Genomic DNA, 57,336 nt, shown 5'->3' on the forward strand with positions numbered 1-57,336 from the left:
TCCAGCACCGGTTGCAGGCCGCTGGAAAGGAAAAGATGGTCATCCGCATCGCTCTCGCCAGAAAGCTGCTCGTCATTCTCAATGCAAAAGCACGCGACGCGCGAACCGAGTTCGCAAATGCAACTTGACACCTCAGATAGTCGCTCATCCGTCGCCTTTGGCGACACCTTCTCCCACAAGGGGAGAAGGGGGAGAGCTAAATCAAAAACACCTTCCCCTTCATTGTCGCCGGCACCTCCACGCCGAGCCGGCTCAGCACCGTCGGCGCGAGCTGCAGCTGGTCGAGCAGCGCGTCGGCTTCTGGACCCTTCGCCGGCCCGAAATAGTAGAGGGCGAAATCCTGCATCTCGTCGTCATGCCCGCCGTGATGGCCGCGGTCGGTCTGGCCGTGATCGGCGGTGACGATGACTTCATAGCCGGCTTCGCGCCAACCGGGCAGGAAGGCGGCGAGCATACCGTCCATCGCGTAGCAGGCATGATCCATCTCGTGGCAGTTGTGGCCGAAGCGATGGCCCATCGAGTCCAGCGTGCAGCTGTGCAGGATGCCGTAGTCGATGCCGTGGCGGCGGGTAAGCATGGTCAATGTCGCGAAAAGGTCGACATCGCTCGGCGTCATCTGGTTCTTGAGATTGTAGCCGGTCATGGTGTGGAAGCGGCCATGCGTGATCGGCCCGCCAGGCTCGTCGAATTCCATGTCCTCGACGAGATCGAATGGATAGGAGCGGAAGAATTCCGACCAGTAGGAATGCGTCACCGCCCCGGTCCTGCCGCCGGCCTTGCTGACCTCCGAGAAGATATCGGGCTGCCTGACCCGGAACCGGTTCTCGTTGGAGAGGATGCCATGAACCTGCGGCGTGACCCCGGTATGGATCGAGGCGTAGCAGCAGGCCGATGTTGACGGCAGCACGGAGCGCATTCTCCAAACTTGCGCCTCACCAGACTGTACCCAGCCTTCGAGATTGCCCATGAGCCGGCGCCAGTTCCGGTAGGGCACGCCGTCAAGGATGATGAGCAGCAATTTGGATTTAAGCGCCACGGGCAATTCCATGCGGTCTGGCGGGAGAGATCGGCGGGCTTGACCGGTCCGGCCAAGTCCGAGAAGTGCAGCGAAGAGCTAGCCAGCTTAGTTGCCGGCGCTTTCCATGCGCCGGCCGGCAATCGCCTTCTCCAGCCAGCCGATCTCCATTTCGGGGACGGAGGACAAGAGAAGGTCGGTATAGGCATCGAAGGGCGGCGCCAGCACCTTGCTCTTGGAGCCGTAGCGAACGACCTCGCCGCGATACATGACCGCGATCGAATCGGCGATCGACTTCACTGTCGCGAGATCGTGGGTGATGAAGAGATAGGCCACTTTCTCGATCTGCTGCAGGTTGAGCAGCAGCTTGAGGATGCCGTGGGCGACCAGCGGATCGAGCGCCGAGGTCACCTCATCGCAGATGATCAGCTTCGGCTTGGCGGCGAGCGAACGGGCGATGCAGACGCGCTGCTTCTGGCCGCCGGAAAGCTCGGCCGGATAGCGGTCGATGAAGCCCTTGCCCATCTCGATCTGGTCGAGCAGCTCGGCGACGCGCTTGTCGCGCTCGCGGCCTCTTATGCCGAAATAGAACTCGAGCGGCCGGCCGATGATCGTTCCCACGGTCTGGCGCGGGTTCATCGCGACATCGGCCATCTGGTAAATCATCTGCAGCTGGCGCAGATCCTCCTTCGGCCGGTCGGCGAGCCTGTTGCCAAGCGTTCGGCCGTCGAAGAAGACGCAGCCCTGCTCGGGCGGCAGGAGGCCGGTGATGGCGCGCGCCAGCGTCGATTTGCCGGAACCGCTCTCGCCGACGACGGCTAGCGTCTGGCCCGGGTAGATGTCGACCGAGACGTTCTTCAGCACCTTGACGAGACCGCCGCCATAGGCGGCCGTCACGTTCTTCACCGACAGCATTGGTGTGGTGCCGGGCTGCTGTTCGTTGTGCTCGATCTCATGCACCGAGACCAGCGCGTTGGTGTATTCCTGGCGCGGCTCCTTGATGATCTGGCGGGTACCGCCCCATTCGACCAGCCGGCCATGGCGCAGCACCATGATCTCGTCCGCTACTTGCGCCACCACGGCGAGGTCGTGGGTGATGTATAAAGCCGCCACATGGGTATCGCGGATTGCGTCCTTGATCGCCGCCAGCACATCGATCTGCGTCGTCACGTCGAGCGCCGTGGTCGGCTCGTCGAAGACGATCAGGTCGGGCTCGGAGCAAAGCGCCATCGCCGTCATGACGCGCTGCAACTGGCCGCCGGAGACCTGGTGCGGGAAGCGCTCACCGATCGTTTCCGGATTGGGCAGGCTGAGCTTCTTGAACAGCGCGACGGCTCGCTTCTCGGCCTCGGCCCGGGTTGCCGTGCCGTGCAGAAGCGTCGCCTCCACCACCTGGTCCATCAGCCGGTGCGCCGGATTGAAGGCCGCCGCCGCCGACTGGGCAACATAGCACACTTCGCGGCCGCGCAGCTTGCGCAAGCCCTCCTTGCCGCCCTTCAGTATATCGCGGCCGTTGAGGATCACCTCGCCGCCGGTAATGCGCACGCCGCCTCGGCCATAGCCCATGGAGGACAGGCCGATCGTCGACTTGCCGGCGCCGGATTCGCCGATCAAGCCGAGCACCTTGCCCTTCTCCAGCGTCAGCGAGACATCATGGACAAGGGTGATGGTCTTCGGCGCCTCGCCGGGCGGGTAGACGGTCGCCTCGATGCGCAGATTGCGGATGTCGAGGAGTCGGCCGGAATTTGCTTTGCTGTCAGCCATCACCCGCGCCCTCCCTTCAGGCTGGTCGTGCGGTTGAGCACCCAGTCGGCGACAAGATTGACCGAGATCGCCAGAGCCGCGATCGCTGCCGCCGGGATGAGCGCCGCCGGGATGCCGAAGACGATGCCGTCCTTGTTCTCCTTCACCATGCCGCCCCAGTCGGCGTCCGGCGGCTGCACTCCGAGGCCGAGGAAGGAGAGCGTCGACAGGAAAAGCACCGCATAGATGAAGCGCAGGCCGAGTTCCGAGACCAGCGGCGACAGCGCGTTCGGCAGAATCTCGCGGAAAATGATCCAGCCGCTGCCTTCGCCGCGCAGTTTCGCGGCCTCGACATAGTCCATGACGTTGATGTCGACCGCCACCGCGCGCGACAAGCGGTAGACGCGGGTCGAATCGAGGATGCCCATCACCAGGATCAGCGTCACCAGGTTGGACGGCAGCACCGACAGGACGACCAGGCCCATGATCAGCGTCGGGATCGACATCAGCAGGTCGACGAGGCGCGACAGCATCGTGTCGAACCAGCCGCCGAACACCGCCGCCGAAAAGCCCAGAATGGCGCCGAGCGAAAAGGACAGCGCGGTGGCCAGCACGGCGATGAACAGCGTGATGCGGGCGCCATAGATCATGCGGGACAGGAGATCGCGGCCGAGATTGTCGGTGCCCAACAGGTGCACCGATGACATCGGTTCCCAAGGGACGTCGCTGACGATCTCGGCATTGCCGTGCGGGGCGATCCATGGCGCCAAGACCGCCGCCAGCACGAACAGCGTCGTCAGCACAATGCCGATCAGCGCCGCGACAGGAGTGCGTCTGATATCGAGCATACCGGCGCCCCCTACTTCGGATGCCTGAGCCGCGGATTGGCGACGATCGCCGCAATGTCCGCGATGATGTTGAGGGCGATATAGACGGCCGCAAAGATCAGGCCGACCGCCTGGACGACGGGAACGTCACGCTTGGTGACATGGTCGACGAGATATTGCCCCATGCCCGGATAGACGAAGATCACCTCGACCACGACGACGCCGACCACGAGATAGGCGAGGTTCAGCATGACGACATTGATGATCGGCGCGATCGCGTTCGGGAAGGCATGCTTGCGGATGACCGCGAAAGCCGAAAGCCCCTTGAGTTCCGCCGTCTCGACATAGGCCGATTGCATGACGTTGAGGATGGCCGCTCGCGTCATGCGCATCATGTGGGCCAGCACCACCAGCGTCAGCGCCGCCGCCGGCAGCGCGATCGCCTGCAAGCGCTCGCCTAACGACATTCCGTCATAGACGGTCGAGATGGCGGGAAACCATTGATGCTCGACCGCGAAGTAGAAGACCAGCAGGTAGCCGATGAAGAATTCCGGGAACGAGGTCGAGGCGAGCGCCACGCCGGAGATCATCTTGTCGACCCAGCCATTGCGGTAGCGCACCGCGATCAGGCCAAGCGTGATCGCCAGCGGAATGGCCACGATTGCCGCCCAGAAGGCCAGGAACAAGGTGTTCCACAGCCGTTCCTTGATCGATGTCGCGATGTCCTGGCCGCTCGACATCGCCGTGCCGAGATCGCCGGTGAGCACGCCGCCCAGCCAGTGGAAGTAGCGGATATAGGCAGGCTGATTGAGTCCGAGCTGTTCGCGCAGATTGGCGAGCGACTCCGGCGTCGCCGATTGTCCGAGGATGGCTTGGGCGACGTCGCCGGGCAGGATCTGCGTGCCGGCGAAGATCAGGACCGAAACGGCCAGCAGAAGGAGGATGCCCAGCGCAACGCGCTGGGCCACCAGTTTCACGACGGGTGAGGACATCTCCGCAAGGCCGGACCTTAGGCTTCCATCCAGCACTTCGCCAAGGCGTAGCCGTTCATCAGCTCCTGATGCGGATCGTCCACCCAGCCACCGACCTTGGGACCAGTTGCGTCGATGAACTGGTTGAACATCGGCAGGATCAAGCCGCCCTCGTCACGCACCATCACAGCCATGTCATGGTACATCTGCTTGCGCTTGGCCTCGTCGAGCTCGGCGCGCGCCGCCAGCACCATCTTGTCGAAGTCCGGCCGCTTGAACCGCGTGTCGTTCCAGTCGGCGCTCGACAGGTAGGCGGTCGAGTACATTTGGTCCTGCGTCGAGCGGCCGCCCCAATAGGAAGCGCAGAAGGGCTGCTTGTTCCAGACTTCGTTCCAGTAGCCGTCGCCGGGCTCGCGCTTGATTTCCAGCTTGATGCCGGCCTTGGCCGCGCTCTGCTGATAGAGCTGCGCGGCATCGACCGCGCCGGGGAAGGCGACGTCCGACGTCCTGAGCAGCACGGCGCCGTCGTGACCCGACTTCTTGTAGTGGAACTTGGCCTTGTCGGGATCGTATTTGCGCTGCTCGATCTCTGTGAACAGCGGGTAGGAGGCGTTGATCGGGAAGTCGTTGCCGAGCGAGCCGTAGCCGCGCAGCACCTTGTTCAGCATCTCTTCGCGGTTGATCGCCAGCTTCAGCGCCATCCTGAGGTCGTTGTTGTCGAACGGCGCCGTGTTGCAATGCATGATGAACACGTAGTGGCCGGGACCGGAGTGGTTGCGGATGGTGACGCCCCGCACGCGCTTGATCAGGTCGACGATCTTCGGCTCGACGCGGTTGATCATGTTGACCTGACCGCCCTGCAGGGCCGCCGTGCGCGCCGTCGCGTCGTTGATGACGACGACTTCGACCTGGTCGGCATGGCCCATCTTGTCGCCCTGCCAGTAGTTGGCGAAGCGTTCGCCGACATGGCGCACGCCGGGCTCGTTGACCTTGACCTTGTAAGGGCCGGCGCTGATGCCGGCGTCGGGTTTGTCCTTGCCGCCATTCGGCTGGACGATCAGGTGATAGTCGCTGAGCAGATAGGGAAGGTCGGCGTTGGCTTCCTTGAGGGTCAGCACCACTTCCTTGCCGTTGACCTTGATGGTCTCGATGCCCTTCATGTAGCCGAGCGCGCCGGACTTCGACTTCTCGTCCGAATGGCGCTCCAGCGTGGCGGCCACGTCCTGGGCGGTCACCGTCTTGCCGTTGTGGAATTCGATGCCGTCGCGGATCTTGAGCGTCCAGACCTTGGCGTCGTCGGAAGAGCCGATTTCCTCGGCGATGCGGTTCTCGAGCTTGCCGTCGGGCGACAGCTCGACGATCATTTCGCCCCAGCACTTGCCGAAGGCGAAGGGCACCTGGGTCATCATCAGGGCCGGGTCGAGGCTGTTGGTGGATTCACCGCCCACTAGGCCGGCCTTCAGCGTGCCGCCCTTGACGGGGCCGGCAGCCCGGGCAGCGCTCGAAAGCAGCGAGTTGGCGAAGGGCGCGGTGACGCCGAGCGCGGCGGCGCGGCCAAGGAAGTCGCGGCGGCTGAGCTTTCCGGCAGCGACGCGCCGGCTGAGATAGTCGAGTTCGTTTGTCATTATGGGTTCCTCACTCTGATGGTACGACCATGTGGTCGGTTCTTGTTCTTGTGAGGGATAATGAGCGCAACGGAAAGCTGTAAGCAAGACCGAATGCGACATGCCGTGGCGTAAATGGCGCGTCGCATTTGGACCAATCTTGTCAGCGCTCACACGAGAGCGCGGGGAATCGTCTGTTTGAAATCGCGCTCGAACACCAGTTTTTCGCCCTCATAGGCCTCGATTCTGGCGCTGAGGATGAAGTCTTGCGCGTCCGAGCGCATCTCGGCGAAGGTCTCGGTCCGCACCGACCATTCATTTCGCGACAATGTCTGCGTCCAATTCGTGCTGCCCGTCGCCGACAGGGGATCGTCGGGTTGGATCGCCCATGTCTCCCTGACCATGCTGCCGTGGACCAGCCCGTGCTCCAGGTCGCGCACCTCGCCGAAATCGTCCGTTACGGCAAGCGTGACGACGCCGGTCTTTTCGTTGCGGTGGATATGCCGCTCGGAATTGGTCGGCCTGATCGTCTCGGTCGCCCAGGGCGTAGCCCCTTCCGGTTCGAGGAACGACACCTCGTCGGCCGTCGCCGGCGGGCGCAGCGGCAGCTTGAGCGTCGCGGCCGACAGTTCGAGCGTCGCCGGCTCCGGCGAAGGCCAGATCATCGGCCAGTAGGCGGTCGAGACGGCGACCCGCAGCCGGTGGCCGGCCGGCACCCGATAGGCGCACTGGTCGAGCACGACGCGTGCCGAGACCGTCTCGCCTGGCACCAGCGCTTCCGGGAACTCGTGCGAGTTGCGGTGGGTGAGGTTGAGCACGCCATAGGAGATCAGCTCCGAGGCGCCGTCCGGATGCACGTCGCAGAGACGCACCGCGAGGTTGGCCTGGCGGCGGTCCGAGGCAACCCGTACTTCGACTTCAGGCGCGCCGACGATGTCGATCGCCTCCTCGAGTTCGACCTGGTCGAAGCATACCGAAAGCGCGTCGTCGGAGCGCTGGTCGCCCGGCAGTTCCGGACCGAAGGTGAAGGGAAAATACTCGCCGCCGGCAAGCCCGCAAGTTTGCGGCGAGGCGACGATTGCCGGCCCGACGCCCTCGGGAATGAGCCCGGTTGCCTTGATCTTGATGTTGGGCGAGGGCCATTGCTGTTCCGCAATCCAGCGGCCTGGCCGTTCGGGATGCCAGCGGGCCGGACGCACGCTATCCATCACATAGGCGCGGTAGTCCGGGTCGGCCTCGACGCCGGTCGCCGCGCCCTTCAGCCAGCGGTCCCACCAGCGCAGCGCCTCCTGCAGGAAACCGATGGCCGGATTGGGTGCCGCGTAATGCGGATATTTGTGGATCCAGGGGCCGACGATGCCCTTCACCGGCGCCTGGATGTTGGTGACGAGATTGGAGATCGTGTTGCGGTAGCCGTCATGCCAACCGCCGATCGACAGCACTGCCGCCTTAACGGCCGAAAAGTCCTCGCAGATCGAGCCGCGTTTCCAGTAGGCATCGCGATGCTGGTGGCTGAGCCATAGCGGCGCGAGAAAAGGCTGGTTCTCCAGACGGCTCAGCCACAGATCGCGCCAGCGGTTGCCGCCGGCGATTTCCGGATCCGGCGGCCGCGACGAGTAGGAGAGCATCGTCGAGGCCCAGCCGAAATTCTCGAGCAGCAGGCAGCCGCCCTTGTAGTGAATGTCGTCGGCATAGCGGTCGACGGTCGAGCACAGGCTGATCACCGCCTTCAGCGCCGGCGGCTGCTTTGCCGCGACCTGCAGGCAGTTGAAGCCGCCCCAGGATATGCCCATCATGCCGACATTGCCGTTGCACCAGGGCTGCGCGGCCGCCCAGGCGATGACGTCGCAGGCGTCCTGCAATTCCTGCTCGGAATATTCGTCGTCCATCAGCCCTTCGGAATCGCCGTTGCCGCGCATGTCGACGCGGATCGAGGCATAGCCGTGTCCGGCGAAATAAGGATGCGTCAGCTGATCGCGGAAGATGGTGCCGTCGCGCTTGCGGTAGGGCAAATGCTCGAGGACCGCCGGCACCGGGTTGTCGCCGGCATCCTCAGGCATCCATATGCGCGCCGACAGCCGGCAGCCATCCGGCATGACGATGCCCATGTCGGGAAATTCGACGACCTTGCGGGGGAATTCTGCGACGGTTTTCATGCAAGGCACATGATGGAACCGTCGCCGAGGCGTCGTGGGCCAGCCGGCGAAATCGGCTGGTCAATAAGCGTCAGTTCAAAGCGTCAGTTCAGCGGAATGTCGTTGTCGGCCTTGCTCGCCTGGTATGTGCCGGACAGCGCGTCATAGCGTGCGGAGATCTTGGCAATGCGCGCCTCCAGCCGCCTGCGTTCCGCCTCGGGCAAAGCGCGCACCAGCCGGCGTATGGAAAAGCTCTTCCAATAGGCGTTCTCGGCGTTGTAGCCGCCGGGATCGAGTGTGAAGACCTCCTTCAGGATCTTCAGGTCATGCGGGATGGCGAAGCTGTCGCGCGAGTCCTCGTGGCTGAAGAGGTAGTAGAAATTGTCGAAGCCGGTCCAGGTGATCGCCGACAGGCACAGCGAGCAGGGCTCGTGCGTGGCCAGGAACAGCGCATCCCTGGTGTCGACGCGCTGGGCCCTGGGCATTTCGTAAAATCGCTTCAGGCAGTGCATTTCGCCATGCCAGAGCGGATTTTCGATCTCGTTGTTGGTTTCGGCAATCACCAGCGAGCGGTCGTCTTTCCGCAGGATGGCGGCGCCGAAGAGTTTGTTGCCATGGGCAACGCCTTCAGCGGTCTTCGGCACGATATCGTGCTCGATAACGTCGAGCAGGCGGTCGATCAGCGAAATGTCTGTCATCGGGAAAACTGGCGGCTTTCAGGGAAGATGGATCTCGTAAGGGTGCGAGAAATGGCACTCTTCGAGGTTGGAGCCGTCGCCGCCGCGGTCGACGATGAGGAAGTCCTGTTCCTCGCCGATCGGCGTCAGCACGCCGTGCCAGAGGTTGCGCCGGTAGTTGATGCCCTGCCCGGGCGCGGTGATGAAGGCGTGCGGCTCGCCTGGGCCGTCCTGAGTGTCATGGCAGACGACAACCAGGAATGGCCGCGGCGACAACGGAATGAAGGCCTGGCTGCCGAGCGGATGGCGCTCGACCATGGTCAGTTTCAGAGGCATCTCGTAGGGGGTGCCGCGCACCATCGAGATCAGCACCTTGGCATTCGGCCCGGTGGCCTCGGCAGTGGCGAGATCGTGGTAGCGCATCGCCTTGCCGCCATTGATCGGGTAGCGGTTCTCGCCGCCCATATCGATCACGTCGCCAAACGGCGCGAAGTTTTCGCGTGTCAGCGGCTGGGCCACGATTTGGGTCACCGCGCGCGAGCCCCAAGCGCGCCGCCAAGCTTGGCGTGCCGGTTGACGTCCTTGTATAGCAGGTAGCGGAAATTCCCGGGACCGCCGGCGTAGCAGGCCTGCGGGCAAAAGGCGCGCAGCCACATGAAGTCGCCGGCCTCGACCTCGACCCAGTCCTGATTGAGGCGATAGACTGCCTTGCCTTCGAGCACATAGAGCCCATGCTCCATGACATGGGTCTCGGCGAAGGGGATGACCGCGCCGGGTTTGAGCGTGACGATGGTGACATGCATATCGTGGCGCATGTCGGCCGGGTCGACGAAGCGCGTCGTCGCCCAGTGGCCTCCCGTGCCGGGCATCGGGCTCGGCTCGACCTCCTTGTCGCTGCTGAAGAAGGCTTCCGGAACGTCGAGGCCGTCGACCGCCTCATAGGCCTTGCGGACCCAGTGGAAGCGGACCGCACCGCTGCTCTCATTGCGCACCGTCCAGCCGCTGCCCGGCGAGAGGAAGGCGAAGCCGCCTGGGCGAAGCACATGGTTCTTGCCGGCAAGCGAGACCGTAAGCTCGCCCTCGACCACGAACAGCACGCCCTCGGCTTCGGGGTCGAGCTCAGGCCGGTCGCTGCCGCCGCCGGGCAGGACCTCGACGATGTACTGCGAAAAGGTCTCGGCGAAACCCGAAAGCGGTCTTGCGATGATCCAGGCCCTCGTCTTGTCCCAGAACGGCAGCGGGCTGGTGACGATGTCCTGCATCACGCCCTTGGGGATCACCGCATAGGCTTCGGTGAAGACGGCGCGGCCGGTCAACAGCTCGTGCTGACCGGGATGGCCGCCATGCGGCGCGTAATAGGTTCGCTCGGCCATGTTCATCCTGTCCATGTGTTGAAGCCTATTTTGGAAGCATGTCTTTGAGCCGAAGCAGCGCGATGCGCTCGACTTGTTTGCACGCGGTGTCGAATTCATTGCTGCGGCTGTTGCCGATGCGCGCCTCGAACTCCGCCAGGATCTGGTCCTTGGTCTTGCCCTTGACCGCGATGATGAAGGGAAAGCCGAAGGTCGTGACATAGGCGGCGTTGAGCTTCGAAAACAGCTCGCGCTCCTTGTCGGTCAGCGCGTCGAGCCCGGCGGAGGCCTGTTCCTTGGCCGATTCCGCCGTCAGCCCCTTGGCCGCCGCCAGCTTGCCGGCGAGGTCGGGATGGGCGTTGAGCACGGAAAGCCGCTCGGCTTCGGTCGCCGCGCGGAAGACGCGGCAGAGCGCGTTGTGCAGGCCGCCGGCGCTGTCATGGGCCGGGCCGAGCTCCAGCTCGTAGGCCCGCTCGGCGATCCACGGCGAATGCTCGAACACCCCGCCGAAGGCATGCACGAATTCCTCGAATTCCATCCGGGACGGGCGCAGCGCCGGCGCCTGGTAGGGGTGCGTCTCGCGCCAGTGTTTGGCGATATCGATGCGCCGGGTCAGCCACACCTTGTCATGCGACTTCACATAGTCGACGAAGCGCTTCAGCGCCGCCACGCGGCCCGGACGGCCGACCAGCCGGCAATGCAGGCCGATGTTCATCATGCGCGGCCGCCCCGCCTTGCCCTCCGCATAGAGCGTGTCGAAACTGTCCTTCAGATAGGCGAAGAACTGGTCGCCCGAATTGAAGCCCTGCGGCGTGGCAAAGCGCATGTCGTTGGCGTCGAGCGTGTAGGGGATGATGAGCTGCGGCTTCTCCAGACCACCCCGGTCGAACCAGTAGGGCAATTCGTCGTCATATGTGTCGGAGACGTAATCGAAGCCGCCTTCCTCGGCGACGAGTCGCACCGTGTTGACCGAAGTGCGGCCGGTGTACCAGCCGGTCGGCCGCGCGCCGGTCACTTCGTAATGCAGACGGATCGTCTCTTCGAGGTCGCGTCGCTCGTCCTCCGCGCTATGGTCGCGGTAGTCGATCCATTTCAGCCCGTGCGAGGCGATCTCCCAGCCGGCCTCCTGCATCGCTGCGACCTGATCGGGGGAGCGTGCCAGCGCCGTGGCGACGCCGTAGCAGGTCACCGGCACCTCAGCTTGCGTGAACAGCCGGTAGAGCCGCCAGAAGCCGGCGCGGGCGCCGTATTCATAGATCGATTCCATGTTCCAGTGGCGCTGGCCGAGCCAGGGGGCGGCGCCGACGATCTCGGACAGGAAGGCTTCGGAAGCCTTGTCGCCGTGCAGCACGCAGTTCTCGCCGCCTTCTTCGTAATTGACGACGAACTGCACCGCGACATAGGCGCCGCCGGGCCATTTCGGGTCTGGCGGATTGGCTCCGTAACCGCGCATGTCCCGTTCGTAACGCATGATCGCTCCTGCCCGACTGTTGAGATGAAGATATCGAAAGGAGTGCTCGTGCATTCCCCCGAAAATTTTTGAAAGTGCTTTTTGCCGCACTCCGCTCGACCGGGGCTTATGCATCGCGTTTAATTGGCGCACAATTGACCTGAAAACGTTCGACTACTTGGGATGGGAGGCGGCCAGTGGCAGAAACGTCGAAAGCCGATGGCGGGCGTCTGACGACCCATGTCCTCGATACCGCGACCGGCAGGCCGGCAAAGGGCCTTTCGATCGGGCTTTTCCGCCTCGAAGGCCAGGCCCGCACGCATTTGAAGACCGTCACCACCAATGATGACGGCCGCTGCGACGCGCCGTTGCTTGCCGGCGCCGACTTCCGCACCGGCGAGTACGAGCTGGTCTTCGCTGCCGGCGATTATCTGCGCGGGCAGGGCGCCAGCCTGCCGGAGCCGGCTTTCCTCGACACCGTGCCGATCCGCTTCGGCATGGCGGAGGAGCGGCATTATCATGTGCCGCTCTTGATCTCGCCCTACGGCTACTCGACCTATCGCGGGAGCTGAGACATGGCCGACAAGGCCCGTAACCAGATACGCTTCATCCTGAACGGCGACGATGTCGCGCTGAACGACATCGCCCCCGACGCGACCCTGCTCGACTGGCTGCGGTTGAACCGCTCGCTGCGCGGCACCAAGGAAGGCTGCGCCGAGGGCGATTGCGGCGCCTGCACGGTGCTGGTCGGCAAGCTGTCGGTCGAGGGCCTGGTCTATGAAAGCGTCAATGCTTGCATCCGCTTCATGGGCTCGCTCGACGGCACGCATGTCGTCACCGTTGAGCACCTGCGCGGCAATGGCGAACAGCTTCACCCCGTGCAGCAGGCGATGGTCGATTTCCATGGCTCGCAATGCGGCTTCTGCACGCCCGGTTTCGTCATGTCACTCTATGCGCTCTGGATGAAGACGCCCAATCCGTCCGACGCGGCGATCGAAAAGGCGCTGCAGGGCAATCTCTGCCGCTGTACCGGCTACGAGGCGATCATGCGCGCGGCGCGCGCCATATCAAGCTACGGCAAGGCGGCGAAGGACCCGCTGGCAGTGGAGCGCAAGGATATCACCGCACGGCTGGGAGCGCTGCGCGACGGCGCCAGGGTCGAGGTCGGTTCGGGTAGGCAGCGGCTGATCGTGCCGGCTGACGTCGACGATTTCGCCATGGTGCTCGAGAAGGAGCCTGGCGCCACCATCGTTGCCGGCTCGACCGATGTCGGGCTGTGGGTCACCAAGCATATGCGCGACATCTCGCCGGCTATCTTCATCGGCGGCCTCGACGGCTTGCGCATGATCTCGGAGACCGATGGCGTGATTACGATCGGCGCCGGCGTGACTTACAGCGAAGCCTTCGCAACGCTTTCCCGGCGTATCCCGGCCTTGGGACCGCTGGTCGACCGCATCGGCGGCGAGCAGGTGCGCAACATGGGCACCATCGGCGGCAACATCGCCAACGGCTCTCCGATCGGCGACACGCCGCCGCCGCTGATCGCGCTCGGCGCGCGGCTCACGCTCCGCAAGGGCAATGCCCGACGCACGATCCCGCTCGAAACCTTCTTCATTGCCTATGGCAAGCAGGATCGGCAGCCCGGCGAATTCGTCGAGGCCGTCCATGTGCCCGTGCCGGCAGAGGGCACGAAATTTGCCGTCTACAAGGTCACCAAGCGCCGCGACGAGGACATTACCGCTACCCTCGGCGCCTTCTATCTGACCGAGGCCAAGAACGGCACCGTGGCGGATATCCGTATCGCCTATGGCGGCATGGCGCCGACGCCGAAGCGGGCGACTGCGGTTGAAACCGCCCTTATCGGCAAAGTCTGGAGCGAAGCGAGTGTCGAGTCCGCGATGGCCGAATACGCCAGCGACTTCACGCCAATTACCGATATGCGTGCAACCGCCGAGTATCGGGCGCTGGCGGCGAAGAATCTTTTGCTGCGCTTTTATGTCGAAACCACCGGCACCAGGGCGCCGTTCCAAGTGACCCGCAACGAGGCGGCCTGATGGACAAGCACGCCACTCCCAACCTCAAGGCCGAAAAAATCGTCGGCGGCGTCGCCACCGAGCAGCGGCACGATTCCGCGCACAAGCATGTCAGCGGCGCCGCCGTCTATATCGACGACATGCCTGAGCCTGCCGGCACGCTGCATGTCGGCCTTGGCCTCGCCAAGGTCGCGCACGGCACGCTGAAGAGCATTGATCTGTCGGCGGTGCGCGCAGCGCCAGGCGTCGTCGATGTGCTGACCTGTGCCGACGTGCCCGGCGACAACGACGTCTCGCCGAGCAACATGCATGACGATCCGGTGCTCGCCGAGCACAAGGTGCACTTCTACGGCCAGCCGATCTTCGCCGTGATAGCCGAGACACGCGAGGCGGCGCGCCGCGCGGCACGCCTGGCTAGGATCGAATATGACGAGCTTCCGGCTGTGATCGACATCTGGGACCTCGACCCGGTCAAGGACAAGCAGGTCACCACGCCGCTGATCCTGAAGCGCGGCGATGCGGCCGCGGCGATTGCGGCGGCACCCCGCCGCATCAAGAACCGCATGTGGCTTGGCGGCCAGGACCATTTCTACCTCGAGGGCCAGGTCTCGCTGGCGATCCCCGGTGAGGACGACGAGGTGATCGTCTATTGCTCGACGCAGGGGCCGAGCGAGACGCAGCATCTGGTTGCGCATGCGCTCGGCGTGCCGAGCCATGCGGTGACGGTGGAAGTGCGCCGCATGGGCGGCGGCTTCGGCGGCAAGGAGACGCAGGCCAACCAATGCGCGGCCATAGCCGCCATCGCGGCCAAGAAGCTGGGGCGCGCGGTGAAGATCAGGCTCGACCGCGACGAGGACATAACCGCCACAGGCAAGCGGCATGATTTTGCCATCGACTACGAGGTCGGCTTCGACGACGAGGGCAACATCCTCGGCGTCGATTTCACCTATGCCCTGCGCTGCGGCTTCTCCGCCGACCTGTCCGGTCCGGTCGGCGACCGGGCGCTCTTCCATTGCGACAACGCTTACTTCTATCCGGCGGTGCACGCGAAATCGGCGCCGCTTTTCACCAACACGGTCTCGAACACCGCTTTCCGCGGCTTTGGCGGCCCGCAAGGCATGGTCGGCGCGGAGCGCGTCATCGACGAAGTGGCCTTCGCGGTCGGCAAGGATCCGCTCGAAATCCGCAAGCTCAATTTTTATGACCCGATGGATGCGATCGGCGAACGCTGCCTCACGCCCTATCACCAGAAGGTCGAGGACAACATCATCCACCGCATCGTCGCTGAGCTGGAGGAAAGCGCCAATTACGCGCGGCGGCGGCGCGAGATCAGCGCCTTCAACAACAACAGCCGCTTCATCAAGCGCGGCCTGGCGCTGACTCCGGTCAAGTTCGGCATTTCCTTCACAAAGACCGAGGCCAACCAGGCCGGCGCCCTGGTGCATGTCTATGCAGACGGCTCGGTGCATATGAACCATGGCGGCACCGAAATGGGCCAGGGCCTGCATCTCAAGGTGGCGCAGGTCGTCGCCGAGGAATTCCAGATCGATCTCGACCGGGTCAAGATCACCGCCACCACCACAGCCAAGGTGCCGAACACCTCGCCGACGGCGGCATCTTCCGGCGCCGACCTCAACGGCATGGCGGCGCAGGATGCCGCTCGGCAGATCCGCAAGCGGCTGACGGATTTCGCGGCCGAAAAATACCAGGTGCCGATCGACCAGGTCGTGTTTCTGCCCAACCGGGTGCGCATCGGCAACCAGGAAATCGCCTTCAACGATCTGGTCAAGCAAGCCTACATGAACCGCGTCCAGCTCTCGGCGGCTGGCTTCTACAAAACGCCGAAGATCCACTGGGACCGCAGCAAGGGCCGCGGCCATGCCTTCTACTACTACGCCTATGGCGCGGCCTGCTCGGAAGTCTCGGTCGACACGCTGACCGGCGAATATGTCGTCGAGCGCACCGACATCCTGCACGATGCCGGCCGCTCGCTGAACCGCGCGATCGACCTCGGCCAGGTCGAGGGCGGCTTCATCCAGGGCATGGGCTGGCTGACGACGGAAGAGCTTTGGTGGGACAACGGCGGCCGGCTGCGCACGCATGCGCCGTCGACCTACAAGATCCCGCTCGCTTCCGACCGGCCAAAAATCTTCAACGTCAAGCTGACCGACTGGTCGTCGGCCTACGAGCCGACCATCCATCGCTCCAAGGCGGTCGGCGAGCCGCCGCTGCCGCACGGCATGTCGGTGCTGCATGCGCTCTCCGACGCGGTGGCGAGTGTCGCCGATCACAGGATCTGCCCGCGCCTCGATGCCCCGGCGACGCCGGAACGGGTGCTGATGGCGATCGAAAGGCTGAAGCGGGAAGCCGCAAAGCCGGCCTGAACCGGCCAAAACGTGCAATTCGAGGCGCGAAACGCTATATTTCCTGGGTGGAAATGCAGACGATGAACTCGAAAGTGCAAAGCCTGAAGGCGTTTCTCGGCCAGGCAGGCCGGGCCGCGCTCGTCGAGGTCGCGGCCACCAAGGGCTCGACCCCGCGCGAAGCCGGCGCCTTCATGCTCGTCTCACCATCGGCGATTTTCGGCACCATCGGCGGCGGCCAGCTTGAATTCATGGCGATCGACAAGGCGCGACAGATGCTTTTCTCCCCCATTGAGGGCGCGATGGCCGTGAAGCGGCCAGAGTGGGTGCGCTCAGAAGGCACCACGACAGCGCCGAGCACTGCGCCGGCGACCCCACCTGACGGCTTGGCCGCCACCCTCCCCTCGAGGGGAAGGGAAGCCCGCATTGAGGTCGACGAAACCTGCGCGACCCTGGATGTTCCACTGGGTCCTGAAATCGGCCAATGCTGCGGCGGCCGCGTCGAGGTGCTGATCCGCTTGGTTGACGCTAAGATCGAACAGGAACTGGTCGCCAAGGCCGAGGCCGAGGAGGCGCATCTGCCGCATGTCTATGTCTTTGGCGGCGGCCATGTCGGCCAGGCGCTGGCCGCGTCGTTGGCGCTGCTGCCCATTCATGTGGAGGTCGTCGAGACGCGGGCCGATGCGCTGGAAGGCATGCCGGAAACGGTTGAGACGCGGCTGACGCCGATGCCCGAAGCGGTGGTGCGCGAAGCCCGGGCGGGATCGGCCTTCGCCATCCTCACCCATGACCATGCGCTCGATTTCCTGATCGTCGCCGAGGCGCTGAAGCGCGACGACGCCGCCTATGTCGGCATGATCGGCTCGAAGACCAAGAAGGCGACGTTCAAGAACTGGTTCCTGAAGTCGGACGAGGGCAGCGAGGCCCAGTTCAACCGCCTCGTCTCGCCGATCGGCGGCAATGCCGTGAAGGACAAGCGCCCGCCGGTGATCGCCGCGCTCGCCGCCGCCGAAATCATGACGGCGCTGGTGTCGCATGCGGCCCAGGCTTCGGCCGCGCCCGAAAAGGCGATGGCCGGCTGATTCACCCGGCCATCGGAGGAACGCTGAGCCGGCTATTCCTTTTCCTGCGTATGCGCTTCGAGGAACCACAGCAATTTGTCGAGCGAACGCGAGTAGGCGGTAAAGATGTCGGCGGTGTCGGCATCGCCGGCGTCGTCCGCCTCGTCGATCGCCTCACGCGCCAGCCTGGCAGCCGTGGCATAACGGTCGATCAGCGCCGCCAGATGATCCTTGGTCTTGTGGATGTCGGTCGGATAGGGCTGGAGCTTCGTTGCCCTCGACACGTCCTGCGAGGTGCCGTGCGCGGTGCCGCCGAGCTGCACGGCGCGTTCTGCGATGATGTCGACATGGCCGTCGATCTCCTCGCGGAATTCGTCGAGCATCTCATGGATGGCGATGAACTGCGGTCCCTTGACGTTCCAGTGCGCCTGCTTGGTGACCAGCGCCAGGTCGATGGCATCGGCAAGCCTGGCATTGAGAAGATCGATCGATTCCTTCTTGGCGTCGGATTTGAGGTCGTTCTTGGTGACAATGGCGTCCATGGTCGGCTCCTGTGGCGCTGGGTCGCTGCGAAAGCTGGGGACTGGTCTCGAAGGGCGGCCGTGCAGCCGCCAATCGCCAGAACGGGGACGGAGCGGGTTTCGTTCCGCATCGGATCGAGGGGCGCACAGCTGGCGAAGGTATGACTGATGCTCACAGCTGCTCGTCGCTTTCTTCGTTTCCCAAACCGGATTGAACCGGGTTTTCTGCACGCCTGACGAACACGAATGACGAACACGGGACGAGCGACATGGATGTTTTGCGCATAGCGGCGTTTTCGGACGGCAACAGCGGCGGCAACCCGGCCGGCGTGGTGATTGGCGAGGTTCTGCCCGACGCCGCAGACATGCAGCGCGTCGCTGCAGAGGTCGGCTTTTCCGAGACCGCCTTTGCCGCAAGTGAAGGGGAAGGCTGGCGTGTCCGCTACTTTTCGCCCGAATCGGAAGTGCCGTTCTGCGGCCACGCCACCATCGCGCTGGGCGCGGCGTTGGTCAGAAGGTTCGGCGACGGAATTTTCAAGCTGCTCCTGAACCAGGCCGCCATCACCGTCGAAGGGTTTCGCGACGGCGCCAACTTTGCCGCCGCCCTGCAGTCGCCGCCGACGCGCAGCCGGCCGGCCCCGTCGGAGCTGGCCGGCGAGACCCTGGCCATGTTCGGTTATCAGCCGGGCGATCTCGATCCCGCCATTCCGCCCGCGCTGATCCATGGCGGCGCCGACCATCTGGTGCTGGCCCTGAAGTCGCGCAGGGCGCTCGCCGCCATGGCCTATGACCTGAAACAGGGCCAGGCCCTGATGCGGCGCGAGGAACTGGTGACGATCCTGCTCGCCTATGCCGAAACGCCGCGTCTCTTCCACACGCGCAATCCCTTCGCTTCCGGCGGCGTCTATGAGGATCCGGCGACCGGCGCTGCCGCCGCCGCCTTTGCCGGCTATCTGCGCGACATTGGCTGGCCGCATGGCGGCGCGATCGACATCGTTCAGGGCGAGGATATGGGCATGCGCTCGCGGCTGCATGCCGATATTCCGCCCACGCCCGGCACCTCGATCCGGGTATCCGGCACGGCCCGCCTGATGGACGAAGACTGAGTGTGGTCACCCACGCGAAGGCGCGTGCCCGCCAGCCTACTTGCCGGCAAGAATGTCCTTGATCAGCCGCTGGCAGCGATCGGCCATGAAGTCGAGCAGCAGGCGGACCTTCGGATCCTGCAGCTTCTTGTGCGGATAGACGGCGGCGAACTGGACCGGCGTCGGCGGCGTCTTTGCCAGGATCACTCTCAGCCGCTGGTCGCGGATGAACGGCTCGACCTCGAAACGCGGCTTGTTGATGATGCCGCGACCCGACAGCGCCCAGCCTGTCAGCACATCGCCATCGTCCGTATCGTAGGGTCCATGCACCTCGAATTTCTGCGGACCGTTCGGCGTCTGCAGCGTCCAGACATATTCGCGCGTGCCGGAATAGCGCAGCATCAGGCAATCATGCTTCTTGCCGATCAGCTCCTGCGGCTCGACCGGCTCGCCGCGCGCCTCGAGGTATTTCGGCGCCGCCACCAGCACGCGCTCGCATTCCATGATGCCGCGCATCCGAAGGCTGGAATCCTCGATGATGCCAAGCCGGAAGGCGACGTCGATGCCTTCCTTCATGATGTCGACATTGTGGTCGGAGAGTCTCAGCCGCACCTCGATATCGGGGTATTTATCGTGGAAATCCGGAATGCCCGAGGCGATCAGCCGCCGGCCGAGGCCGAGCGGCGCCGTCACCTTGATCGTGCCGCGCGGCTGGCCGGAAAGTGCTGCGACCGCGGCCTCCGCCTCGGTGATCGCGTCCAGCACCTGCTTGGCGCCGGTGTAGAACACCGTGCCGTGCTCGGTCGGCATCAGCTGCCTTGTGGTGCGGTTGAACAGCCGCACGCCGAGATGCTTCTCCAACTCCTTGATGCGGTTGGAGGCGACCGCCGGCGAGATGCGCATGTCGCGCCCGGCCGCCGACAGATTGCCGAGCTCGACGACGCGGACGAAGACGGCGATATTGTCGAGATAGGCCATGCGACGGTCGTGGCTCTCAAATGGCTGCGTGGGACGACCCTAGTATTTTCCATTTTTTTTTGAAAGTCATCGCGCGCCCCGCCTCTTTTCGTTTGCGCTCCAGACCGTAAAGTCGCCTGATCGGCAGGGACGATTTCCCAGGGGCGACTCGATGATGGATTTTGCGATTTTCTGGGACTGGCTGAGCTTCGCCGTCCGCTGGCTGCATGTCATCACCGGCATCGCCTGGATCGGCTCGTCCTTCTATTTCGTCGCCCTCGATCTCGGGCTGCGCCAGCGTCCCGGCCTGCCCGCCGGCGCCTTCGGCGAGGAGTGGCAGGTGCATGGCGGCGGCTTCTACCACATCCAGAAATATCTGGTGGCGCCGGCGGAGATGCCGGAGCACCTGACCTGGTTCAAATGGGAATCCTACGCCACCTGGCTGTCGGGCTTCGCCATGCTTTGCGTGGTCTACTATGCCGGCGCCGACCTCTTCCTGATCGACCCCAACGTGCTCAACATCTCGGTGCCCGTCGGCATCCTCTTGTCGCTGGCAACGATCGGCGTCGGCTGGATCGTCTACGACCTGCTCTGCCGCTCGCCGCTCGGCAAAAGCGATACCGGCCTGATGCTGGTGCTCTACTGCGTGCTGGTCTTCATCGCCTGGGGGCTGACCCACCTCTTCACCGGCCGTGCCGCCTTCCTGCATCTCGGCGCCATCACCGCCACGATCATGTCGGCCAATGTCTTCATGGTCATCATCCCCAACCAGAAGATCGTCGTCGCCGACCTGATCGCCGGCCGCAAGCCGGACCCGAAATACGGCAAGATTGCCAAGCAGCGCTCGCTGCACAACAACTACCTGACCTTGCCGGTGCTGTTTCTGATGCTGTCGAACCACTACCCGCTGGCCTTCGGCACGCAGTTCAACTGGGTCATCGCCTCGCTGGTCTTCATCATCGGCGTGCTGATCCGGCACTATTTCAACACCGTGCACGCGAGGAAGGGCAACCCGACCTGGACCTGGCTGGGTGCCGCCGTGCTGTTCATGATCGTCATCTGGCTGTCGACCGTGCCCAAGGTGCTGACAGCGGAGCCCAAGACCTCCGCCGCATCCGCCGCTGCCCAGGTCTACATCGCCTCGGCGCATTTTCCGGCCGTGCGCGACACCGTGCTCGGCCGTTGCTCGATGTGCCATACCGAAGAGCCGGCCTATGAAGGAATCTACCATGCGCCGAAGGGCGTGTTGCTCGACACCGACGCGCGCATCGCCGATCATGCCCGGGAGATCTACCTCCAGGCCGGCCGCGCGCATGCCATGCCGCCCGCCAACGTCACTCAGATAACCGACCAGGAACGGGCCCTTTTGGTGGCCTGGTTCGAAGGCGCCGGAAAGTAAGCATGACCTCGAAACTCCTGCGCGGCCGCACGCTCTCCTTCCTGCGCTGGCCCGAAGCAATCGACGACCATTCCGCCTGGCGCTACGAGGAGGATGGCGGGCTGCTGATCGACGACGGCAAGATCATTGCCGCCGGTCCGTATGCCGAGATCGCCGAGCGCGCCGGCGCCGGCGTCGAGACGATCGATCATCGCCCGCATCTCATCCTGCCGGGCTTCATTGATGCGCATGTGCATGTTCCGCAGATGCAGATCATCGCGTCCTACGGCGCCGAGCTGCTCGACTGGCTGAACAAATACACCTTTCCGGAGGAGTCGAAATTCGCGAACGCGCAGCATGGCCGCCGCATCGCCAGGCTCTTCCTCGACGAGATGCTGCGCCAGGGCACGACGACGGTCGTCGCCTATTGCTCGGTGCACAAATCGTCGGCCGAAGCCTTCTTCGCCGAATCGCACGACCGCAATATGCTCAACATCGCCGGCAAGGTGATGATGGACCGCAATGCGCCGGAGGGCGTGCTGGACACACCGCAGACCGGCTATGACGACAGCAAGGCGCTGATTGCCGAATGGCACGGCAAGGGCCGCCAGCTCTATGCCATCACCCCGCGCTTCGCCATCACCTCCTCGCCCGAGCAGATGGAGATGGCCGGCGCGCTCTGCCGTGAGCATCCCGATCTGCACATGCAGACGCATCTGTCGGAAAACCACGCCGAGATCGCCTTCACCCAGGAGCTCTACCCCTGGTCGCGCGACTACACTGACGTCTATGAGCATTACGGCCTGCTGGGCAAAAAGAGCCTTTTCGGCCACTGCATCCATCTATCCGAGCGCGAAGCCGATGCGCTGTCGCAATCGGGTTCGATTGCGGTGTTCTGCCCGACCTCCAATCTCTTCCTTGGCTCCGGCCTGTTCGACTACCAGCGCTACCGCCGCCGCGAAAAGCCGCTCAGCATCGCTGCCGCCAGCGATGTCGGCGGCGGCACCAACTATTCGATGCTGCGGACCATGGATGAGGGCTACAAAGTCATCGCGCTGAATGGCGAGAAGCTCAACCCCTTCCAGTCCTTCTGGCAGCTGACACGCGGCAATGCCGAGGCGCTGGCTGTCGCCGAAAAAATCGGCACGCTGGAAGAAGGCACGGATGCCGACATCGTCGTGCTCGACGCCAACGCCACGCCGGCGATGCGGCTGAGGATGGAGACGGTGGAGACCCTGGCGGAGGAGCTCTTCCTGCTGCAGACGCTGGGCGACGACCGCGCCGTGAGCGAGGTCTATGTGGCGGGTCGGCCGGCCAAGAGCGCGATTGTCGCATAGATTAAACGTGCTCGTCGCTTGACCCCGCGTCAGCCATCGGCCAAAGCGTGCGTCGACATTGACAGGGGAAACGCCATGGCTGCCGCCGACGACATCGCTCTGATCAAGAAACAAGAAGCCACGCTGGTCTTTCCGGCCTTCGACGAGGCCGTGGCCTTCCAGATAGGCGCGGCGATCAGGGAGCGGGCGCTCAACGAAAACCTGCCGATTATCGTCGATATTAGGACCTTCGACCGTCCCCTATTCTATGCCGCTATGCCGGGCTCCAACGCCTCCAACCCCGACTGGGCGCGGCGCAAGATCAATGTCGTCAAGCGCTATCTCAGAAGCACCTATCGCATGGTGCTGGAGCAGCAGCGACCCGACCGCACCTTCAAGGTCGGCGAAGCGCTCGACATTGCCGACTATGTGCTGGCCGGCGGCGGCTTTCCCGTCGCGGTGAAGGGCGCAGGCGTGATCGGCGTCATCGCCGTCTCCGGTCTGCCCGAACGAGAAGACCACGGTGTCGTTGTGGATGCGCTCTGCGCCCATCTCGGAGTCGATGCGAGCAAGCTCAAGTTGCCGCCGGAAGAGCAATGACCGATCCAAAAACTTTCCTTACGTCGATCTTCAACGCCGCCGTCGCCGCTGCCGATCCGGAAAAGACGATCCGCAATCATTTGCCGGCAAAGCCGAAGGGCCGCACCATCGTTATCGGCGCCGGCAAGGGCTCGGCGCAGATGGCGGCGGCCTTCGAGAAGGTCTGGGATGGTCCGATCGATGGGCTGATCGTGACCCGCTACGGCTATGGCGCCAGATGCGAGCGCATCGAGATCATCGAGGCGGCGCACCCGGTGCCGGACGCCGCCGGCCTCGAAGCCTCGCGTCGGCTGTTGGAGAAGGTGCGGGGACTGAGCGCGGACGATCTGGTCGTGGCGCTGATTTCGGGCGGCGGCTCGGCGCTGCTGCCGTCGCCCGCTCCCGGCCTGACTCTTGCCGACGAGATCGCCGTCAACGAGGCGCTGCTCGCTTCCGGCGCGCCGATCGCGGCGATGAACACCATCCGCAAGCACGTCTCGACCATAAAGGGCGGGCGGCTGGCCGGCGCCGCTCATCCGGCCCGGGTCGTATCGCTGGTCATCTCCGACATTCCCGGCGACAACCCGGCGCTGGTGGCCTCGGGGCCGACCGTCCCCGACACCGGCAGCCGCGCGGATGCGCTGGCGTCCATCGCCGCCTACGGCATGTGCCTGCCGGATGCGGTCATGGCGCATGTTCAGTCTCCCGCAGCCGATGCGCCACCCTCCGACGATCCGCGCTTTGCCGGCAATGAAGTCCATCTCATCGCCTCGGCCGGCGTCTCGCTGGAAGCCGCGGCCGCCGCAGCGAAGCGGCAAGGCATCGAGGCCGTCATCCTGTCGGATTCGATCGAGGGCGAGGCGCGCGAGGTCGGCGGCGTGCATGCCGCGATAGCCCGCGAGGTGGCGACCCGTAACCGGCCTTTCGAGAAGCCGATGCTGATCCTGTCCGGCGGCGAGACGACGGTGACGCTGCGGGCAAAAGGCAAGGGCGGCCGCAATTCCGAATTCCTGCTTGCCTTCGCCATTGGCATCGATGGGGTCAGCGGCATCCATGCTTTGGCCGCGGACACCGACGGCATCGACGGCTCCGAGGACAATGCCGGCGCCTTCGCCGACGGCACGACCGTGGCGCGCATGCGTGCCGCAGGCGTCGATGCCAAGGCCATGCTTGCCGGCAACAATGCCTGGACCGCCTTCAACGCGGTCGGCGATCTGTTCGTGCCCGGTCCAACCGGGACCAACGTCAATGATCTAAGGGCGATACTCGTCCGGTAGCGCAATAAACGCTGAAGTCGTCATTCCAGGGCGAAGCAGGAGCGAAGCTCCGTCGCGGAGACCCTGGAATCCATTACGTGACCTCGGGCATGGAATGCAGCGGAGCAGAATTGTGCATCGTTGCGACGCCTGCAGGTAACGGAATGATCCTCGGGTCTGCGCGCGCGTCGCTCCGCTCCTTGCTTCGCCCGTGGATGACGAGGCGACGGGCATCTCGCCCAATTCTCCCCAGTCGCACGACTCGTACAACAGCATCCGTCCGCGCAAGGTCCCGTTCAGGCGCGCAGATCGGTCAAGCAGCCATCAGCTGCTTCACCTTCCTCATATCGGTGAGAAACCGCTCCTTCTCGGCCTCCTTGTCCTCGTGCTCGCGGATGCGCAGGATGAAGGAGGGATGGATGGTGACAAAGACCCGCAAGCCGTCCTCGCGCTGGATCACGTCGCCGCGCATCCTGGTGATCGGCACCGCCTTGCCGAGCAGCGACTGCGCCGCTGTCGCGCCGAGCGCCACCGCAAGATTTGGCTTGATGAGGTCGAGTTCCTTGTCGAGCCACCAGCGGCAGGCACGAATTTCGCCGGCATTGGGCTTTGAATGTATCCGCCTCTTGCCGCGCGGCTCGAACTTGAAATGCTTCACCGCATTGGTCACATACACTTTGCGGCGGTCGATCTCGGCCTGGTCCAAAATGCTGTCGAACACCTTGCCCGCGGGCCCGACGAACGGCTTGCCGGCAAGGTCCTCTTGGTCGCCGGGCTGCTCTCCGACAAACACCACGTCGGCATTCTCCGGTCCCTCGCCGAACACGGTTTGCGTGGCATCGCGCCAGAGCGGGCAACGCCGGCAACCGCTCGCCTCTTCGCGTAATGCCGGAATATCCGTACTTTCGGGCTCCACCACATCCGCCGGCTCCGGCGAAGGCCAGTTTTTTGCCTTCACTTTGGCGTGGTGCGGCGCTGGGGAGGTTGGCATCCGGGCGATCATGGCTGTCGCGGCTCTGTCCGCTCCTGCTATCAGGTCTGGAATGAGCGAGGCCTCGGGAAGGTTCCGCCAATATTTCTTCGGCATCTCCTTCTGCATCGCCTTCACCTTGAGGCGGGCCGGGTTGAAGATATTCTCGAAATAGGTCCGCCACAGCGTCTCGGCGTCGTCTTCCGCCGGCGCGTCGCGCTTGTCGGCGCCTGGGCCGATCGCCAGCCGCTCGCCGTCCCACTCGGCCGAGGCGTGCGGCGTGAGAATCGTCCAGCGCATGCCGGCGAAGCGGCGCACAAAGAAATCGGCATTGCGCTCGACGATGAAATGATCGGGCTCGAACCAGGCGACATAACGTTCCTCCGCGCCGTCGCCGATCTTCCGGAAGCGCACGAAGGCGCGCATCTTGTGGATGTCGCGCCGAACCGCCTTTTCCATGGACTCGAGCCTGCGGATATCCGGGTCGGAAGCGATCGACAGCAGCTTCGGGTCGACGCGCAACCGCCAGAGCAACCGATAGAGGAAGTTGAAACGCTCGGGGTCCGAATGGCAGATGACCGTCTCTGCACGTTCGATGAACTCGCGCGGGACGACAAGCCGCGCATCCTGTCGGCAAGCCGGCAAATCGTTGCCGCGATCATCATCGTCGTGGCCAACCTGCCAAGCCACCTCTTCCGGCGGAATATCAATCGTGGCCAGCCGGCGCGCCGCATCGCGCCAACCGGCGAAATCGGTCTCGCTCTCGAGACGGGCGAGATGAGATGCGAGGCTGAGCTGGGTCCGTGCCATGGTCAAAACAGCGAAAGCTGCTCGCAAGATCGGGTGATGATCTGGCGCAAGCCCGACTTGTCGGTGAGCGCGCCTGGTGACCAGCCTTCCGCAGTGATGAAGGGGCGTACCTTGGCGACCGATTGGCAGAGCCGTCCGACATCTTCGAGACGCAGCCGGCGATGGCGGCGCGTCTGCAGAATCCTGTCGACCACCTTGGTGCCCAACCCCGGCACACGCAGCAGCGCCTCCCGATCGGCGCGATTGACGTCGACCGGGAACCGGCCGCGGTTGCGCAGCGCCCAGGCAAGTTTGGGATCGATGGCAAGGTCGAGCATGCCGTCATTGCTGCCGGCCAGGATTTCAGGCTGCGAGAAGCCGTAGAAGCGCATCAGCCAGTCCGCCTGGTAAAGCCGGTGCTCGCGCATCAAGGGCGGCTTCTGCAACGGCAGCGCCGCAGACGAATCCGGGATCGGACTGAAGGCGGAATAATAGACGCGGCGCAGATGATAGCTGCCATAAAGCCGGGCGCTGGCGCGCAGGATGCCGTCGTCGGACGTTTTGTCGGCGCCGACAATCATCTGCGTCGACTGGCCGCCCGGCGCAAAGCGCTCGCGTTTGCGGCTCTGCAACGTTGGTTCGGCCTTCTCTTCGATCTTGCAGCGCAGCTTGGCCATGGAAAGCCGGATCGTTTCCGGCTTCTTTTCCGGGGCCAGCTTCTTCACCCCTTCGTCGGTCGGCAGCTCGACATTGATCGACAGGCGATCGGCATAACGGCCTGCTTTTTCGATCAGTTCGGCTGACGCTTCGGGAATGGTCTTGAGGTGAATATAGCCGCCGAATTTCTCCTCGATCCTGAGCCGTCGCGCCACCTCGACCATCTCGCCCATCGTCTCGTCCGGCGAGCGGATGACGCCGGAGGACAGGAACAGACCCTCGACGTAGTTGCGGCGATAAAAATCCATGGTGAGCCGCACCACCTCGTCGACGCTGAAGCGGGTTCGCCGCACATTCGAGGAGGACCGGTTGATGCAATAGCTGCAGTCGTAAATGCAGAAATTGGTGAGCAGGATCTTCAGCAGCGAAATGCAGCGCCCGTCCGGCGCATAGGAATGGCAGATGCCCGAGCCCTCGGTCGAACCGATGCCGCCTGTTTTCAGCGAATCGCGTTTCGCCGAACCGGACGATGCGCAGGAGGCGTCGTATTTGGCGGCGTCGGACAGGATCGCCAGTTTCTCGCGGACGGAAATCACAGCCATGCGTTCATGATATGTTCCAGAAAGTCGCCTGGCTATAACTTTTGAGTGTCGCGGCGAAACGTGATCACTCCGTCTGCGAGGCCAAGTCCTCAGACCTCGTGGAGGTAGAGGTGGTAGTCGAGTTCGCTGACGGTGCGTGCGACGCGCAGATATTCCGCCTGCTTGATCGCCACGAAGGTCCGGTGCAGGTCGGGACCGAGCGCCGATTTCAGGAATTCGGAGCCACGTGCCGCCTCGATCGCGGCGCGCCAATCGGTCGGCATGGTGGAGGCTTCCGTTGTCTGCTCGTAACCGTTGCCGGTCGTTTCCGGTCCGGGGTCAAGGGCCTCGTCGAGGCCCTTGACGATGCCCGCCAGCACCGTCGCCGCCACAAGATAAGGGTTGGCGTCGACGCCGGACGGCCGGTGCTCGATACGCCGGTTCATCGCATCGCCCGCCGGCACGCGCAACGCCACGGAGCGGTTGTTGACGCCCCAGGTCGGCGCCACCGGCGCATAGGATTGCGCCACGAAACGCCGCCATGAATTGGCATGCGGCGCAAACACCAGCATCGATTCCGCCATGGTGTGGATCAGGCCGCCAAGCGCGTTGAGCAGGCTTGGCGACCATTTCTCGCCGGCAGCTTCGGTGAAGACGTTGCGGCCGGCATCGTCCTGCAGCGAGACGTGGAAATGCATGCCCGAACCGGCATAGGCCTCGATCGGCTTGGCCATGAAGCAGGCGGTGACGCCGTGCCGGCGCGCCTGCGCCCTCACCAGCCGCTTCAGCATGACCAGGTCGTCGGCCGCCCGCATCACGTCCTTGCGGTAGTTGAGCGTCAGCTCGTACTGTCCGGGCGCATATTCGGAAATCACCGTCTCGGCCGGAATGCCTTGCGCCCTGGCGGCGGCGTAGATGTCGGAAAACAGCGGCTCCATGCCGTGCAGGTGGTCGACTGAATAGACTTCCGTTTTGCCCGAGCGGCGCCCGTCGAGCACCGCGCGCGCCGCCTGCACCTTGCCGTCGGCATCGCGCTCATTGGCAAGCAGAAAAAATTCCAGTTCGAAGGCGCCGGCCGGATGCAGGCCGCGCGCCGCCAGGATCCCGACTTGCCTTGCCAGCACCAGCCGCGGATCGGAGGTCATCGGCTGGCCGTCGAGACGATACATCGCCATCAGCACCTGGCCGCGCGGCGGCTTGGTGCCGTGCAGCGGCACCAGCGTGCCTGGAACCGGCCATGCCCTGAGGTCGCCGTCGCCGGTGTCCCAGATCAGCCCGGTCTCGTGAACATCCTCACCGGTGATGTCGAGGCCGAGGATCGAGATCGGCATATGCCTTCCGCCCTCGAAAATGCTCATCAGCTCGTGCCGGCGCACGATCTTGCCGCGGCCGATGCCGTTGGCGTCGGTGAGCACGATGTCGAAGGCCTCGATGTCGGGATGGGCGGCGAGAAACGCTTTCGCCTCGGCCGGCGTCGAGCCCGAAGGGGAGGTCGCAACTGTGCTCGGATTGTCCATAGCCGCTTGTCTCATGCCGTAAGCCTGGCGGCAACCGCGGCGAAAGCCGCGATCAGGCGGCTTACCTGCGCCGCGGTCGTCGCCGGCGAGATCAGCATCATATTGTGGAACGGCGCGATCAGCACGCCGCGATTGACCAGCGCGACATGGACGGCGGCTTCGAGTTCCGGCGCATGTGCCTTCTCCGCCTCGCCGCCGTTCTTGAGCGGCCCGGGCGCGCAGATGAACTCGACGCGGGCGCCGACGCGCGCGACATGCCAAGGCAGCTTGTTTCGCTCGATGACGGCGGAGAGCCCCGCGTCGAGGCGGCGCGCCAGCCGGTCCATATGCGCATAGGCTTCCTCGGTCATTACCTCTTCGAGCGTCGCCCGCATCGCCGCGAATTGCAGCGGGTTGGCCGACAGCGTGGTGCCCATGCCGGAATAGCCGGGCTCCTTGCTGCGATTGTAAGCGCCGTAGCGCGTCGCGATCTCCTCGCTCATGCCCCAGATGCTGGCCGGCACGCCTCCGGCCACCGGCTTGCCGAGCACAAACAGGTCCGGCTCCAGCCCGTGCCGTCGCGTGTAACCGCCGGGCCCGGTTGAAATGGTGTGCGTCTCGTCGATCAAAAGCAGCGTGCCGGCGGCCCGGGTGAGGCGCCGCAGCGCGTCGTGGAAGTCGGGTTCCGGCAGCACCATGCAGGAATTGGTCAGCACCGGTTCGGTGATCACGCAGGCGATATCGCGGTCGCCAAGTGCCGCTTCCAATGCTGCAATATCGTTGAATTCGATAACCTTGGTTGCCCGTGTGAGATCGCGGAACTCGCCTGCCAGCCCAGGCCGGTTGACCGGCTTGCCGTCGATCAGTCGCACCATCGTCTCGTCGACCGAGCCGTGATAGCAGCCGTTGAAGACCAGGATCTTTTCGCGCCCCGTCACCGCGCGGGCGACCCGCAAGGCGAAGCGGTTGGCATCGGTGGCGGTGGTGGCGATCTGCCAGTACGGCAGGCGGAAGCGCTGCTGCAAGAGCGGACCGATCGCCAGCGCATCCTCGCTGGGCAGCATATAGGTCAAGCCGCGTGCTGCTTGCCGGCGGATGGCGCGGGCGACCGCTGGCGGCGAATGGCCGAGCATCGAGCCGGTGTCGCCCAGGCAGAAATCGTCGAGCTTGTTGCCGTCGACATCGGTAATCGTGGCACCCTTGGCGCTGTCGACCAGGATCGCAAATGGCGTCGGCCAGTCGGTCATCCAATGCATCGGCACGCCGCCGAGGAAGCCGGCCATGCCGTTGCCAACCTTGGCCTCGGACTTCGGCCGCGCCTTGCGGAAGGCGGCTGCCTCGGCCTCGCGCAGCTCGGCTATGCGGGCGGCGGCGATGCCGCCGATGGAAGTCCGGTCGATTGAATGCATGAAGCCCCTCTTTCTCGCGCGGCACTCTGCCAACCGGTCGGCAAAACCGCAATTGGCCGCGCAGGGGGCGGGCGTTGGCTCAGACAGTAGGGATTAAGGGATTCAGGAAGTAGGGGAGTAGGGCATTGGGAAGACAGCGGAGGAAGGCTCTCCTTCCCTATTCCCTTGCCGCCCTATTCCCCTAATCCCTTACGCAGTAATGTCGATCACGCCGCAATCGCCGGCCGCGCTGCCGAAGACGATGCGGCGCTCTTCCTTGTCCCACATCATCGAGGTGATGGCGCCTTTGCCGGGACGACGCAGGAGCACTTCCTTGGCGTCGGCGAAGCGGGCCGCGATCACCATGCCGTCCTCATAGCCGATCGCGGTGACCTCCTGGCTGGGATGGCAGGCAACGCAGGTCACCATGGTGTTGCCGCGCGTGCCGAGCTCCAGCGGCGCCTTGCCCATCGGCCCGTCCTTGCTGGCGAAAGGCCACACGATCGCCGCCGGCGCGCCGGAGCTCGCCAGCCATTTGCCCTTCGCGCTCCAGGACAGGCTTTTGACCTTGCCCGGATAGCCGCTCATGCGCATGTGCTTGCCGTCCGCCAGCTTCCAGCCATGCAACGCGTTTTCCTGCATGGTGGTAATCAGGAAAGCGCTGTCCGGCGAAAAGCTGATCCCGGTATGGGCGCCGGCCCATTCCAGATCGACCGGCTTGCCCTCCGCCGCCGGGAAATGCAGCGTCGCGCCATTGTAGCGGGCAACGCCGAAGCGCATGCCCTTGGGCGAGAAGGCGAGCCCTTCCACCGAGCGCGGATGCGCGAATTCCTTGATCTTGCCGTCGGCGAAACGGACGAACGCCGTCTTGCCAGAGGCATAGGCGATTGCGCCCTGAGGGCCCGCCGCAACGCTGGTGATCCACTTTCTGCCGGCACTGGCAAGTTCGCTCGCCTCGCCGCCGGCCTTGACCGCAAACACCTTGCCGTCTTCGCCGCCGGTAACTAGCCGGTCGTTCGCCGCATCGTGGAAGGCGGCGAGCAGCCCGTCATTCGCCTGTACGGTCTTGTGCCCATTGTCGAGCCGATGGATCGCGCCGTCGGCCAAAGCGAAATGCGGCACGTCGCCGAGGAAGACGGCGGCGACGCAATGGCCTTCGAGATCAAGCGGGGCGACTGTCGGCATGGGGATGATCCATTCGATTTCCGCCCATCCCTTAAGGGGTTGAGCTACGGGTCTCAACCCGCTTCGGGTCGCAAACGAGGAATGGCGCCAGCGTTGCGGCTCTCCCTTCTCCCCCTGTGGGAGAAGGTGGCCGAGCGAAGCTCGGTCGGATGAGGGGTGTTCCAGCTTGGCAAAGACGGCGATCCGTCCAATACCCCTCATCCGTCTCGGCGCTGCGCGCCGATCCACCTTCTCCCACAAGGGGAGAAGGTCAGGGCGGCCAAATTAAGCCGCCTGGCAAGCTTCAAAACTCTTCCTGAGGCGCTCGGCGTCGAGATCGCGGCCGATGAAGACCAGCCGGCTTTCATGCTTCTCGCCGTCCTTCCAGGCGCGCTGGTGGTCGCCTTCGAGGATCATGTGCACGCCTTGCAGCACATAGCGGTCCTCGTCGCCCTTCAGCGCGATGATGCCCTTAAGCCTGAGGATGTTCGGCCCTTCCATCTGGGTCACCTTCTCGATCCATGGGAAGAACTTCTTCGGATCCATCTCGCCGCCGCGCAGCGAGACCGACTTCACCGTGACATCGTGGATGGCGGAAGGATGGTCGTGATGATGGTGATCGTGCCCGTCGTGATGATGGTGGTGGTCGTGATCGCAATCCGGACCGCATTCATGGTCGTGATCGTGGTCGTGCGCCTCGAGGAAATGCGGATCGTTCTCCAGCGCGCGTGACAGGTCGAAGGCGCCGCGGTCGAGCACTTCGCCGAGCGCCACACCGGCGCGCTGGGTGCGATGGATCCTGGCCGCCGGGTTGATGGCGCGGATCGTCGCCTCGACCTTTTCGAGCTCTTCGGGAGTGACGAGATCGGTCTTGTTCAGCACCACCACATCGGCGAAGGCGATCTGGTCCTCGGCCTCCTTCGAGTCCTTCAGGCGCAGCGGCAGGTGCTTGGCGTCAACCAGCGCCACCACCGCGTCGAGCTTGGTTTTGGAGCGCACATCGTCGTCCATGAAGAAGGTCTGCGCCACCGGCACCGGGTCGGCCAGGCCAGTGGTCTCGACCACGATGGCATCGAAACGGCCGGGCCGCCGCATCAGGCCCTCGACGACGCGGATCAGGTCGCCGCGCACCGTGCAGCACACGCAGCCATTGTTCATCTCATAGATTTCCTCGTCGGATTCGACGATCAGATCGTTGTCGATGCCGATCTCGCCGAACTCGTTGACGATGACCGCGTAACGCTTGCCGTGGTTCTCCGACAGGATGCGGTTGAGCAGCGTCGTCTTGCCCGCGCCGAGATAGCCGGTGAGAACGGTTACGGGGATCTGCGTCTGTGCATCGCTCATGGCCTGCCTCGAAAAATCTGTGCTCGAAGGATTTGTCGGCCCTCATATAGGATGTGAGCCGCGCTTTTGCACGCGCCAAACCGATGGGCCAGCCGGTCCCGATCGGGGCAGCCGCAGTGGGTTAAAGTAACAGGGCAGCCGCACGGCATCAGAGCCCCTCCGGGATGTTCCGCTGTGAATGCCGGCGGGCCAAAAGTCGTTTGTCATCTAACTGAAATAAACATCTGGCATCACCTGCGCGGGCAACGCAATGCTTGCCGGCAAAGTGTTTGCAGGCCGGACTCGTTAAATCGTCATTTGCCAGCCGCCGGACAGCCTCTATGCTGCCCGCGCCGGTTCGGCCGAAGAGGGAATGACCATGGCCAAGGCGGACAGAACGGCGACTATGAGCCGGCTGCATTCGGCAGCGCGGCTGGCGCGCACGGCGCTTGCTGCGCGCCTTCTGGCACATGGCTTCTACGCTGGCCAGGACCAGATCATGCTGGCGCTCGACCGCGAAGACGGCCAGACACCCGGCAATCTCGCCGACAAGCTCGGCGTACGTCCGCCGACGATCACAAAAACCATCAACAGGCTGCAGGCGCAGGGTTTTCTCGAAAAGCGCGCCTCCAACGCCGATGCCCGCCAGGCCCATATTTTCCTCACCGGCTCCGGCCGCGAAACCATCCGCGCCATCGAGAAATCGGTCAAGAAGACCGAGAAGCAGGCGCTGAGGGGTCTCGACAAGAAAGACCAGAAGGCGCTGTTCAAGCTGCTCGCCCGCATCGAGGCCAACCTGTCGAACGAGGACCTGATCCTCATCGACGACGACGCCGAGCTGGATGATTAACGAGCGACGCGCAGCGTCGTCTCGAGGACGCGTGAGCGCGATGCGCAGCATCGTCGCTTAGCCGCTGGGCGTTGGTGACCCACGAGCGGCGCGCAGCGTCGTCTCGAGCGACGCGTGAGCGCGATGCGCAGCATCGTCGCTTAGCCGCCGGCGTTGGTGACCCACGAGCGACGCGCAGCGTCGTCTCGAGCGACCCAAGCGCGATGCACAGCATCGTCGCCTCAGGCACCACCAAGCATCGGCTTGGCTGAAAGGGCGACGACGCTAAGCGTCGCGCACCAGCGTCGCCCAGCGTCCCGGCGTCAGCCCGAACGCCTTCTTGAAATGCCGGTTGAAATGGCTCTGGTCGCTGAAGCCGGCCGCAACAGCGGCTTCGGCAAGCGGCTCTCCCGCTTCGATCATGCGCCGCGCCCGCTGCAGCCGACGCATCAACAGGAAGCGATGCGGGCTTGTCGAATAGGTCGCGCGGAAATGGCGCGACAGCGCATAACGGTCGAGACCGGTAACGGCCTCCAGCTCGTCGGAACGCACCGGCCGTTCAGCGTTTTCTTCGAGATAGTCGCGGGCCAGCGCGGCAGCCCGCCACGCGATCTTTCCCGCTGATTTTGCCGGCTGTCCGGCATGGCGTTTCAATTGCTGCGCCAGCTGCGCGATGAAATCCGCCAAGAACAGGTCGTCGAGCTCCTCGGTGAGCGGTGTTAGCGCCGACAGCAGCGTGCCGCGCAACTGAGGGTCGCTCACCACAGCATCCTTAACGAAAGGGAGCGGCGAACCGTGAAGGCAGTCGAGCAGCAGCGACGGCTCGAGATAGAGAATCCTGTATCGTAGGCCGTGCTCGGTGCCGGCGCCGCCGTCATGCAGTTCGTCGGGATGCAGCACGATTGCCTGGCCCGGCAGACTGTGCCGAAGCGCGCCGCGATAGTGGAAGCGCTGCACGCCGTCGAGTGTCACGCCGATGGCGTAGGTGTCGTGGCGGTGCAATTCGAAGGCATTGCCGTGGAAACGCGCCTCGATGCGCTCGAGGCCCGTGGCGCCGGGCGCCGAAACGATCCGGTCGTCCTCAGCGCACGAACGTTCAAGACCTCCCAGCGCCTCATTGCCTAGATCGTGCGCCATGGTCCCTCATCCACATCCGGGAGAAACATTTTGGTGTTCGATACGAAATTTGCAATCGTCCTCAAGGAAGATCTCGCCGTCTGGCAGAAGCTCAACGTTACCGCTTTCCTGACCAGCGGCATCGTCGCGCAATCTCCTCAAATCATCGGCGAGCCCTATCGCGACCGCGCCGGCAATCTCTTCAATCCGCTCTCGGTCCAGCCCGTGATCGTGCTGTCGGCGGACGAGCCGACGCTTGCCGCGATCCACCGCCGGGCCCTGGAGCGCGGCGTGACGACATCGGCCTATGTCGAGGGGATGTTCTCCACCGGCCATGACCTGGCCAACCGCGCCGTCTTCGCCGAATTCGCGCCGGACGACGCCAAGATCGTCGGCATCGCGCTGCGCGCCGAAAAGAAGCTGGTCGACAAGATTACCAAGGGCGCCCGCATGCATGCTTGACCCTCGGGGAGGATGCTCTTGGTGGCTGATTGACCATTCGTCCGGACGACGTCGCGCACGTTCGAGATTGGCCGCGACCTCCCTGCTTCGTCAGCCTGGGGTCTGCGCGCGTCGCGTCGCTCCTTGCTCCGCCCGGGATGACGAACCAGGAACGTTCTGCTGATCGCCAAGGCACTGCGCTCTAAGCCTGTCGACACGTCTTGTTGGGCCAGTCGCTTTTGGCTTGCCGGCCGGCGGCGATTGCCGCAAAAGGGTGGCGTCTACCTCTCCTCCGGCCCGATTTTGAGCGTTCCCAAAAATCACGACGACAGCGCGACGCCGCCCGCGGCGATGCTGTTGATGCTCTGCGTCTATGTCTGCTTCACCTTTCTCGACACCTCAAGCAAATATCTGGTGCTCGCCGGCGTCTCGGCGCTGATCGTCGCCTGGGCCCGCTTCATCGTGCATGTCCTGCTTGTCGGGGTTTTCCTTCGCGGCTGGCGCGAGCCGTCGCGCTTCCGCGCCAATAACCTGCCGGCGCACATTCTGCGCGGATGTCTGCTTTTCGGCTCGACCATGTTCAACATCCTGGCGCTCAGGACGCTGCAGCTCGCCGAGACCACCTCGATCTATTTCTTCGGCCCGATGGTGATCACCGCATTGGCCGGCCCGCTGCTCGGCGAGTGGGCGGGCTGGCGGCGCTGGCTGGCGATCCTCACCGGCTTCGTCGGCGTCCTCATCATCACCCGGCCCGGCGTCGGCGTGTTCGGCATGGGCCATCTCTTCGCGCTGGGCTCGATGCTGTCGAATTCTTTTTACGTCATCATGACCCGGCGCATGTCGTCGACGGAGACATCCGAGAGCCTGATCCTGTTCTCGGCGCTGGCGCCGGCGGTGCTGCTCCTGCCCATGCTGCCCTTGTCATTGTCCCTGCCGCAGGACGGCTGGCACTGGGTGATCCTTTTGATGCTCGGCGTCTTCGGCGCCGGCGGCCATTGGCTCCTGGTCCAGGCCTATCGCCTGGCGACGACGACGGCGCTCGCGCCTTACCCCTATTCGCAGATGGTTTGGATGATCATCTCCGGCTGGCTGATCTTCCACCAGTTTCCCGACCGCTGGACCCTGCTCGGGGCGGCCATCATCGTCGTCAGCGGCCTGTACATCATCCACCGCGAGCATAGGCTTCGCCTGCGCAATTCCGCTTCCTTGGACACGGAAGCCGAGAGCTTGGCAAAAAAACTTTGATTTGCTCTCAATCGATGGCATAAGCCCCATTTAAACAGTTTAAAGGCCTCGGGGACCAAGGCTGGCACAGAAGATCAAGCTTTCGACGATCGCGGATGCGCTTGGCGTATCCACGGCAACGGTGTCGCTGGCGCTGCGCGACAGCCCGCTGGTCGCCGGCTCGACGCGCGAGCGCATCAAGGAGCACGCGCGCGCCATCGGCTATATCTACAACCGACGGGCCGCGTCGCTCCGCACCTCGCGCTCCGGCATTGTCGGCGTCGTCGTGCACGACATCATGAACCCGTTCTTCGCCGAGATTCTGCGCTCGATAGAAAGCGAGCTCGACCGCAGCCGCCAGACCTTCATCCTGTCCAACCATTATGACCAGCTGGAAAAGCAGCGCACCTTCATCGACACGCTGCTGCAGCTCGGCGCCGACGGCGTCATCATGTCGCCGGCCATAGGCACGCCGGCCGAGGACATCATCATGGCCGAGGAAAACGGCCTCCCGGCGGTGCTGATCGCGCGCACCGTCACCGGCGCCGACGTGCCGGTCTTCCGCGGCGACGATGCCTATGGCACCGCACTCGCGACCAACCATCTCATCTCGCTCGGCCACAAACGCATCGCCATGATCGGCGGCACGGACCAGACCTCGACCGGCCGCGACCGCTACCAGGGCTATGTCAACGCCATGGAAGCGGCCGGGCTGGAGGTGAAGCCGTCCTGGCGCATTCCTGGACCGCGCACCAAGCAGGCCGGTTTCGAGGCTGCAGGACAGTTCTTGGCGCTGAAGGACAAGCCGACCGCCGCCTGCTGCTGGAATGATCTGGTTGCGATCGGACTGATGAACGGCATCGCGCGCGCCGGTCTGGTGCCGGGCGTCGATATCTCCGTCACTGGTTACGACGACCTGGAGGAGGCTGCGATAGCAACGCCGGCCTTGACCACGGTCTGGAATGGCCAGCGCGAGGTCGGCCGCCGCGCCGCCAGCGCGCTGCTCGACAAGCTGAACGGGCAGGCCGTGCGGCCGTCGCAGGAATTGATCAAGCCGGAGCTGCACGTACGCCAGTCCACCGGCAAGCCGGTGGAGCGTCAATGACACAGACAGAAGCGAAGTCGCCGGTCGCCATCCTGGTGCCGGGCCGTTTCAACGACCATGCCATCGGCCGGATCGACAAGGCGTTCAAGCGCGTGCGGATCGAGCGCGCCGATCCGTCGCTCGTCACCGGCGAGATGCGCGAGAGCGTGCGCGGCATCGCCTCCTTCGGCGGCATCAGCGCGGCCATGATCGACGCGCTGCCCAATCTCGAGATCATCGCCAATTTCGGCGTCGGCTACGACTCTGTCGACGCTCGTCACGCGGCCGCCCGCGGCGTCATGGTCACCAACACGCCCGACGTGCTGACCGAGGAGGTTGCCGACACCACCATCGGGCTGTTGATCAACACGGTGCGCGAAATGTACGCTGCGGAGAAATGGCTGCGCGACGGCGACTGGGTGAAGAAGGGTGACTATCGCCTGAGCCGGCTCACCTTGCGCGGCCGCCGCGTCGGCATCTTCGGCATGGGCCGCATCGGCCTCGCCGTCGCCCGTCGCCTCGAGGCTTTCGGCCTGCCGATCGCCTATCACAACCGCCGCCAGGTCGATGGCCTGTCCTACGAGTACCATGCGACGCTTAAGGGTCTGGCCGAAGCGGTCGACACGCTGATTTGTATCGCGCCGGGCGGGGCCGCGACGGAGAAAGCCATCAACGCGGCGGTCCTGGCGGCGCTCGGTCCCGACGGCGTCTTCGTCAATATCGGCCGCGGCAGCACGGTTGATGAGGCGGCTCTGGCTGCAGCACTCTCCAATGGCACCATCGCTGCCGCCGGGCTCGATGTCTTTGCCGACGAACCGAATGTGCCCAAAGCGCTGCTCGATGCGCCCAACACCTCCCTTCTGCCGCATGTCGGATCTGCGTCCGACCACACCCGCCGGGCCATGGCGGATCTGTGCGTCGACAATCTCATCTCCTGGTTCGGCGAGCACCGGCCGCTGACCCCGGTGCCGGAGACGATCAACGTCAAGCCACGCGCCTGAGCGGAAGGCCTGCCACGTTTATTAACGCCTGCTTAACCATCATTCTGCATACTTCGTTATGCATGTTGTCCAAATCGGCGCGTGGTTTGGAGAACAGCATGGCACGGCAAGCCAGGATGTGGAGAGGCGGAGTGAAGCTGTTAGCCGGGTTGGTTGCGTCAGTCGCCTTATACGGGGGCGTTCAGTCCCTGCACGACGGCAACGGCCAAAGCGCGGTCGAGCAAGCCGGCCTCTCCAACAGCTATCGGCTGACAGCCAATGGCGACGAAGCGGCCTGCGCAATCAAGCGCGGCGCCGAGGTCTCGGACGGCCTGTCGCTGCTGACAATTGCTCCGAACTGCAGCAAGCTGATGCCTGGCATCGAGCGTGTGAAATTCTGGCGCGAGCAGGCCGACGGCTCGGTCGCGTTCAGCGAGAACGGCATCGATCCGATCGTCACCTTCGGTGTTGCTGATGGCGACGGCTACGAATCCTATGCGCCGGCCGCCCCGCTTTTGGCGCTGAACGCGACGACCAGCGACTGAGTTCGGCTATTCCGCCGCCGCGCGTGCACCGGCCTTCGCCGCCGCATGCAGGCGCACGGCATCGCCGAAGGCGCGGAAGATCTTTGCCGAGTTGCTGTCCGACTTCACCCAATATTCGGGGTGCCACTGGACGCCGACGGCGAAGGCGCGGGCCTCCTTGACCGAGACGGCCTCGATCGTGCCGTCGGTCGCCAAAGCCTCGACCTGCAGTTTCGATCCGAGCCGGTCGATCGCTTGGCGATGCAGCGAGTTGACCTTGATGTCGCCGGCGCCGAACACGCCGGCGAGGCAGGTTCCAGGCTTGATCGAAATCGTCTGGTGGATGCCGAAGCGCTCGTCCTGATTGTCGCTCACCGGCGCGCGGTGATCGAGCGAGCCTTCGCGCTCCTGGATCTCGGTGCCGAGCGTCCCGCCCAGCGCCACGTTGAGCTCCTGGATGCCGCGGCAGATGGCGAGCAGCGGCACGCCGCGCTCGATCGCCTTGCGGATCAGCGGCAGCGTGGTGGAGTCGCGCGCCGGGTCGTAGGGGCCGTTGGCCTCGCTGGGATCGCCGCCATAGAGCGAGGGATGCACATTGGATTTCGAACCCGTCACCATGACGCCGTCGACCGAGGACAGCAGCTCGTCGAAATCGAGCCGGTCGCCGAAGGACGGCACCAGGAGCGGGAACACGCCGGCGCCGGCGATCGCCGCCTCGATATATTGCTGGGGCGCGGCATGCCATGTGTAGTTGTCGAACTGGCGGACATCGGTTGAGACGGCAACGAGCGGCTGCTGCATTTTGGATCCGGGTTCCATCGAGGGCTAACGAATTATTCTGCCTACAAAATAGGCGATCAGTCGGCACTTTGCCATGGCAAGTTTCGGTTCTCCGAATGGGCCAGGAGGGTCGGCGTTAGACTATAGTTGCACGTTGCCCGCGGTGCTGGACTCGACATCTTGCCCGTGTATTGTTTCGCGCAGCCGATCAGGGCACCGCGGATGTCCGAATATCGGTCTGTTGGTTCTAAACGGGAGGAAAATGCATGGATCGTCGTTCGTTCATCCGTAAGGCCGGTGCATCCGGTGTCGGTGTCGCGGCAGCGGCCGCCGCGCTTGCCACGCCGGCGATAGCCCAGTCCAATCCGAAAGTGACCTGGCGGCTGGCATCGTCCTTCCCGAAATCGCTCGACACGATCTATGGCGGTGCGGAAGTGTTCTCAAAAATGCTGTCGGAAGCGACCGACGGCAATTTCCAGGTTCAGGTCTTCGCCTCGGGCGAGCTCGTTCCCGGCCTGCAGGCGGCCGACGCCACCGCCGCAGGCACCGTCGAGGCATGCCACACGGTGGCATATTACTATTGGGGCAAGGACCCAACCTGGGCGCTGGGTGCCGCAGTGCCGTTCTCGCTCAACGCGCGCGGCATGAACGCTTGGCACTATCATGGCGGCGGCATTGACCTCTTCAACGAATTCCTTGCAACGCAAGGCCTGTTCGGCCTGCCGGGCGGCAACACCGGCGTGCAGATGGGCGGCTGGTTCCGCAAGCAGATCAACACGGTCGCCGATCTTTCCGGCCTCAAGATGCGCATCGGCGGCTTTGCCGGCAAGGTGGTGCAGAAGCTCGGCGTCGTGCCGCAGCAGATCGCCGGCGGCGACATCTACCCGGCGCTGGAAAAGGGCACGATCGACGCCGCCGAATGGGTCGGCCCTTATGACGACGAGAAGCTCGGCTTCTACAAGGTCGCGCCCTACTACTACTATCCCGGCTGGTGGGAAGGCGGCCCGACCGTGCATCTGATGTTCAACAAGGCCAAATACGAGGAATTGTCGCCCGCCTACAAGTCGCTGGTGCACACGGCCGCGCAAGCCGCCGACGCCAACATGCTGCAGAAATACGACTACCTCAATCCGGCGGCGGTGAAGCGGCTGGTCGCCAGCGGCGCCAAGCTGGCCCCCTTCAGCCAGGAAATCATGGCTGCCTGCTTCGAAAAGGCCAACGAAGTCTATGCCGAAATGGAGGCCAACAACGCGCCGTTCAAGAAGATCTGGGAATCCATCAAAGGCTTCCGCAAGGAGCACTATCTCTGGGCCCAGGTCGCCGAATACAACTACGATACCTTCATGATGGTGCAGCAGCGTAACGGCAAGCTGTAGCCGGGGATTAGCCCTCTCCCCTATGGTGACGGGGAGAGGGCGCTGTCACCGCCGGTTTCGCCAATCGCCAACGTTGCAGGACTTCAGGTCCGGCCCGGCACGACCAGCACCTTGACCTCGCCGGGGGCGGCTGGGTTCGAGATCACCTGCGGCGCCTCTTCGAGTGGCACCTGCCTGGAAATCAGCTTGTCGATCTCGATCGCGCCGGACGCGATGAGGTCCGCGGCGCGTCGATGCGTGAAGGGATTGATGAAGGACCCGAGGACCTTCAACTCCCGGAACAGCACGTCGAAAGGCTCGAAAGCCACCTTCTGCCCCTGCGGCATCACGCCGACGATCACCACCGTGCCTCCGGCCTTGGCAATTCGCATCGACTGCTCAACCGTGTCGCGAACCCCGGCGCATTCCAGCACCACGTCGACGCCGCCCGGCACAAGCCCGGCTTTTCCGGCGATGGCCTCGATGGGATCGACGGCGCTGGGATCGACCGTAGCGGTCGCGCCGAGTTCTTCGGCCAGCGCGCGGCGCGAGGCCTGCCTGGTCGATAGGATGATGGTCGCGGCACCGGCAAGCTTCGCCAATTGCACGGTGAGCAGGCCGATGACGCCGCCGCCGAGCACCACCACCGAGTCGCCGGGCCTGATTCCGGCGAGGTCGATGCCGTGCAGGCAGCAGGCCAGCGGCTCGCAGAAGGCGCCATGCGTGGGCTGGAGGTTGCCGGGCAGGAGGAAGGCCTGGCCTTGCGGCATCACGACATAATCGGCGAAACCGCCGTCCCGGTGGATGCCGATGGCCCTGAGATTGCTGCACAAATTGACGCGGCCGGCCCGGCACTGGCTGCAGCGCCCGCAGGCGATGTTGGGGTCGCCCGTGACCCGATCGCCGACGGCGATGCCGGACACCGCGTCGCCGACCGCCTCGACGATGCCGCAGAATTCGTGGCCAAGCGTGACCGGCGGCGTGCACGGGAATTCGCCATGGAACAGGTGGCGGTCCGTGCCGCAGACGCCGCAGGCTTCGATCCGCACCAGAACATCCTCCGGCCCCGGTGCAGGTTTGTCGACCGCACGAAGGGCGATGCCGCCGATTGCTTCCAGCCGTACGGCTCTCATGACTTGGTCACCTCAGTTGAAACTCGGCGGCTTGGAAAGATCGGGTGCCGGCGTCGCCGGCTTGGCGGGGGCCGTATCGCCGAAATTCGGCGGCTGTGACAAGTCCGGGGTGCCAGGCGCGGCGGGCGCCGAGCCGCCACTGGCGGGCGCCGCGCCATTGTCGCCCGGCGGCGTGCCGAGCGGCGCAAGTCCCGGCATGTCCGGCAGCTTGAGGTCGATCGTGCTCGGCTCGACCGCGGTGCCCTTGTAGCGCATTACCATTTGCGGGAAGGCGATGGTAAGCCCGATCATGATCACCTGGATACAGACGAACGGCACCGCGCCCCAGTAGATCTGGCCGGTGGTGACCGGCGCGATCTGCTTGCCGGTGATGCGGTCGAGATAGGGCACGCGCGCCGCGACCGAACGCAGGTAGAACAGCGCGAAGCCGAACGGCGGATGCATGAAGCTGGTCTGCATGTTCACGCCAAGCAGCACGCCGAACCAGATCAGGTCGATGCCGAGCTTGTCGGCGGCGGGCGCCAGCAACGGCACGATGATGAAGGCGAGCTCGAAGAAGTCGAGGAAGAAGGCGAGCACGAAAACCAGCACGTTGACGCCGATCAGGAAGCCGGTCTCGCCGCCCGGCAGCGAGGTCAAGAGATGCTCGACCCAGATATGGCCGTTGACGCCGTAGAAGGTGAGCGAGAAGACGCGCGCGCCGATCAGGATGAACAGCACGAAGGCGGAGAGCCGCGTCGTCGAGGCCAGCGCCTGCTTGATGACATCCATCGTCAGTCGCCCCTTGAAGCCCGCCATGATCAGCGCGCCGACGGCGCCCATGGCGCCGCCCTCGGTTGGGGTGGCGATGCCGAGGAAGATGGTGCCCAGCACCAGGAAGATCAGCGCCAGCGGCGGGATCAGCACGATCACCACCTGCTGTGCCAGCTTGGACATCATGTTGATGTGGAGGCGCTGGTCGGCGATCGCCACGATGTAGATGACGATCACGCCGACGGTGGCGCCAAGGATGTCCGCATTGTCGCCATGAGTCGGCGCGAGGTAACGATAGGCCGTATAGGAAATCGCGCCGGTCACCAGCAGCGCCACGATCAGCGAAATCACGCCGTGGCCGAGCGTGCGGGCCTCGAGCGGCAATGCCGGCATCGAGTTCGGCCGGACGATCGACATGATCAGGATGTAGAGCATGTAGATGCCGGTCAAAACGAGGCCGGGGATCAGCGCGCCCGCATACATGTCGCCCACCGAGCGTCCAAGCTGGTCGGCCAGCACGATCAGCACCAGCGAGGGGGGGATGATCTGGGCCAGTGTGCCGGAAGCCGCGATAACGCCCGAGGCGAGGCGCCGGTCGTAGCCGTAGCGCAGCATGATCGGCAGCGAGATCAGCCCCATGGCGATGACGGAGGCCGCCACCACGCCGGTCGTTGCGGCAAGCAGTGCGCCGACGAAGATCACCGCATAGGCAAGCCCGCCGCGGATCGGGCCGAACAGCTGCCCGACCGTGTCGAGCAGGTCCTCGGCCATGCCGGATCGCTCCAGCACGATTCCCATGAAAGTGAAGAATGGAATGGCCAGCAGCGTGTCGTTCGACATCACCCTTGTGCCGTAGAAATTATCCGGCAGCGCATGCAGCAGCGGCCAGGCGAGGTTGATCGAGCCGCCGGAATAGGGCGACAAGAGCACGCCGATGAAGAAGAACAACAGGCCGTTCGCAGCGAGCGAGAAGGCGACGGGGTAGCCGATCAAAAGGAAGATGATCAGCGAGGCGAACATGATCGGCGCCATGTTCTGCGCGATGAACTCGATCATGAGCGCACCTCGCCGGACAGCGCCTTGGCTTCTTCGGCAAGCGCTTCGGCCTCGAGCTTGGCCTGGTCGTGGGCCGAGACATAGGGAGTGGGATCCTCCATGTCGCCGCGCATGATGGCGATCTTCTTGATGATCTCCGAGACACCCTGGATGGCCAGCAGGAAGAAGCCGACGAGCAGGATGGCCTTGGCCGGCCAGACGATCAGCCCGCCGGCATTGGTCGACATCTCGCCGCTGCGGAAGGACAGCGACACGTAAGGCACGAAGTAGATCACCATCAGCACCACGAACGGCATCAGGAAGAGGAGATGGCCGAGGAGGTCGATCCAGTGCTGCACGCGGCGGGGGAACATGCCGTAGACGATGTCGATGCGGATATGGTCGTTCTGTTTCAGCGTATAGGCGGCGGCCAACATGAAGGCGGCGCCGAACAGATACCACTGCAGTTCGAGCCAGGCGTTGGAGGAGATGTCGAACACCTTGCGGATGACTGCGTTGCCGGCGCTCACCAGGATCGCAAGCAGGATCAGCCACGAGATCCAGCGGCCGATGAACTCGTTGATGCGGTCGATCGTCGTGGATAGAGCGAGCAGCCCTGCCATGCATTTCCTCCCTCGCGCACCGGCCCCGAGAATCGCGATCGATTTCGGAAAGCACGATGCCTAAATCAAAGTGCTGGCGCCGCGCCCGAGTCCCCCTCCGGTGTCGCGCCGCTTGGCCCAACGGTATGCAGTGCGTGGCCCGGATGGTCAACATGGCAAAGCACGTGCCGGCGATCCACGCGGCGAGCAACGGTAAAAACCGGTCACCTCACGGCGCGTCATGCAACCAAAGTCTGATGGGTTTCAGGCGACCTTGGCCTGGTCGCGGCCGGCGCCGATCAGCACCAGCATGGCGACGAGAAAGAGGTATATCCAGCCGTCGCGCCATTCGAGCGGGAAATAACCGGCCCACAGCGATTCGGCCATGCCGAAGGCCGCGGCACCGAGAGCAGCCTTGAGCGGCGACATGTAGCCGCCGACCGCCGTCACGAACAGGATCTTGAGGCCGTAGACGAGGCCCGTGCCGAAGCTGATGTTGCCGTAATAGATGCCGGCGAGCATGCCGGCAAAAGCCGCGCAGAAGCCGCCATAGAGCACCGCGCGGCGGAACACCGCGGTCACATCGATGCCACACATCGCGGCCGCCTTCGGGTCGTCGGACACGGCCCGCCAGGCCCGTCCGAAGCGCGAATGCGAAAACAGCCAGGCGGCCACTGCCACCATCGCCATCACCGCCGCGCAATCCAAGAGCTGGATAACGGTCAGCGTCACCTTGAAGCCGGCACCCTGCGCGAAGACGACGGGCTGGGCGAGCATCGGCGGCAGCCAGAGATCATGCGTGTCGGCGGCGATGCGGCTTGCTTCCGACAGGAATAGCAAGATGCCGAGCGTCGTCACCACGATCGCATTAGGCGACCGGTCCGCCAGCCTCTCGAACACGCTGCGCGACAGCACCTGGCTGATCAGCACCGAATAGAGCAGGGCAGTAACGATACCTAGCGCGACCGAGGCAAACAGCGTCAGCCACAGCGCCTGATAGCCGAAGGCGGCGGTCAGGATCATGGTGTGGCCGCAAAAGGCAAACAGCGCGCCATAGGCAAGGTTGGTGCGGTGCAGGATGCCGTTGGTCAGCACGTAGCCGAAGGCGAGCAGCGCATAGAGCGCGCCCGAATGCAGCCCGTTCAGCACCTGCTGATAGAAATAGAGCATAGAGCATCCCTAGGGCCGCGCGAAATGGCCCTGTTTGGAGCGTTGCACCCGGAATCTAACTTGTCAAATACGTTTTATCGGTTAGATTTCCGGCATGACGGTTTCCTGGACCCCGCACCGCTTCACCGGCGGCATCCTCGCGCTCGACACGGCGAACACGGTCGTCCTGCGCAACGATCCCGGAAGGACCTTCGACCGTTTCGCTGATCCGGCCGAGATCGCCCGCTTCGCCGAGGCGGCGAGCGGCTTTCGCGCCGCCGAGCTTGGCGGCCGGCGGCTGGAGGCCCCTCAGCCGGGCGACATCGCCGCGGTCGTGCTGTCGATCCGCGAAGCGACGGACCGCCTGTTCCGCGATGCCATAGCGAAACGCGCGATCGCCGCCGGCCATCTGCCCGATTTCCTGACCGCCTGCGCCAAAGGCCTCTCCGGCAGCAGCATCGAAATCGGCGCGCCGGGCAGGCCCTTTGGCGATCCGGCGACGCCGATCGCTTTCGAGGCGGCTTTGGCCGTCTCGGCGCTTTCGCTGCTGCGCGACGACACCGTTGCCAGGCTCAGGATCTGTCCGAACTGCAGCTGGCTCTTCATCGACCGCAGCCGCAACTCAAGCCGCCTCTGGTGCGACATGGCCGTCTGCGGCAACCGCCAGAAAGCGAACCGCTACTATCGCCGCCGCACGGCGGCCAGGGAGGCCACCAATGCTTAGAAAATTCCGTTCGATCGCTCTCGGCGCGGCCCTGATCGCCGCGACGGCGCTCGGCGCCTGCCGCGACACCGGCAAGGAGCAGCTCTTCGCCATTTCCGGCAAGCTGTTCGAGTTCAACTACCGGCTTGGCATCGCCACCTATGTCATCACGCTGAGACCGCTGCGGCCGATGGGCGAGGGACAGGTTGCCGTGGTAAATTTCCAGAATCCGGCCGGCGGCGACCCGCTCATCGTCAACCAGAAAATCTGGCCGAAGCTTCCGCATATCACCTTGACCAGCCCGCCGCTCACCTGCGTGGTCAAGGGCAAGCCCTATTCCGTCACGATCCGCATCGAGGATTCGAGCGGCACGTTGCTTCAAAGCCTCGAGACGACGATGACTTCCTCGGCGGACCAGACCATGCTGCCGGACCGGCCGCTGGTGATCGGGCCGAAATACGAGCTCAACCCGGACCTTGCCGGCCATCCCGACGGCAAGCTGCCGGATGCGCCCAAGCCGGATTGCTCGAAGGCGGCTTGAGGCCCGTTGACCGGTCGAAATTTTCGTGCGCTGCAAAGCGTTTAGCGTGCGATTGAATGCGGCGACCGCTTCCAGCGGGACCGTTTGTTGCGTGCGCTCTGGCCGCTGCGATTTCGTTTGACCTGTCCCGCAAGGGAAGAAAGACTGCGGCCTCTCACTCCGACGTTGGCCGCCGATCCGCGGCGCGCCTCCGCAGAGGACATGCCTGATGACGCTGCATGACGTCGCGCTCGACGACAAGTTCGACCTTGGCAAGGAGCGCGTTTTCCTGTCCGGGGCGCAAGCCGTCGTGCGCATGCTTTTGATGCAGCGTGAGCGCGACCGCTGCGCCGGCCTCAACACCGCAGGCTTCGTCTCCGGCTATCGCGGCTCACCGCTCGGCGGCCTCGACATGCAGCTGTGGAAGGCGAAGCGGCAGCTTGCGCAGGCCGACATCGTCTTTCAGCCGGGCCTCAACGAAGAGCTCGCCGCCACCGCCTGCTGGGGCTCGCAGCAGACCGAGCTGCTCGGCGAAGGCACCCATGACGGCGTCTTTGCCGTCTGGTACGGCAAGGGGCCGGGCGTCGACCGCTCCGGCGACGTTTTCCGCCACGCCAATCTCGCCGGCTCGTCGAAAAATGGCGGCGTTCTCGCCCTGATGGGCGACGACCACATGGCCGAATCCTCGACGAACGCACATGCCACCGAATTCCTGTTCGTCGACACCATGGTGCCGATCCTCAACCCCGCCGGCGTCCAGGAGATCATAGACTACGGTCTCTTTGGCTTCGCCATGTCGCGTTTCGCCGGCACCTGGGCGGCGATCAAATGCGTCAAGGACAACATCGAATCGACCGCTTCGGTCGACGCCTCGATCGCGCGGCTGAACATCGTCATTCCCGACTTCGACATGCCGCCGGGCGGTCTGAACATCCGCCACGAGATCGACATGCTCGGCCAGGAGGAGCGCCTGCATGAGCACAAGCGCGCCGCCGCCTCCGCCTTCATCCACGCCAACGGGCTCAATCGGACCGTCTATTCGGGCGGCCGCAACCCGAAGCTCGGCATCATCACCATAGGCAAGAGCTATCTCGACGTGCGCCAGGCGCTGGAGGATATCGGCATCGACGAAAATGCGGCCAATCGCATCGGTATCCGCCTGTTCAAGGTCGGCTGCCCCTGGCCGCTCGATTATCAGCATGTCGCCGACTTCGCCCGCGGCCTCGAGACCATCGTCGTCGTCGAGGAGAAGCGCTCGTTGATCGAGGTGCAGTTGCGCGAGAACCTCTACGGCTCCGCTATTCAGCCTGCCATCGTCGGCAAGAAGGACGAGCGCGGGGACTGGCTGTTTCCGGCAAAGGGCGCGCTCGACCCGAACGAGATCGCGATCGCGCTCGGCGAGCGTATCTTGCGTACCATCGGCCCCTCGGAGGAGATCGCGGCGCGCGTGGCGAAGCTGCGCCAGTTCCAGGCGATGCTCGCCGATACCGTCGACATCGGTTCGCGCACGCCGTTTTTCTGCTCGGGCTGCCCGCACAATTCCTCGACCAAGGTGCCGGAGGGCTCGCTTGCCGCCGCCGGCATCGGCTGCCACTTCATGGCGCTGTGGATGGACCGGAACACGGTCGGCTTCACCGCCATGGGCGGCGAGGGCGCGCAATGGGTCGGCCAGGCGCCGTTCTCCAAGCGCGGCCATATCTTCCAGAATCTCGGCGACGGCACCTACAACCACTCCGGCGCGCTGGCGATCCGCTTTGCGCTGTCCTCAGGCGCCAACATCACCTACAAGATCCTCTACAATGACGCAGTCGCCATGACCGGCGGCCAGCCGCACGAAGGTGGCCTCACCGTCGATATGATCGCCAGACAGGTGCGCGCCGAGGGCGTCGAGCGCATCGCCGTCGTCACCGACGAGCCGGCCAAATATGCCGGCAAGGCCGATTTCCCGCCCGGCGCCACGATCCATCACCGCGACGACCTCGACCTCGTCCAGCGCGAGCTGCGCGAGGTCAAGGGCGTGTCGGTGCTTCTCTATGACCAGACCTGCGCCGCGGAAAAGCGCCGGCGCCGCAAGCGCGGCACCTTCCCCGATCCCGACAAGCGCGTCTTCATCAACGAGCTGGTCTGCGAAGGCTGCGGCGATTGCGGCGTGCAGTCGAACTGCGTCTCGATCCAGCCGGTCGAGACCGAATTCGGCCGCAAGCGCCGGATCGACCAGTCGAGCTGCAACAAGGATTTTTCCTGCCTCAACGGCTTCTGCCCCTCTTTCGTGACGGTGCATGGCGGCAAGATCAGGAAGGCCGAGGGGATTGCCGGCAAGAGCGATCCGCTCGAAGGCGTGCCGTCACCCGCCGAATTTCCACTCGGATCTCAGGGCTGGGCGGCGATCATCGACGGTGTCGGCGGCACCGGCGTCGTCACCATCGGCGCGGTGCTGGGCATGGCTGCCCATATCGAGGGCAAGGGCTGCGGCATGATCGACATGGCGGGCCTTGCCCAGAAGGGCGGCTCGGTCTTCACCCATGTCCGCATCGCCCCGACGCCCGAGGACATCCACGCCATCCGCGTTTCCGCTGGCAAGGCCGATCTTGTGCTTGGCTGCGACCTCGTCGTCTCCGGCGCCAAAAAGGTGCTCGCCGCGGTGCGCGAGGGCCATACCATGTTCCTCGCCAACACCGCCGAGATCATGCCCGGCGAATTCACCCGTTCCGCCGATTTTTCGCTGCCGGTCGAGCGGCTGAAGAAGGCGATCCGTGCCGCCGCCGGCGACGACAAGGCCCACTTCTTCGATGCCACCCGCACGGCGACCGCGCTGTTCGGCAATTCGCTCGGCGCCAACATGTTCATGCTCGGCTTCGCCTTCCAGCATGGCGGGCTACCGCTCTTGGCCGAAGCCGTTGAAAAAGCGATAGAATTGAACGGCGAAGCGGTGGTGATGAACATCGCCGCCTTTCGCTGGGGCCGTCGTGCCGCGCACCAGCCGGATTTCGTGCGCGGCCTGGTCGGTCGTACCGGCAAGCCGGCGTCGGCACCCGAAACGCTCGACGACATTGTCGCCCGGCGGGTGGCTTTCCTCACCGCCTACCAGAACGCCGCCTATGGCAAGCGCTATTCCAACAGGGTCGCGGCCCTGCGCGCAGCCGAGGCGAGAGCGATTCCCGGCTCGACGGCCGTCACCGAGGCGGCCGCGAAAAACCTCTTCAAGCTGATGGCGATCAAGGACGAGTATGAGGTGGCCCGGCTTTACACCGACGGCAGCTTCGCCGCCGATCTCGCAAGGCAGTTCCAAAGCTACGAAAAGCTGGAATTTCACCTCGCGCCGCCGATCCTCGGGCGGCGCGGCAATGACGGCAAGCCGAGGAAATCGAGTTTCGGCCCGTGGATGATGAAGGCATTTCGCCTGCTTGTTGTCATGAGAGGCCTGCGCGGCACCGCGTTCGACCCGTTCGGCCATACCGCCGAACGGCGCGCCGAGCGGCAACTGCTTGCGCAATACGAGGCCGATCTCGATCTGATCGCCGCAGCACTTGCGCCGGGCAAGGTCGAGGCCGCCGCCGCTCTGGCCTCCGTTCCGGCGCTCGTCCGCGGCTATGGCCATGTCCGGCAGGCCAGCGCCGCCAAGGCGTCCGAAGAGCGCTCCAGGCTGCTGCAGCGGCTGACCGAGGCCGCTCCGGTGCCCGTTCTCAGCGCTGCCGAGTGATTGCGCCAGACCAATCCCGAAGTTTTCGTCGGTCGGCCTAAAGTGCCTCGCGTGGAAATGGATCCAGGAGAGGCGCTTTAGGCCTTTGTTCGATGCAGGTCGTTCTCCAAAACCGCTGCTCACTTGTGGGTGACATGCGTTAGGTCCTTTGCGGCCCTGGGCCGGCAGACCGAAGCCGCTGCTCAAGGCGGTTCTGTTCTAAGCCTTTCTTAAGGCGGTTGTGTCATGACAAGGCTTAGCGTTGGGCCGACCCTATGGGCAAAACAAAGACCGAAAGCATCCCAGCGGATGTTTATATCCAATTTGTGCGGTCGTTGTTCGACAACGCGCACATGTTGTTGATCGGTGGCGCGTGCTACTGGATCCTCGGATTCATGATCTATCTGCGCACCCACAATCCCCTGTTCCTGGCGTTTTCTTTTGCCCTGCTTTCCGTCAGCCTTATCCGTTACTTCGGCATTCGCGGCTTCCTGAGGACAGGCGGCGCGATTGCCGATGTCGAACACGCGCAGCGGTTGGAGCGCAGCTACATCCTGAAGGGCTGCCTTCAGGGTCTCGGATTGGGCGCGCTATGTTTCGTGTCGATCTACATATATCCCGAACCGTTCGCCGAGCTCGCGGCAATGTCGCTCACGCTGGCGACCCTGGTCACCGTTGTCGCCCGCAACTATGGGTCGCCGCGCATGGTGCGGATCTTTTCCGTGACCTTCATCGGTCCGGCGGCTCTCGCGCTCCTGCTGCGCATGGACGCGCCCTCCGTCGTCCTCGGCCTGATGATCATCCCGATGACGTTCATCACCATCACCGGCGCCGATCATGTCCGCAACGTGCTGTTCTCGGCAGTCATCGGCCACAAGCAGGCGAGAAACCTGACGCGCAGGTTCGACCGCGCGCTCAACACGATGTCGCACGGCCTGGTCATGCTCGGCCCCGACGGGCGCGTCGCCGTCGCCAATGCCGAGGCCGCCCATCTGATGTCGCTGAAATCGGCCGACGCGCTGCTCGGGCGCTCGATCCACGGCCTTCTGATGCGCGGCGTCGCCGGCGGCATGCTGGCACCGAAGGATTGCCGCTACATCGAGGCGCAGCTGACGCGCGCCTTGCGCGAGGGCCGGGACCGCAAGGTGCTCGTGTCGCTCGCCAATGGCCAGCACTACGAGTTCTCCGCGCGCGAAGGCAGCCAGGAACTCGGCGTCATCACCTTCGAGGACGTCACGGCCCGGGTCGAGGCGGAGGAAAAGATCCGCTTCATGGCGCGCTACGACAACCTCACCGGCCTGCCGAACCGTGCCTACTTCCACGAGCTGGTCGGCGAAGCCATGGCGTCCGGCGACCGCGACCGGCTCTGCGGCTTGGCGGTGCTCGACCTCGATGATTTCAAGAGCGTCAACGACACGCTCGGCCACCCGGTCGGCGACGGTCTGATCTACGCCGTAGCCGAGCGCCTGGCAGCGGTCGCCGGGCCGGGCATCAATGTCAGCCGCTTCGGCGGCGACGAATTCATGATCTATTTCGACCGCATCGAGGATGAGAGCCATCTCAGCAGCCTGCTCGACGAGATCTTCGCCGGCCTGCAGGGCGAAGTCGACGTCGCCGGTCACGGCCTGCGCATCCAGACCAGTGGCGGCGCGGTGTTGTCCGTGGTCAAGGACACCGACGTCGACGGCATGATCGTCAAGGCGGACCTCGCGCTCTACAAAGCCAAGGAGCTCGGCAAGAACAGCTGGCGGCTGTTCGAGGCATCGATGGACGCCGCCTTCCGCAATCGCCAGCTGATGAAGGCCGATCTGCGCAGCGCCGTGCAAGCCAAGGAGTTGCGCGTCGTCTACCAGCCGATCGTGTCGATGAGCACCATGCGCATCGCCAGCTGCGAGGCGCTCTGCCGCTGGGATCATCCCGATCTCGGCCCGATTTCGCCGGGCGTCTTCATTCCGCTGGCCGAGGAGATGGGCATCATCTCCGAGATCAGCTCTTTCGTGCTGCAGGCGGCCTGCGCCGAATGCGCCAAATGGCCGGCCCAGACCAGCGTTTCGATCAACCTGTCGGCCAAGGACTTCCGCAACCGCGACGTCGTGCAGAAGGTGCGTGATGCGCTGGCGGCGTCGGGCCTTGCGCCGCACCGGCTCGAGATCGAGGTGACGGAGACTGCCCTGCTCGACGACAAATCACTGACCCGCGAGCTGATCGAAGAGCTGAAAGCGCTGGGCGTCCGCATCGCGCTCGACGACTTCGGCACCGGCTATTCCAGCCTCAGCTACCTGCACAAGCTGCCGCTCGACAAGATCAAGATTGATCGCTCCTTCCTGATCGACGTGACCCAGAGCCCCCAGTCGCTCGATCTTCTGAAGGGTATCGTCGGCTTGACCCGGACGCTGGGCCTGGTCGTCACGATCGAAGGGGTGGAGACTTTCGAGCAGCTGAAGATATTGGTGCGTTCGGTCAAGCCAGACCTCGTGCAAGGCTTCCTGTTCGGCGCCGCGCTCAGCGCGTCCGGCATCGAGACGATGTCGAACGTCACCTGGCCATTCGCCGCGGACCTGCGCCTCGCCCCCAGACGGTCGGCCAGATAGGGAATTTCATCATTCAGGATTAAGAATGCGCGTTGCGTTGGCTACGCAGCAATTTTCGTCCAATCGGAAGGTTTTGACCCGATTGTTCAGGATCAAAAGCTCACATTTGTTTTCTCTAAGCAATTCAATACGGCAAAGTATTTTGGCTTGATGCCCTATATTACCGGTAGCTGCGGCAGCCAAGTCCTTTCAGCTCTGGCATCTGTGAACTCCTTGACATCGGATGCGTGCCAAGGTCCGAGTGTGCGGTCGACTTTTCCGCGCAACCCTTTCCGGCGCATTGTTAAGGTTAACGGAAGGTAAACCAGCAGTATCGAATTTTCGGCTTGTGTCTCATTTTGACTCGAATAGCCTGTTTACAGGCGGATACGAGGACTTGAGGATGGATGCTGCAAGAAACGATGCGCAGGCTGACGCCGGCGCAAATGCTGGCTCGGCGCTGAATCGTTCGATCATGCAATTGCTGGAGCATGTCGATTATCGTTTGATCACGGGGGGCGAGGATCTGGAGGCGATCTACCGCCTTCGCTATCAGTCCTACCTGCGCTCAGGCATGTGCGGCCCGATCGCCAGCGGGATGTTCGAGGATCGCTGGGACAACCTGCCGAATTCCTACCGGTTCGGCGTCTATTTCGATGGCCACTTGGTCAGCACGCTGCGGCTCCATTACATTTCCCGCGAGCACCCCTATTCGCCCTCTGTCGACGCCTATCCGGAAATCTTGGCAGAGCGGCTTGCCCGCGGAGAAACCTTCATAGACGGAACCCGGTTCGCAACCGACGCGGATAGCGCGCCCGCGCCCGGAGTCCTGCCTTTCCTGACGCTGAGGCTCGGCATGGTGGCTTCCAGCTATTTTGGCCAGACGGCCGTGCTGACGCCGGTCAAGGTCGAACATTCCGCCTACTACGCCCGCATCTTCCATGCCGTGCAGCGGACAGAAGGCAAGGTGTTTCCGGGTGTCCTTGCGCCGATCGCCTTGTTCGAGATCCCCTGCGGTGAAAACTTGCGCCAGACGCTCGACCGCTTCCCGTTCTTCAAGTCGACGCCGGTGGAGCAGCGGATGATGTTCGCCAATCCGGCCATCAACCGGCTCACCCCTCTGTCGATCGTACCGACGGCCAAATACTATCGCGATGCCGCCTGAACGGGCGTCCTACCGCGCCTCATGAACCTTCCCCGCGGCTCCCGCGTTACGAGTACCGGCGTCACTGATCATCGGCGGCGCCGCATTCTTGACCCCCAGGCTTGTCGCCGGCTCAAATCGGGTTTTTCACGGGAAGGAGTACGATTATGACCATCCACTCGCTTGCGCTCACGCCCCTGATCTCGCTGATCGCCGGCATATTGATCCTGGTGATGCCGCGCCTGCTCAACTACATCGTCGCGCTCTATCTGATCGTGGTCGGCCTGCTCGGCCTGTTTCCGCACCTCGCCGCCTAATGCAATCTCGCCCGGAACCGTGCAGCGGTTCTGGGCAACGGCACCCATCAAAACGAGCTTTGAAGCGTCTCGCCTGAATCCGATTCAGCGCGACGCGCTTTAAAGGCCCACGATGCCCCTCGCCACGGCGAGGGCCTCCCATCGCAATTTTAGCTTCCGCCCATTTCAACTTTCGTTTGAGGCTGTTGTCGCCGGCCGTGCGGCAATAGCGCCATTGCTCTTGCTCCGGCTTTTCGCTATGTGCCTCGAAGGCATTTTCGAAGGGGTATTCCTATGGCTGATCACACGCCGACCGGTCCTGTCGAACTGGGCGCGCAGATGGACTATGCCGAGCATGATCGTACCTACAACGCATTCCTCGCGCTGGCCAAATACGGCTCGCTCGTCTGCGCCGCCATTCTGCTGGCCATGGCCTTCGGCTTCTTCGCGGGCGGCTTCTTCTCGGCGACCATCCTGTTCATCGTGATCATGGCCGTCGGCTATTTCATTCTGCGGTAGACTCTCCAAGCCATTGCGTTTGACGTTCCGCCGGAGGTCCCGGCCGACGCCTTGCGCAGCAAGGTTCCAGCCGAAAGGATCATGCGGTGGGGCAGACGGTATTCATCCCTCGTGAGCTTGACGCGAACGAGCCGAGAGTCGCGGCCTCGCCCGAGACGGTGAAAAGGATGGCGGGCCTGGGCTTCGAGGTGATCGTCGAGAAGGGCGCCGGCCTGGGCTCGCGCATTACCGATCAGGAATTTGTCACCGCCGGCGGCACGATTGGAACTGCCGGGGACGCCAAGAACGCCGATGTGGTGCTGAAGGTGCGCCGGCCGACCGATGCCGAGCTCAAGGGCTACAAATCGGGCGCGGCCGTCATCGCCATCATGGATCCTTACGGCAACGATGCGGCGCTTGCCGCGATGGCCAGTGCCGGCATCACCGCCTTCTCGATGGAGTTCATGCCGCGCATCACCCGCGCGCAGGTGATGGACGTGCTTTCCTCGCAGGCCAATCTTGCCGGCTACCAGGCGGTGGTCGATGCGGCGGCCGAATATGACCGCGCGCTGCCGATGATGATGACGGCGGCGGGCACGGTGCCGGCAGCAAAAACCTTCATCATGGGCGTCGGCGTCGCCGGTCTGCAGGCGATCGCCACAGCGCGCCGTCTCGGCGCCGTCGTCACCGCCACCGACGTGCGTCCGGCGGTGAAGGAGCAGGTGCAGTCGCTCGGCGCAAAGTTCCTGGCGGTCGAGGACGAGGAGTTCAAGGCGGCGGAGACCGCCGGCGGCTACGCCAAGGAAATGTCGAAGGAATATCAGGCCAAGCAGGCGGCCCTGACCGCAGAGCACATCGCCAAGCAGGATATCGTCATCACCACGGCGCTGATCCCTGGACGTCCGGCGCCGAAGCTGGTGTCGGCCGCCATGGTCGCCTCGATGAAGCCGGGCTCGGTGATCGTCGACCTTGCGGTCGAACGCGGCGGCAATGTCGAAGGCGCTCAACCCGGCAGGGTCGTGACGACGGAAAACGGCGTCAAGATCGTCGGCCATCTCAATGTGCCCGGTCGTGTCGCGGCATCCGCCTCGCTGCTCTATGCCAAGAACCTCTACGCCTTCCTCGAGACAATGGTCGACAAGGTGACGAAGACCCTTGCCATCAAGCGCGATGACGAGCTGGTCAAGGCGACGATGCTGACCGATGCCGGCCAAATCGTGCACCCCAGTTTCGCCAAGGCCGCCGGGCAGCCGCGCACCGAGCCGGCTGCGATCCCGGCCACGGTCCTGGTTGCGGATGCCGCCGACAAGAAACCGGCGCCCAGGAGGAGGGCCGCAGCCAAGTCACCCTCGCCTAAGCCAGAAGGGACCGCGTGATGGAACAGCTGCAGAAAGCCCTCGACCAGCTCGATCAGGCGACCGCTGCCGTACGCCTCGCGGTGCAGGATCTCGCCAATGCGCCCGCCGGCGCCGAGGCTGCCGGCAACGCCGCGCACGCGCTCTCGGGCGGCGCCATCGATCCCTTTGTCTTCCGCTTCGCCATCTTCGTGCTGGCGATCTTCGTCGGCTATTATGTCGTCTGGTCGGTGACGCCGGCGCTGCACACGCCGCTGATGGCCGTCACCAACGCCATCTCCTCGGTCATCGTCGTCGGCGCGCTGCTTGCCGTCGGCATCGCCGCCTCCGGCCTTGCGGCGGGCTTCGGCTTCATCGCCCTGGTGCTGGTCTCGGTCAACATCTTCGGCGGCTTCCTCGTCACCCAGCGCATGCTCGCCATGTACAAGAAGAAGGAAAAGTGACGTGACCGTCAATCTCGCTTCCTTCCTCTATCTGGTCTCCGGCATCCTGTTCATCCTGGCGCTGCGCGGCCTGTCGCATCCGACCACCAGCCGCCAGGGCAATCTCTACGGCATGATCGGCATGGGCATTGCCATCGCCACCACGCTGGCGCTGGCGCTGCCCTCGGCTGGCCGCTTCGGCCTGATCGTGCTCGGGCTTGCCATCGGCGGCGGCGTCGGCGCTTATGTGGCGCGCCGCATCGCCATGACCTCGATGCCGCAGCTGGTCGCCGCCTTCCACTCGCTCGTCGGTTTCGCCGCCGTCATGGTGGCGGCGGCAGCAATCTACGCGCCGGAAAGCTTCGGCATCGGCACGGCCGGCGACATCCATGCCCAGGCGCTCATCGAGATGAGCCTCGGCGTCGCGATCGGTGCCATCACCTTCACCGG

Annotated in this window: 50 protein-coding genes and 1 pseudogene (1 of these 51 only partly in view); 27 read left to right on the forward strand and 24 right to left on the reverse strand. The window is 64.2% G+C overall.

Annotated elements, in window-relative coordinates; genetic code table 11:
- Positions 1-128: pseudogene (locus P9230_RS22600) on the forward strand (IS110 family transposase); the annotation flags it as partial.
- A gap of 68 nt (positions 129-196) precedes the next feature.
- Here the strand turns inward: P9230_RS22600 and P9230_RS22605 are convergent.
- From P9230_RS22605 to puuE, 10 genes are all read right to left on the reverse strand, one after another.
- The gene (locus P9230_RS22605; protein ID WP_127247834.1) at positions 197-1,036 is read right to left on the reverse strand and encodes an alkaline phosphatase family protein; all 840 of its coding nucleotides are present in this window, start codon (positions 1,034-1,036) and stop codon (positions 197-199) included.
- Positions 1,037-1,123: 87 nt separating this feature from the next.
- Entirely contained in the window at positions 1,124-2,779 is a 1,656-nt protein-coding gene (locus tag P9230_RS22610; RefSeq protein WP_278120820.1) for an ABC transporter ATP-binding protein, read from the reverse strand.
- Entirely contained in the window at positions 2,779-3,606 is an 828-nt protein-coding gene (locus tag P9230_RS22615; protein WP_066995982.1) for an ABC transporter permease, read from the reverse strand. Before P9230_RS22615 ends, P9230_RS22610 begins: the two co-directional genes overlap by 1 nt.
- Before the next feature lie 11 nt (positions 3,607-3,617).
- Entirely contained in the window at positions 3,618-4,577 is a 960-nt protein-coding gene (locus tag P9230_RS22620; RefSeq protein ID WP_067324105.1) for an ABC transporter permease, read from the reverse strand.
- Positions 4,578-4,594: 17 nt separating this feature from the next.
- Positions 4,595-6,181, reverse strand: coding sequence for an ABC transporter substrate-binding protein (locus P9230_RS22625; RefSeq protein WP_067324106.1), 1,587 nt, complete (start codon positions 6,179-6,181; stop codon positions 4,595-4,597).
- 149 nt (positions 6,182-6,330) lie between these two features.
- Positions 6,331-8,316, reverse strand: a complete 1,986-nt coding sequence (locus P9230_RS22630; RefSeq protein WP_278120821.1) for a CocE/NonD family hydrolase — start codon at positions 8,314-8,316, stop codon at positions 6,331-6,333.
- Between the two features lie 83 nt (positions 8,317-8,399).
- Positions 8,400-8,993: a nucleoside deaminase gene (locus tag P9230_RS22635; RefSeq protein WP_127247830.1), complete on the reverse strand. Its 594-nt coding sequence runs from the start codon at positions 8,991-8,993 to the stop codon at positions 8,400-8,402.
- An 18-nt stretch (positions 8,994-9,011) separates the two neighbouring features.
- Positions 9,012-9,503 carry an ureidoglycolate lyase gene (locus P9230_RS22640; RefSeq protein WP_127247829.1) on the reverse strand — a complete coding sequence of 164 codons (492 nt, stop codon included), beginning with the start codon at positions 9,501-9,503 and terminating at the stop codon, positions 9,012-9,014.
- Positions 9,500-10,360: a bifunctional allantoicase/(S)-ureidoglycine aminohydrolase gene (locus P9230_RS22645; RefSeq protein WP_127247827.1), complete on the reverse strand. Its 861-nt coding sequence runs from the start codon at positions 10,358-10,360 to the stop codon at positions 9,500-9,502. The genes P9230_RS22640 and P9230_RS22645 overlap by 4 nt, the downstream gene beginning before the upstream one ends.
- Before the next feature lie 10 nt (positions 10,361-10,370).
- The gene (gene puuE, locus P9230_RS22650; protein WP_128203016.1) at positions 10,371-11,795 is read right to left on the reverse strand and encodes an allantoinase PuuE; all 1,425 of its coding nucleotides are present in this window, start codon (positions 11,793-11,795) and stop codon (positions 10,371-10,373) included.
- 176 nt (positions 11,796-11,971) lie between these two features.
- Here puuE and uraH point away from each other — a divergent pair, with 176 nt between their 5' ends.
- The 4 genes from uraH (at position 11,972) to xdhC (ending at position 17,252) form a co-directional block, all read left to right on the forward strand.
- On the forward strand, positions 11,972-12,346 hold the full coding sequence (gene uraH / locus P9230_RS22655; protein WP_066995957.1) for a hydroxyisourate hydrolase: 375 nt from the start codon (positions 11,972-11,974) through the stop codon (positions 12,344-12,346).
- A gap of 3 nt (positions 12,347-12,349) precedes the next feature.
- A complete protein-coding gene (gene xdhA / locus P9230_RS22660; RefSeq protein ID WP_278120822.1) occupies positions 12,350-13,828 on the forward strand; it encodes a xanthine dehydrogenase small subunit in 1,479 nt (492 codons plus the stop codon).
- Entirely contained in the window at positions 13,828-16,191 is a 2,364-nt protein-coding gene (xdhB, locus tag P9230_RS22665) for a xanthine dehydrogenase molybdopterin binding subunit (RefSeq protein ID WP_278120823.1), read from the forward strand. Before xdhA ends, xdhB begins: the two co-directional genes overlap by 1 nt.
- Before the next feature lie 62 nt (positions 16,192-16,253).
- Positions 16,254-17,252 carry a xanthine dehydrogenase accessory protein XdhC gene (xdhC, locus tag P9230_RS22670; protein ID WP_278120824.1) on the forward strand — a complete coding sequence of 333 codons (999 nt, stop codon included), beginning with the start codon at positions 16,254-16,256 and terminating at the stop codon, positions 17,250-17,252.
- Between the two features lie 32 nt (positions 17,253-17,284).
- Here xdhC and dps read toward each other — a convergent pair whose 3' ends face one another.
- Entirely contained in the window at positions 17,285-17,773 is a 489-nt protein-coding gene (gene dps, locus P9230_RS22675) for a DNA starvation/stationary phase protection protein Dps (protein WP_066995949.1), read from the reverse strand.
- Between the two features lie 248 nt (positions 17,774-18,021).
- On the opposite strand from dps, the gene P9230_RS22680 reads away from it, so the two are divergent.
- The gene (locus P9230_RS22680; protein WP_278054884.1) at positions 18,022-18,858 is read left to right on the forward strand and encodes a PhzF family phenazine biosynthesis protein; all 837 of its coding nucleotides are present in this window, start codon (positions 18,022-18,024) and stop codon (positions 18,856-18,858) included.
- Positions 18,859-18,894: 36 nt separating this feature from the next.
- On the opposite strand, the gene P9230_RS22685 is transcribed toward P9230_RS22680, so the two are convergent.
- On the reverse strand, positions 18,895-19,815 hold the full coding sequence (locus tag P9230_RS22685) for a LysR family transcriptional regulator (protein ID WP_066995946.1): 921 nt from the start codon (positions 19,813-19,815) through the stop codon (positions 18,895-18,897).
- A gap of 151 nt (positions 19,816-19,966) precedes the next feature.
- Here P9230_RS22685 and P9230_RS22690 point away from each other — a divergent pair, with 151 nt between their 5' ends.
- The 4 genes from P9230_RS22690 (at position 19,967) to P9230_RS22705 (ending at position 24,344) form a co-directional block, all read left to right on the forward strand.
- On the forward strand, positions 19,967-21,193 hold the full coding sequence (locus P9230_RS22690; protein ID WP_067324124.1) for a urate hydroxylase PuuD: 1,227 nt from the start codon (positions 19,967-19,969) through the stop codon (positions 21,191-21,193).
- 2 nt (positions 21,194-21,195) lie between these two features.
- Complete coding sequence (guaD, locus tag P9230_RS22695; protein WP_278120825.1) at positions 21,196-22,509, forward strand: guanine deaminase; 1,314 nt, start codon at positions 21,196-21,198, stop codon at positions 22,507-22,509.
- A gap of 75 nt (positions 22,510-22,584) precedes the next feature.
- A complete protein-coding gene (locus P9230_RS22700; RefSeq protein ID WP_067324128.1) occupies positions 22,585-23,088 on the forward strand; it encodes a heme-degrading domain-containing protein in 504 nt (167 codons plus the stop codon).
- Positions 23,085-24,344 carry a glycerate kinase gene (locus P9230_RS22705; protein WP_278054881.1) on the forward strand — a complete coding sequence of 420 codons (1,260 nt, stop codon included), beginning with the start codon at positions 23,085-23,087 and terminating at the stop codon, positions 24,342-24,344. Before P9230_RS22700 ends, P9230_RS22705 begins: the two co-directional genes overlap by 4 nt.
- Before the next feature lie 292 nt (positions 24,345-24,636).
- On the opposite strand, the gene P9230_RS22710 is transcribed toward P9230_RS22705, so the two are convergent.
- The 6 genes from P9230_RS22710 to P9230_RS22735 all read right to left on the reverse strand — a co-directional run bounded on the left by P9230_RS22710 (position 24,637) and on the right by P9230_RS22735 (position 32,715).
- Positions 24,637-26,103: a UdgX family uracil-DNA binding protein gene (locus P9230_RS22710; protein ID WP_278120826.1), complete on the reverse strand. Its 1,467-nt coding sequence runs from the start codon at positions 26,101-26,103 to the stop codon at positions 24,637-24,639.
- A gap of 2 nt (positions 26,104-26,105) precedes the next feature.
- Positions 26,106-27,341, reverse strand: a complete 1,236-nt coding sequence (locus P9230_RS22715; protein ID WP_278120827.1) for a putative DNA modification/repair radical SAM protein — start codon at positions 27,339-27,341, stop codon at positions 26,106-26,108.
- A gap of 89 nt (positions 27,342-27,430) precedes the next feature.
- Complete coding sequence (locus P9230_RS22720; protein WP_127243263.1) at positions 27,431-28,837, reverse strand: glutamine synthetase family protein; 1,407 nt, start codon at positions 28,835-28,837, stop codon at positions 27,431-27,433.
- Positions 28,838-28,848: 11 nt separating this feature from the next.
- Entirely contained in the window at positions 28,849-30,225 is a 1,377-nt protein-coding gene (locus P9230_RS22725; RefSeq protein WP_127240331.1) for an aspartate aminotransferase family protein, read from the reverse strand.
- Between the two features lie 189 nt (positions 30,226-30,414).
- A complete protein-coding gene (locus tag P9230_RS22730) occupies positions 30,415-31,389 on the reverse strand; it encodes a WD40 repeat domain-containing protein (protein WP_278120828.1) in 975 nt (324 codons plus the stop codon).
- A 264-nt stretch (positions 31,390-31,653) separates the two neighbouring features.
- Positions 31,654-32,715: a GTP-binding protein gene (locus P9230_RS22735; protein WP_278052414.1), complete on the reverse strand. Its 1,062-nt coding sequence runs from the start codon at positions 32,713-32,715 to the stop codon at positions 31,654-31,656.
- Positions 32,716-33,073: 358 nt separating this feature from the next.
- On the opposite strand from P9230_RS22735, the gene P9230_RS22740 reads away from it, so the two are divergent.
- On the forward strand, positions 33,074-33,544 hold the full coding sequence (locus P9230_RS22740; protein WP_067003705.1) for a MarR family transcriptional regulator: 471 nt from the start codon (positions 33,074-33,076) through the stop codon (positions 33,542-33,544).
- A 264-nt stretch (positions 33,545-33,808) separates the two neighbouring features.
- Here the strand turns inward: P9230_RS22740 and P9230_RS22745 are convergent, their stop codons facing one another.
- Entirely contained in the window at positions 33,809-34,660 is an 852-nt protein-coding gene (locus P9230_RS22745) for an AraC family transcriptional regulator (RefSeq protein WP_095799165.1), read from the reverse strand.
- Positions 34,661-34,693: 33 nt separating this feature from the next.
- Between P9230_RS22745 and P9230_RS22750 the strand changes: the two genes are divergently transcribed.
- From P9230_RS22750 to P9230_RS22770, 5 genes are all read left to right on the forward strand, one after another.
- Complete coding sequence (locus P9230_RS22750; RefSeq protein WP_095799166.1) at positions 34,694-35,101, forward strand: DUF2000 family protein; 408 nt, start codon at positions 34,694-34,696, stop codon at positions 35,099-35,101.
- Between the two features lie 339 nt (positions 35,102-35,440).
- The gene (locus tag P9230_RS22755; protein ID WP_164747264.1) at positions 35,441-36,325 is read left to right on the forward strand and encodes a DMT family transporter; all 885 of its coding nucleotides are present in this window, start codon (positions 35,441-35,443) and stop codon (positions 36,323-36,325) included.
- A 61-nt stretch (positions 36,326-36,386) separates the two neighbouring features.
- Positions 36,387-37,409, forward strand: coding sequence for a LacI family DNA-binding transcriptional regulator (locus tag P9230_RS22760; RefSeq protein WP_067324144.1), 1,023 nt, complete (start codon positions 36,387-36,389; stop codon positions 37,407-37,409).
- On the forward strand, positions 37,406-38,389 hold the full coding sequence (locus tag P9230_RS22765) for a 2-hydroxyacid dehydrogenase (protein ID WP_095799167.1): 984 nt from the start codon (positions 37,406-37,408) through the stop codon (positions 38,387-38,389). The genes P9230_RS22760 and P9230_RS22765 overlap by 4 nt, the downstream gene beginning before the upstream one ends.
- 131 nt (positions 38,390-38,520) lie before the next feature.
- The gene (locus P9230_RS22770) at positions 38,521-38,913 is read left to right on the forward strand and encodes a hypothetical protein (RefSeq protein WP_164747262.1); all 393 of its coding nucleotides are present in this window, start codon (positions 38,521-38,523) and stop codon (positions 38,911-38,913) included.
- Positions 38,914-38,919: 6 nt separating this feature from the next.
- On the opposite strand, the gene P9230_RS22775 is transcribed toward P9230_RS22770, so the two are convergent.
- On the reverse strand, positions 38,920-39,693 hold the full coding sequence (locus P9230_RS22775) for a gamma-glutamyl-gamma-aminobutyrate hydrolase family protein (RefSeq protein WP_067324150.1): 774 nt from the start codon (positions 39,691-39,693) through the stop codon (positions 38,920-38,922).
- Between the two features lie 245 nt (positions 39,694-39,938).
- On the opposite strand from P9230_RS22775, the gene P9230_RS22780 reads away from it, so the two are divergent.
- The gene (locus tag P9230_RS22780) at positions 39,939-41,048 is read left to right on the forward strand and encodes a TRAP transporter substrate-binding protein (RefSeq protein WP_067003340.1); all 1,110 of its coding nucleotides are present in this window, start codon (positions 39,939-39,941) and stop codon (positions 41,046-41,048) included.
- Between the two features lie 83 nt (positions 41,049-41,131).
- Here P9230_RS22780 and P9230_RS22785 read toward each other — a convergent pair whose 3' ends face one another.
- The 4 genes from P9230_RS22785 to P9230_RS22800 all read right to left on the reverse strand — a co-directional run bounded on the left by P9230_RS22785 (position 41,132) and on the right by P9230_RS22800 (position 45,720).
- Positions 41,132-42,160 (reverse strand): zinc-dependent alcohol dehydrogenase family protein, encoded by a 1,029-nt coding sequence (locus P9230_RS22785; protein WP_067324152.1) that lies wholly within the window; start codon positions 42,158-42,160, stop codon positions 41,132-41,134.
- A 12-nt stretch (positions 42,161-42,172) separates the two neighbouring features.
- Positions 42,173-43,969, reverse strand: a complete 1,797-nt coding sequence (locus tag P9230_RS22790) for a TRAP transporter large permease subunit (RefSeq protein ID WP_278120829.1) — start codon at positions 43,967-43,969, stop codon at positions 42,173-42,175.
- Positions 43,966-44,571 carry a TRAP transporter small permease subunit gene (locus tag P9230_RS22795; protein ID WP_095799169.1) on the reverse strand — a complete coding sequence of 202 codons (606 nt, stop codon included), beginning with the start codon at positions 44,569-44,571 and terminating at the stop codon, positions 43,966-43,968. The genes P9230_RS22790 and P9230_RS22795 overlap by 4 nt, the downstream gene beginning before the upstream one ends.
- Before the next feature lie 243 nt (positions 44,572-44,814).
- The gene (locus P9230_RS22800; RefSeq protein WP_278120830.1) at positions 44,815-45,720 is read right to left on the reverse strand and encodes a branched-chain amino acid ABC transporter permease; all 906 of its coding nucleotides are present in this window, start codon (positions 45,718-45,720) and stop codon (positions 44,815-44,817) included.
- A 94-nt stretch (positions 45,721-45,814) separates the two neighbouring features.
- On the opposite strand from P9230_RS22800, the gene P9230_RS22805 reads away from it, so the two are divergent.
- From P9230_RS22805 to P9230_RS22850, 10 genes are all read left to right on the forward strand, one after another.
- Positions 45,815-46,423, forward strand: a complete 609-nt coding sequence (locus P9230_RS22805; protein ID WP_095799170.1) for a CGNR zinc finger domain-containing protein — start codon at positions 45,815-45,817, stop codon at positions 46,421-46,423.
- Positions 46,416-46,943, forward strand: coding sequence for a hypothetical protein (locus P9230_RS22810; RefSeq protein ID WP_278120831.1), 528 nt, complete (start codon positions 46,416-46,418; stop codon positions 46,941-46,943). The genes P9230_RS22805 and P9230_RS22810 overlap by 8 nt, the downstream gene beginning before the upstream one ends.
- 175 nt (positions 46,944-47,118) lie before the next feature.
- On the forward strand, positions 47,119-50,622 hold the full coding sequence (locus tag P9230_RS22815) for an indolepyruvate ferredoxin oxidoreductase family protein (RefSeq protein WP_278120886.1): 3,504 nt from the start codon (positions 47,119-47,121) through the stop codon (positions 50,620-50,622).
- A 254-nt stretch (positions 50,623-50,876) separates the two neighbouring features.
- Positions 50,877-53,192, forward strand: a complete 2,316-nt coding sequence (locus tag P9230_RS22820; RefSeq protein WP_067003356.1) for an EAL domain-containing protein — start codon at positions 50,877-50,879, stop codon at positions 53,190-53,192.
- Positions 53,193-53,415: 223 nt separating this feature from the next.
- Positions 53,416-54,336 (forward strand): hypothetical protein, encoded by a 921-nt coding sequence (locus P9230_RS22825; protein ID WP_245466692.1) that lies wholly within the window; start codon positions 53,416-53,418, stop codon positions 54,334-54,336.
- A gap of 146 nt (positions 54,337-54,482) precedes the next feature.
- Positions 54,483-54,632: a DUF3096 domain-containing protein gene (locus P9230_RS22830; protein WP_067003359.1), complete on the forward strand. Its 150-nt coding sequence runs from the start codon at positions 54,483-54,485 to the stop codon at positions 54,630-54,632.
- Between the two features lie 273 nt (positions 54,633-54,905).
- Positions 54,906-55,130 carry an aa3-type cytochrome c oxidase subunit IV gene (locus tag P9230_RS22835; RefSeq protein WP_095799174.1) on the forward strand — a complete coding sequence of 75 codons (225 nt, stop codon included), beginning with the start codon at positions 54,906-54,908 and terminating at the stop codon, positions 55,128-55,130.
- Positions 55,131-55,216: 86 nt separating this feature from the next.
- On the forward strand, positions 55,217-56,485 hold the full coding sequence (locus tag P9230_RS22840) for a Re/Si-specific NAD(P)(+) transhydrogenase subunit alpha (protein ID WP_127240541.1): 1,269 nt from the start codon (positions 55,217-55,219) through the stop codon (positions 56,483-56,485).
- Complete coding sequence (locus tag P9230_RS22845) at positions 56,485-56,907, forward strand: proton-translocating transhydrogenase family protein (protein ID WP_067003367.1); 423 nt, start codon at positions 56,485-56,487, stop codon at positions 56,905-56,907. The genes P9230_RS22840 and P9230_RS22845 overlap by 1 nt, the downstream gene beginning before the upstream one ends.
- Before the next feature lies 1 nt (position 56,908).
- Positions 56,909-57,336, forward strand: the start of a protein-coding gene (locus tag P9230_RS22850; RefSeq protein WP_067324170.1) for an NAD(P)(+) transhydrogenase (Re/Si-specific) subunit beta. It continues 970 nt past the right edge of the window; the window shows 428 of its 1,398 coding nt (coding positions 1-428); the start codon lies at positions 56,909-56,911; its stop codon lies off the right edge, out of view.

The organism is Mesorhizobium sp. WSM4887, from assembly GCF_029625865.1.
Classification (GTDB): Bacteria; Pseudomonadota; Alphaproteobacteria; order Rhizobiales; family Rhizobiaceae; genus Mesorhizobium.

Bases quoted from the DNA above. Each gene is read 5' to 3' on its own strand.
- P9230_RS22610 (WP_278120820.1), bottom strand. From the start codon at position 2,779: ATGGCTGACAGCAAAGCAAATTCCGGCCGACTCCTCGACATCCGCAAT.
- P9230_RS22615 (WP_066995982.1), bottom strand. From the start codon at position 3,606: ATGCTCGATATCAGACGCACTCCTGTCGCGGCGCTGATCGGCATTGTG.
- P9230_RS22620 (WP_067324105.1), bottom strand. From the start codon at position 4,577: ATGTCCTCACCCGTCGTGAAACTGGTGGCCCAGCGCGTTGCGCTGGGC.
- P9230_RS22625 (WP_067324106.1), bottom strand. From the start codon at position 6,181: ATGACAAACGAACTCGACTATCTCAGCCGGCGCGTCGCTGCCGGAAAG.
- P9230_RS22630 (WP_278120821.1), bottom strand. From the start codon at position 8,316: ATGAAAACCGTCGCAGAATTCCCCCGCAAGGTCGTCGAATTTCCCGAC.
- P9230_RS22635 (WP_127247830.1), bottom strand. From the start codon at position 8,993: ATGACAGACATTTCGCTGATCGACCGCCTGCTCGACGTTATCGAGCAC.
- P9230_RS22645 (WP_127247827.1), bottom strand. From the start codon at position 10,360: ATGGACAGGATGAACATGGCCGAGCGAACCTATTACGCGCCGCATGGC.
- puuE (WP_128203016.1), bottom strand. From the start codon at position 11,795: ATGCGTTACGAACGGGACATGCGCGGTTACGGAGCCAATCCGCCAGAC.
- xdhA (WP_278120822.1), top strand. From the start codon at position 12,350: ATGGCCGACAAGGCCCGTAACCAGATACGCTTCATCCTGAACGGCGAC.
- xdhB (WP_278120823.1), top strand. From the start codon at position 13,828: ATGGACAAGCACGCCACTCCCAACCTCAAGGCCGAAAAAATCGTCGGC.
- xdhC (WP_278120824.1), top strand. From the start codon at position 16,254: ATGAACTCGAAAGTGCAAAGCCTGAAGGCGTTTCTCGGCCAGGCAGGC.
- dps (WP_066995949.1), bottom strand. From the start codon at position 17,773: ATGGACGCCATTGTCACCAAGAACGACCTCAAATCCGACGCCAAGAAG.
- P9230_RS22680 (WP_278054884.1), top strand. From the start codon at position 18,022: ATGGATGTTTTGCGCATAGCGGCGTTTTCGGACGGCAACAGCGGCGGC.
- P9230_RS22685 (WP_066995946.1), bottom strand. From the start codon at position 19,815: ATGGCCTATCTCGACAATATCGCCGTCTTCGTCCGCGTCGTCGAGCTC.
- P9230_RS22690 (WP_067324124.1), top strand. From the start codon at position 19,967: ATGATGGATTTTGCGATTTTCTGGGACTGGCTGAGCTTCGCCGTCCGC.
- guaD (WP_278120825.1), top strand. From the start codon at position 21,196: ATGACCTCGAAACTCCTGCGCGGCCGCACGCTCTCCTTCCTGCGCTGG.
- P9230_RS22700 (WP_067324128.1), top strand. From the start codon at position 22,585: ATGGCTGCCGCCGACGACATCGCTCTGATCAAGAAACAAGAAGCCACG.
- P9230_RS22705 (WP_278054881.1), top strand. From the start codon at position 23,085: ATGACCGATCCAAAAACTTTCCTTACGTCGATCTTCAACGCCGCCGTC.
- P9230_RS22710 (WP_278120826.1), bottom strand. From the start codon at position 26,103: ATGGCACGGACCCAGCTCAGCCTCGCATCTCATCTCGCCCGTCTCGAG.
- P9230_RS22715 (WP_278120827.1), bottom strand. From the start codon at position 27,341: ATGGCTGTGATTTCCGTCCGCGAGAAACTGGCGATCCTGTCCGACGCC.
- P9230_RS22720 (WP_127243263.1), bottom strand. From the start codon at position 28,837: ATGGACAATCCGAGCACAGTTGCGACCTCCCCTTCGGGCTCGACGCCG.
- P9230_RS22725 (WP_127240331.1), bottom strand. From the start codon at position 30,225: ATGCATTCAATCGACCGGACTTCCATCGGCGGCATCGCCGCCGCCCGC.
- P9230_RS22730 (WP_278120828.1), bottom strand. From the start codon at position 31,389: ATGCCGACAGTCGCCCCGCTTGATCTCGAAGGCCATTGCGTCGCCGCC.
- P9230_RS22735 (WP_278052414.1), bottom strand. From the start codon at position 32,715: ATGAGCGATGCACAGACGCAGATCCCCGTAACCGTTCTCACCGGCTAT.
- P9230_RS22740 (WP_067003705.1), top strand. From the start codon at position 33,074: ATGGCCAAGGCGGACAGAACGGCGACTATGAGCCGGCTGCATTCGGCA.
- P9230_RS22745 (WP_095799165.1), bottom strand. From the start codon at position 34,660: ATGGCGCACGATCTAGGCAATGAGGCGCTGGGAGGTCTTGAACGTTCG.
- P9230_RS22755 (WP_164747264.1), top strand. From the start codon at position 35,441: ATGCTCTGCGTCTATGTCTGCTTCACCTTTCTCGACACCTCAAGCAAA.
- P9230_RS22765 (WP_095799167.1), top strand. From the start codon at position 37,406: ATGACACAGACAGAAGCGAAGTCGCCGGTCGCCATCCTGGTGCCGGGC.
- P9230_RS22775 (WP_067324150.1), bottom strand. From the start codon at position 39,693: ATGCAGCAGCCGCTCGTTGCCGTCTCAACCGATGTCCGCCAGTTCGAC.
- P9230_RS22780 (WP_067003340.1), top strand. From the start codon at position 39,939: ATGGATCGTCGTTCGTTCATCCGTAAGGCCGGTGCATCCGGTGTCGGT.
- P9230_RS22785 (WP_067324152.1), bottom strand. From the start codon at position 42,160: ATGAGAGCCGTACGGCTGGAAGCAATCGGCGGCATCGCCCTTCGTGCG.
- P9230_RS22790 (WP_278120829.1), bottom strand. From the start codon at position 43,969: ATGATCGAGTTCATCGCGCAGAACATGGCGCCGATCATGTTCGCCTCG.
- P9230_RS22795 (WP_095799169.1), bottom strand. From the start codon at position 44,571: ATGGCAGGGCTGCTCGCTCTATCCACGACGATCGACCGCATCAACGAG.
- P9230_RS22800 (WP_278120830.1), bottom strand. From the start codon at position 45,720: ATGCTCTATTTCTATCAGCAGGTGCTGAACGGGCTGCATTCGGGCGCG.
- P9230_RS22805 (WP_095799170.1), top strand. From the start codon at position 45,815: ATGACGGTTTCCTGGACCCCGCACCGCTTCACCGGCGGCATCCTCGCG.
- P9230_RS22810 (WP_278120831.1), top strand. From the start codon at position 46,416: ATGCTTAGAAAATTCCGTTCGATCGCTCTCGGCGCGGCCCTGATCGCC.
- P9230_RS22820 (WP_067003356.1), top strand. From the start codon at position 50,877: ATGGGCAAAACAAAGACCGAAAGCATCCCAGCGGATGTTTATATCCAA.
- P9230_RS22825 (WP_245466692.1), top strand. From the start codon at position 53,416: ATGCGTGCCAAGGTCCGAGTGTGCGGTCGACTTTTCCGCGCAACCCTT.
- P9230_RS22830 (WP_067003359.1), top strand. From the start codon at position 54,483: ATGACCATCCACTCGCTTGCGCTCACGCCCCTGATCTCGCTGATCGCC.
- P9230_RS22835 (WP_095799174.1), top strand. From the start codon at position 54,906: ATGGCTGATCACACGCCGACCGGTCCTGTCGAACTGGGCGCGCAGATG.
- P9230_RS22845 (WP_067003367.1), top strand. From the start codon at position 56,485: ATGGAACAGCTGCAGAAAGCCCTCGACCAGCTCGATCAGGCGACCGCT.